This is a genomic window from Paenibacillus sp. FW104-T2 (assembly GCF_058789975.1).
Genome location: NZ_JBYTCE010000032.1, coordinates 1 through 56,591, shown reverse-complemented (window position 1 = coordinate 56,591; position 56,591 = coordinate 1). Strand labels below are relative to the sequence as shown.

Here is a 56,591-nt window from a genome sequence, read left to right as displayed (position 1 = left end):
ATTTTTAAGACCATACATATAGTACGAGAAAAAAGTTAGAAAATTAAAAATAGGGCTACAAGCTTGCATTTAGGTTGTACCCGACAAAGCTAGAACTTTTTTTTTGTCATTTTAGTACGTGGAATTCGTAATAAATTTATTAAGGTACGAGTTTTGAGTAATAATTATTAGAAAGTACGAAAAATAAGTGAGAATTACGTTAATATTTAGGTCGGTACCCTGTAGTGCAAAGCTTGAAACATCAAATCGAAGTACGAGTTTTTCGTAATAAAAATGAGACCGTCTTTTCAGTCCATGTTATATTGTAAATAATGAATTGAAGTACGAATAAAAAGTAAGAAAATGAAATCAGGTACGTTGTTTTCGTAATAAATTAATGTGGTGGAATTGCGCTAATAGCGTTGTAGTGGGATATTTTTTTTTATTACGAAATGAAGTACGAAAAAAAAGTAATAATATTATGGCAGTACGAGAAATGAGTAATAAAAATTCAATCAAGCAGTACTATAAAAAACTAATATTTCTAATATGAGGGTAGATGGTGTGCAGGAAAACCTACATAAGCAAAAAAAATTGGAGAATGAGGTTCATTCTCCAATAAGTTCAGTCTGTATAGGAAAGGTAAGCTGAATAGGCGGTTCGGCTTGATCGAAAAAGTCATGCATTTCCGTGTGTGTTAATGGAATAAACGAGATCTCAAATGAGGAATGAAGTCGCTTATAATCGGCAATCAGGAAATTCAGGCTTTTGAACTCCTCTAACGCGTCCTGGATCTTTTTCATGTTTTGTTCTGTTTTTCTTTTGTCCATTCGGACTTTACGCAAGAAGTAGCTCAGCGGGAAGATATCGATGAATTGGTTCCCTTGTACATACCGCTCCAGACGCTCTTTCTGTAATGCATGGACCAAAATTTTAGAGATGTTTCCTTCAATGGAGTTGAGGCTGTCTCTATAGATTTTGACGGTCTGTTGATTAATGTATTGCTGGTGGAAGTACGTACCGATAACAATTTCGGCATAACGTCTGCCATTGGGATTGGAGTTGATGACAACCGAGTCAAATATGGACCAGTCGGCAGAACCGGATCTTGCCTTTTCGGACTTCTTCTTAATCACGGCCTGGAAGCCAAACGACCTGATTTTACGCAATCTTTTCTCAATCTCAACGTAGTTTTTAACCCCAGAAGAATTATAAGCTTTGCTGACCAGCTTGGATATATCAACCGTGATCGTCCGATCCGTGTAAAAGGATTCATCCTTCTGGGACAGGACATAGAAAATGATATCCCGATCAGTACCATCCAGTGATTTCGTAAGGCTCTTATCCGCGAGCAGGAAATCGCCATCTTCAACCTTGATAATGGTGCGCAGGAACTCATTGTCACTGATCTCATAATCATCAAAATAGGTTTGTTTGTTGGTGATTTCGTCCAATTCCATTCGGATCTTCAGGTTAGTTGATTTTTCGGCAAAAACGACATCTTCGATCAGGCCATGAGGCTGCACATCGACTGCATTGGTTAGATCGTGTTTATCAATAATATCAGCCACAATAAAGTGCAGATCGGTGTCGATGGCCTTTTTGATCTGATTGGTTTTTTTACTCGACAAGTAACGATAGTCCGTGAGGTAGGTGGAGCTGGTGGTTGCCCACTCACTAATTTGTTGCAAGCGTAAAGCGGGTAAATCATTCAGGTCCTTTACGCCAATCAATCTTTCGGATTCAGCAACGATATCCAGCCCCGCATTCGATGCTTTCATTTGCTCCAGCGCAAGTTTCCAAGAGCTAATCTCAATCAGAACCGGATTGTTTGGCACCGAATCCAGTTCCTCTTTAAATTTCTTGAGCCAATACTTCTTGCTCTGTTGTCTTTTGCGATAATTTTTATCCCGAATCTCAACGTGGTCTTCCAGATGAGGCGTATCAAATCCAAAATTCTGGATTAAGAGTTCCTTGATGAGCTCAAACAGCCACGTCTCTTTTGAGGTGCTGGTCGTTTCCTTGTATACGTACATGTATAGATGATCGACAATTCTTGGTGGTAAGCACTCAATTGTCTTGGTAATTGCAAAAAGCGAAAGTTTAACCATAACCATTCTCCCTTAAAAAAACTTCTCCTTAAAAATATATCATAACTTCATATCCATTAGGGGAGGGATTATCATGGAAATGGATTTAGTTTAGGGAAAAGATGATGCATCAATGTCTATCTCTTTATCAATGCTGTTTCTCATTCTATGCTGCAAGGCGAGAGGACAACAGTCAGATTCGTCGAACCATAAGAAGTAGATGACCAAAAGGAGAGACTATAAATGGATAGAACGTTAAATGAGCTTCTAATAGAGGCAGACATCACTTCGCTACAGTCTGCGATGGAATCCGGATTGTTATCGTCCGAGGTCTGCGTTCGTTGGTATTTAGAGAGAATCGCGAGGCTCGACCCTCAGCTGAACTCGGTACTCGAAGTCAATCCGGACGCGATTGAGGAAGCTGTCGCGCTTGACGCGGAGCGGAGGGAACAGGGAGTACGCGGACCGCTTCATGGTATCCCCATCCTGCTCAAGGATAATATCGATACAGGAGATCACATGCATACCAGTGCGGGTTCAGTCGCGCTAGCAGAACATATTGCACAGTCAGATTCAATGGTGGCTGCACAGTTAAGAGCGGCCGGAGCCGTATTTCTTGGAAAGGCAAACATGACGGAATGGGCAAACTTCATGTCGAGCACCATGTGGTCCGGATACAGCTCAAGGGGCGGACAGACGTTGAATCCTTACGGTCCTGGAGAGCTGTTCGTTGGGGGATCGAGTTCGGGCTCCGCAGCAGCCGTCGCCGCCAATCTGTGTACCGCCGCCATTGGCACAGAAACATCGGGTTCCATTATTAGTCCTGCCTCGCAAAACAGTCTTGTTGGCCTTAAGCCGACGATCGGTCTGGTCAGTCGTACAGGGATTATCCCCATTACCTATAGCCAGGATTCAGCCGGCCCGATGACGCGTTCGGTCAGAGATGCAGCCATCTTGCTTGGTGCGATGACTGCAGTGGATCCGGATGATGCTGTGATGCATGAGAAAGGAAGGAAAGCTTATACAGATTATACGCCCTTTCTGGATGCGAACGGACTGCGAGGCGCAAGAATTGGCGTTCCGCGATTCTACTATAAGGATCTGGATGAAGCACGGGCAGCAGTTATCGAACGAGCTATCCGTGTATGTAGAGAACAGGGCGCAATCATTATTGACCCGGTGTCATTGCCTTGTGAGAGTGCGAAGTGGGACTGGGACGTAATGCGATATGAATTTAAAAAAGGGTTAAATGACTATTTGGCCAAAGCGGGTTCCGGTGCTTACGTTCAAACGTTAGATGAGCTTATCGCTTATAATAAGGCAAATGCTGATGTTGCACTTAAGTATGGTCAGGATACGCTGATCTGGTCGAATGAAACAAGTGGTACCTTGTCTGAACCGGAGTACGCCGAGAGTTTGCAGCTTAATCGTCAGCTTTCCCGGGACGAAGGTATTGACTATGCAATCCGTGAGAATGAGTTAGATGCGCTAATATTCCTGGGTAACGAGGAAGGGCTCGATTTGTCTGCACGCGCAGGGTATCCTGTAATAACCGTTCCGGGTGAATACGTCGAGACAGGTATCGTTGGTGAAGATGGTTATACGACCAAAGGGCCACAGGGAATTACATTTGTCGGAACCGCCTACAGTGAGCCGATCCTTTTTCGACTAGCTTACGCCTACGAACAAGCGACCAAATTCCGTTTTGCACCTAAAGATGAGTTCTAATCCGTTTGAAAATCAAACAAAATGTCTGAAATTTACATTACAGCTAAACACCAACAGACGGTAACCAAAACAGGTTGCCGTTTTATTGATTAACAAGACTAGTGATAGTTAAAACATTATCAGGTAAGCTGATGAGACTCATTGAAAAACGTTATGATTAGTATTTCCAGAAATATGATATGATCCCCTTAATCCTAGTACTCATACCAGATTAAGGGGAGGTATCATGTTTCTATTCGAACGATTACCTATGGCAGCACATTTGTTTTCTAATGCTCCTGCACTTAGGCGGCATGGTCATACTATCACATATGGTGAGCTGCATCATCTGGTTGAAAAACTTGGACGTGCCTTCTATGCGAATGGTCTTCGGCCAGGAGATCGTCTTGCTCTTCTCGGGCATCCGGATCCGCAGCTGGTTGTTTCCCTTTATGCAGCCGTTGAAGTGGGTGCGATACCGACAGCGATTTCACCGTTACTAAGTGTCCCAGAGATTGCAGCGATTCTTGAAGACGCTGAACCCAAATTCCTAGTTCATGATAATGATTACGCTAATACAGCATATTCCGCTGTAAAACTTCTCTCGCGACCTCCAATCCTTTATTCTGCTGAAGAAAGTTCAGTTTCTAATTCGATGACAGCTATTTTACATCAGGATCTAGCACCTATTCCCGCTGAGGTCTTTGACCGTCAATTGGATGATATCGCTGTATTGATTTATACAGGAGGAACAACAGGCAGACCCAAAGGAGTAATGCATTCTCATCGCAGTATGTCTGCTTGGAACCAATTTACGCCTAGTAATGGGTTTGGATATGACAAGAATCGTCGAGTATTGGTACTTAATCTTTCACACCTTGTTGGCCAATTCCAACTATGGGCGACAATGTCAGCTGGAGGCTGTCTGGTCTTTCTTGATGAGTATCCAGCTAATATCCAGCATATCGTTGAGGTAGTAGATCGCGAACAAATCTCGCACCTAAGTACGGTCGGGCAACTGCTACGTGATTTGACCAATGAGGTAATCGCTACGGGTAAGGATTTACCAAGTCTTAAGGTCATTGGATGTGGAGGATCAGTCATATCACCAGATACGCTAATTAAAGCGGTCGAACATTTCACAGAGGCGTTGATCGTGAACAACTACTCTCAAGCAGAATGTGGTATGGCAATTAGTCGACTACTACCTGTACATCATATGGATAATCTAATAGTTCTACGATCAGTAGGCCGTCCTAACGACCTAGCTGCACAAGGAGAAAAAGCTTTTCAGGTACGGATCGTTACTCAAGATGGACAAGATGCAGCAGAAAATGAGTCTGGAGAAATTGTAGTTCGTGGAGCCCAAACGATGTTGGGGTACTGGCGTCAACCAGAGACCACAAATGAAATAAAAGAGAATGGATGGATTCACACCGGGGATGTTGGTTGTCTTGATGGTGAGGGATATCTATTTGTATTAGATCGTCTTAAGGATATGGTCATCATCAACGGTTCCAATGTGTTCTGTCCTGAAGTGGAACAAGTATTAGTGGGTCATGCACAGGTTAAGGAAGTGGCGGTTATTGGAATCCCTCTCCCCAGGGAAGGGGAGGAACTTGTAGCTTGCATCGTTCTACGTGACGGGGGGAGTTTAAAGCTGGAACAATTGTGGGCGTTTTGCGAACCTAGGCTAGCACGATATAAATGGCCAACAAAGATCTACATTCTCGATTCTCTGCCTCGAACTGCTGTAGATAAGGTAGACAAAAAAAGTTTGCGCATGCGATTTTCCCATCTGCTAAAAATTAATCTGCAAGAAGAGACGGGAGAGTGATACGAAAAAAGGTTGTAACTCAGGCCCCGGTTTCCTTGTTTAATAAGATGAGGTGATATCAATGGGGCTGTTTCAATATCGGAACATGCGTTGGTTTTTATTATGCAGTTTGGTTGTTTTGGTTAGCTGCGGTACAGTGAGTAAGGAGAAGTCTCAGGAAGCTAACCCTGAATTCGTAATAAATGAAGAGAAAAAGCCATGCCCCGGGGTTATCGAATGGATTGATTTTGTAATGATTGATGGTATTTTATACTTCCATAACAATGACCAAGCCGTACCGGCAGAGAATATAGGGGAAAGGATAGGGGAAGTCTCGTACATGCTGAATGAACATGCATGTGCGGATCACGTGACTGCCAATGGAGATGCTGCATTTCTTCCTATTGGAACGGACATCTATGAACTGAAAGGTTATAAGTCTCACTTTCGTGTTGTAGCGGATCATAAAATGTATCAAGTAAGTGAAAATCCCAATGCCAAAACAATGGGTGGTCTCTTGGATATCGAAGGTAAAGTAAAGAAAGTTAGCCTTGAAAGTGGCAATGATGGCAGTGTGATCGGGGACTTTCCCCAAGAAATAGCTACAGAATTCGTTAACGAGCTTCTGCCTTTAACATACGTTGGTTTTGATGAGGTCTACCAAAAGGCAAAGCATGAAACCGGCATTTTTTTGCGTGTACACCTTCAAGATGGTACATCATTTAGAATGGTGTACTACTCAAAGGCCAATGCTTTCTCCGCAGGAGCCTTTGGAACAGAAAAACTGGGAACATTAATTACATCCCAGAGAAAACAACTTAAAGCAGCTGCGGGTTTGTAGCAGGAACGAATAAGGGATTCACCTACGTGGATCCTTGCTCTTCTTGTGTTCAGAACATCAGCTCCGATAGTCGCGTCCAAGGCAAAAAGCCGTCTCCAAAGTCAAATGACTTTGGAGACGGCTTTTGTTGTTTATTAGGACACATTGGAGCTTGATGCTCGCAAATGACCTGATGTGCACTTGATTTTAGTGTTTAACTGCTTCGCCAGCAAATACTTCCACGTTCATCGGTGCAGCCATGAATGCTGCTGCTTGTTGAACAAATCCTTGGAAATGAGCGCTTGCGTTGTGAGCTGCTGTAGCTGCTTCGTCTTTCCACAATTCGATCATGGTATATTGATGTTCTTGTTCAGTGCTTTTGTTCAGGACATAGCTGATGTTGCCTTCTTCATTGCGAGTTGCTGCAACGAGTTCTTTGGCTGCTGCGAGGAATGCTTGCTCTTGATCCGGTTTAATGGACAGGTGTGCGTGAATGATAATCATGTGTGTTTACCTCCGTAATGTATATAAATTGTTTGATTGTTGCCAATAGTCAATGGTGACGCAGTTCAATGAAAAGTGTGATACATCAATTATGCCCAAGTTGTAATCGTATCAACTGGCAGACGGTAGGATGGATGACCCTCTTTGGCTGATTTACCCATGGAGATCAGCATAACCGGTTGATAGCGTTCTTTGTCCATACCGAACGCTTCAGCGATTTGATCTTTTTCGTAACCGCCAATAGGGTTGGTATCATAACCGTGAGCACGAGCAACCAGCATCAATTGCATGGATACCAGACCTGCATCGATCAGGTTGACATCGCGAAGAGCAGATTCTGGCATAACCTTGTAATAAGGCATTACTTTAGCCAACTGCATATCTTTTACTTCTTGTGGCATATAACCAAGCTCCACCGCTTTGCCGAAGATTTCTTCCATATATTCGATGTTGTTCATGTCAACAAATACGCCGATAACTGCAGAAGAAGTCAACACCTGATTTTGATTGAATCTGGCAAGAGGAGCAAGCTTCTCTTTACCCTCAGCTGTGTCCACAACCAGGAAGCGCCAAGGCTGCAGGTTGATGGAGGACGGGGCGCGGGAAGCTTCGGCCAGAATCTCGGTCATCTCTTCACGACTGATTTTTACCTCTGGATCATAAAGTTTAACGGAACGACGGCCGTATGTGATCTCGTTAAAATCGTTCGTTTTTTGAAATGTACTTTGAAAGCTACTCATTCAGTGGATCTCTCCTCTATTAAAAGTATCAAAAATTGTTCTGCATGCGTTCCAGATAACTCGCAAGATTCTGGATTTCATCTTTACTGAAATCGTGTAGAATCTGATGAATAAAATTTTTCTTCTCTACTTTGTAACCCTCAATATGTTTCCGGCCATCATCGGTAAGACGAACAAAGGTAACACGGTTGTCTTCCGGATTTTTGCGTCTGCTTACCATGCCGTCCGCTTCGAGCTGCTTCAAATGGCGGGTAATGGCGGCACTATCAATATTGATGATTTTTTGCAGCATCGATTGGTTGATCTCGTCGACCTGATCCAATTCATACAGAATCTCAAAGCGAGATGAACTGATTCCTGTGCACCGCTCGAACTTCGGGCTGACTTTGTTGCCAAGTGCATTAAGCAGATTGATAATCTGCTCTTCCTTTGAAACGATACGTGTCATGACTAGACCTCCCGGGTGAATCTGGACATGAACAACGGCTTATGTTCACACAATCCGATTGTGGCCTTTTTTACGATGCCAGTGTTGATAAAAATAATGGACGCCTCAACAATTGACATGTCAATCATTGACTGCTCAATTAATATATCATGCCTCTTTTTATTTTGCAACACTTGGGACCAAAAAAGGGATTTGTGTGGATTAAGTCTTATGTCTTTTCCTGTTTTATGGTCTCCAGAATAGCTGGATCATATCAATCTTTGTTGTTATTGAGAATTATCATTTATAATTAGGATCAGTTTAGTGATATAGAAGGATTGTTGTGCCGGTCGCACTTTTAATCAGGCAATTTGGATGAGAACGGAGAAGATATATCGCATGGAAGAAAAAATGTCGCTTAAAAGGCTGGAACAGCTATTCATCTCTTCAGTTCACGTGTGTAAATATGTAATGGACCCTGGAGTGGTCAAACGAAGAAACTGGGAAAGGTATGCCATATGCAGAGTAGTTACTGGAAAAGGAATTCTGATGATTGATGATGCTGTACACACAGCGGCTCCGGGGGACTGGTTTCTGCTGAAGCCGGAAATGCAAGTGGAGTTTAGGACGTACTCCCAAGAACCAGCCCGATATGAAATCATTTTATTTACTTGTGTTGAGCTGACACGTTCCCAAAATAACTGGTTCGTCAGGCAACCTGAATTCACGTTGACGGGCAAACTGAATCTGTCTTCCGATTTTCCGGAATTTGATGAAAGGATGCAGACGTTAACAACAGAGAGAGTTGCTTCATTAGGTAAAAGCATGGACAATAATCACAGAAAACACCTTCTGCATCAGTTGTTAATCAGACTTATGGTAAGTGTGAAACAAGAAAATCCCCCCGCCACTGGTATGGAGCAGGCCATAGAATACATGACTCGTCATTATATGAACGAAATCAGGCTTGACCATATGTCCCGGATGGCAGGACTAAGTGTAAACCATTTTATTCGGACGTTTAAACTGCAATTCAACATGACACCGATGGAGTATGTGCTAAAACAGCGTATGTCCAAAGCCAAACAGCTTTTGTTCTCGTCAGACAAGATCAGGGACATTGCGGAACAGGTCGGTTACAGGGATGAGCATTATTTCAGTCGCATATTCAAAAAATCCGAGGGTGTTGCTCCGACAATGTATATGAAAAAGAGAGTGAACCGAATTGCCACCTTATATTATGGGCTGGACGATTATATCGTTACGTTGGGGCTTAAGCCTGTGACCATCTTATCCTATAATCAAAGGGTTTTACGTCACACAAGGGTTCCTGAACTGGATACCAACGTTCCAGAAGATATTCAACTAGACCGACTGACTGGAAACTATGATCGATTGAGACAGGTCAAACCGGATCTAATTCTTACGAGTGATCGCTACGCACCGGATGAAGCGTTGCATCATATTGCACCGACCGCCATGATCAAACACACAAACGACGTTGGTGAAAGACTTGTGGAAATGGCAGATATTCTGGGGCGCGCGGAGCAGGCGGAACGCTGGGTGGAGCAACATGCCGACTTGAGGCAACTTCTGCACCGGAAAATGCAATCCAGATGGGGACCCCAAAGCGCGATGTTTATACGAATAACCGCTGCGTTCTACCGGATGTATGGTAAGACGAACCAGACAGGGGCTCTGCTTTATAATGATTTGTCATTCCATTTACCTGATGGTTTTCCGATGAAGAAATGGGTTATGGAAGCTGATCTTGACCGTTTGGAATTATTCAAGGCAGATCATATTTTTGTCATGATCGATCCAACTGCGGAAGCGAGTACCAGGTGGAGACAATTGCAACAATCGGAACGTTGGCTGGCACTGGATGCAGTGAAAGAGGGGCGGGTTTACGATGCAGGCGATATGTTCTTCAAAACACTGGGACCTGCCGGACGGATGTGGGCCATGCGTTATGTAGCCAACCAGGTTGGAATTTCGGTAAGGTGATATGCTGCAAGCAAGGAAGGTGAGATATTCCATTGTAAGAGGGATTCCCTTTTTCTATCATAGTGATAATGATTATTATTATTATTATTAAATAGAAGAGGGGATCTATTACAGATGTTAAGACAGAGTTTTTTTATATTTTCGGTATTTCTTATACTTGTTTTGAGCGCATGTGGCAAGTCACCGGAAGCAGCCCAATCCAATCAGGGCACATCCGCACAAGAGAATGACACACAATCGATTCAGCATCTGAAAGGAACAGCGGTGGTGCCAAAAAAGATAGAACGTATTGTTGTTTTGTCCGCGGCTTATATTGATCATATGCTCGCCATCGGCGAGAAACCTGCAGGCGTCAATGTGGAAGTACGCTACGGCGGAGATTACCTGCCTTATTTTGCAGACCAGCTGGAAGGAGTTCCTACGGTAGGCTCAGCGGACAGTCCGAATCTGGAGGCAATCGTTGCTCTCAACCCGGATGTTATTCTCATTGAGAGTCGAACGGCTGAAAATACATATGAACAGCTGGAGAAGATTGCTCCAACCGTGGTACTGGGCAATGAATGGATGGATTATGAAGATGACACCACATACTGGACTCAGGATCTGTTGACAATTGCAGAAATGTACGACAAGGTGGATCTGGCTAAGGAGAAAATGGGCGAAGTGGAGCAACGGGCTGTTCAATTAAAGGAGAAGATCGCGCAGCTGGATCAGAAAAAACTCGCTTACTTGCGGGTAAGAGAGAAGAATTTGCAAATCTATGCGGCAAAAGGACACCCCACCAACACGCTCCTGTATCATGATCTGGGGTTTGAACCTACTGCTGTGACACCATCTGAACAACGTGAAGATCTTTCCATGGAGAAAATTTCTGATATTGATGCAAACTTCGTCGTTCTTGAAGTTGATCCTAACGGACAGGATTATCTGAACAGCATGAGCGAGAGCTCGCTCTGGAAGCAGGTTCCGGCCGTACAGGCAGATCAGGTCTATGAGACAGACTCTTTCTGGTTGTTCAAGGGATGGGGAGTAATTGGCCGAAGTGAAATTATAGACGAAGTTCAGAAAATGATTGAGTAGATGGAAAGTATCCGAGACTCTGACCATTTGGAAATGACGGACACATTACGGAACTTTTTCGTAACCTCAATCGGAGATATGCGTGAAGATTCTCTATATCCTTTCTGTGCAAAGGATTTGCTGGACAAAGAGAAGCGGATGTTAATCCTGCATGAACAGGCCATTCAGCAGGGACTTAAACTGAGGGGAAAAGGGGCCATTGCCGTTGGTACACTTTTTGCCAAGCGTTATTCGGTATTTGTGATGGCGGTGATCTCTGCCTTCAGTCTGTACGATGCCCGATTGAGTATAGTTGACGAGATGGTGCGGTTTGAACTAAACGGATCAGGTGGGATGCGATACCGAACTATATTGGAGAATGCTTCGCTGCAAGGCAGCGAAGATCCGGATCTGCGGAGAATAGAACTAGACATTCTTAAGGATGGATTAAAGCAGCACTTGGACCAGCTTTTTCAATCAGTATCCGAGGTGACAGAGGCAAACCCGAAGGTCATGTGGAGCTTGGTTGCACATAATGTGCAACAGCTCTATGTCCGGTTGGTGAGAGGCCAGTGGGGTCGGTTAACGGAGCCAAGGCTGAATCGGATCGAACAGGATCGGGACTTGTGGTTTAAGCCCTTCGAAACCAACCCTTTTGCCATCCAGCTTCAACCTTTCGAACATTCGAAGTGGAAGGGACCGCTGCTTTATATTCGTCGTTATTGCTGTCTGGCGTATCAGGTGGGCGATGGAGATCATACTCATGGATATTGCAACAGCTGTCCCAAGCTTACTCCAGATATGAGACTGAATAATCTCCTACATCAGTGAACTAGCGGTTTTGTACTGCATCGTACGGATCCGACTGAACATCATTCAACAACCTGCAGCGGCCTGAGCCAGCGTCTGCGGGTTTGTTGGGCTTGAATGAAAAAAATGGTTACTAGGCGTACTGACAAGTAATTTTTGCATTCAGATACGGATAAAGGAAATCATGAGCTAGAAAAGTGGCGAGGCAAGTGTCATGGAGGCTGCCAACAGGTGGGGGATGTGAATAGCAGTTATCTCATCAGCCGGTTTAGGTAAACCTATGGTTATAATCCGGACAGGCTTAAAAAGGGAAGAGATTGAACTTTTGCAATGATTACGGCTATCCTATATACTTTTAGCTATTGATCAATTAATAACAGGGATAAGAGGTGTGATGTTCATGGCTAAAGATAGCACTGCATCAGTCAATCGGCGGAACGACATTATCTCAGCGGCAATTGACGTATTTGCAGAAATCGGATACTACCGAGCAACGACAGCACAAGTGGCGGAGAGGGCGCAGATTTCGCAGCCTTATATTTTTCGCTTTTTCAAAACGAAGGAAGCCCTGCTGCTGTCTGCACTGGAAGTATCATGGACGCGAGTCATTGATTCATTTCGACAGGTTGTAGAAACAGCAGCATCGGATCAACTGGAGCGCGAATTGATAGACGCATACGAGAAGATTCTGGAATCACACCAAAGTGAAATCCTGCTTCAGATGCAAGCTCAGACCATTCAGGAAGAAGTAATTCGTCAAGCGATGCAGAAAGGGTTCAGTGAAGTGAGAACCATGGTTCTGAATGCTTTTAGCCATGCTGGCATTGCCGAAGCGAAGCAAAGAACGTTGGTTTTCCTGGCGATCGGCATGTTATGCAATGTCTCGATAGCCCTAGATATGCCTGAGCTCAAAGAGAGATAGGAAGGGTAAATGCCCTTTTTCAAAAATAGTTATTGATCAATCACTAAATATGCGTTATATTGTGTTCAGAAGTTGTGAGTAATTGATCAATAACTAAATGAGTGAGAGGATGTATGGAGATGAAAAAGGCAATTGTTATTGGTGCAACAGGCGGAACGGGTGCTGCCATTACACAGGAATTGATTAAGAGGGGGATCGCAACGGTTGCTTATGGACGTTCACGGCACAAATTGGAACAGCTTGCAGCAAAGCTGGGTTTCCCAGATCATCTCCAGCTCGCTGTGGGTGATGCATTTAACCCAAATGAAATAGTCGCTGCTTCCCAGAATGCGGATGTGATGTTCCACTGTGCCAACGTGCCTTACCATGAGATGGAGAGCAGACTCCTACCATTGGGTGAATCCGTTATGAAGGCAGCTGAACAGCTGAGTCTGAAAGTGGTGGTCATTGATGGGATCTACCCATACGGGAGAAGGCAAATGAACGAAGTAACGGAAGAACATCCGAAGCAGCCGCATACCCGCAAAGGAAAAACAAGACTCGCCTACGAGCAGATGTTATTCAGCAGCAGGTGGTCCAGAGCACAAGTCATGATTGTACGTTTGCCTGATTATTATGGTCCGACCGCGAATGAAGCCTCTTACCTGGGATCAACACTTGAATCGATCGCTAAGGGGAAAATGGCTTTTTTCATCGGCAATATGGAAACACCACGGGAATATATCTATCTGCCTGATGCAGCGGTTATGGTAGTGGAACTGGCAAGCAGGGAGAACTCCTACAATCAGAACTGGAATATACCCGGTGCTGGCATTATTGCAGGCAAAGAGATCGTTAGGATCGCACAGAGGTCGGCGGGTGTAACGAAACCAGTCATGGCACTTGGGAAAATAGGACTGTCCCTGATTGGGCTGGGGGTGCCGGTCATGAAGGAAGTCGTAGAGATGTTATACCTAACCAAGGAGCCACTCGTCTTAAGCAGACAGAAGTATGAACGCAACATTGGTCCTGTGCAGGCGACGCCTTTCGCAGAAGGAATTGCTGAAACCATTACACAGCTTCAGAAAAAGTAAATTACATTTTTTAATGTTTAGTAATTGATTAATCACTAACCAAGCAAATAAATGAATACTGCTTATGAATGACAGACAGATCCGGAAGCAATACCCGGGTCTTTTTTATATATGTACGCCTTGGTCATAACGATGACATCCAACTTTCAGTAACGGCCAACATTTATTTGAGGGTGTATTTCGTAACGGTCAACAAGCATGTTAGCTATTTTTAGATTGGATGACAATAAAGCTTCCGTCATATTCAAAAAAGTAAATGCAACCCATATACTAACGCTAATATAAATGTCGCAGATGCAGCGATAGCACTGAAAAACGAGTTAAATATGACATCAACTTAACGTATGGCTGGGATTGAATCGAAATCGATTAATGTATCTTGAAAGGGTTGGGGATCATGAGCCTGGAAGCTTTGAATCAACGAGTAAAAGAAGATCTCGCATATTTGGCCTATGGCGGTGCAAACTGGGTGCGTTCCATGGAACATGATGAGGGTCATGTATATGACGTGATTATTGTAGGAGGAGGACAGAGCGGCCTGGGAGCAGCTTTTGGCCTACTGCGTGAGCGGATTTCTAACATTTTGGTTATTGACGAAAATAAAGCCGGACTGGAAGGGCCTTGGGAAACATACGCCCGTATGACGACCCTGCGTACTCCTAAACATCTGACGTCCATTGATCTGGGTATTCCATCCCTAACCTTTCGTTCCTGGTGGGAGGCACAGTTTGGACTGGAAGGTTGGGAAGCGGTGGACAAGATTCCACGCGGGGATTGGATGAATTATTTGCGGTGGTATCGTGACGTGCTGAATCTGCCTGTAATCAATGAAGTAAAGCTAAAATTGATTGAACCCGCATCTGAGGGGATTCACCGACTTCATGTGGAGGGTTCCGGTGTCGATTCCGGCACGCTGCTGGCGCGAAAGGTCGTGCTGGCTACCGGCATACAGGGAGGAGGAGAATGGCACGTACCTTCCATGATTGCAGAACGACTGCCGAGAGAACTGTATGCTCATACTTCCGAGGCTATTGATTTTGAGCGGTTGCGCGGCAAAAGAATTGCCGTATTAGGGGGAGGAGCTTCCGCTTTTGATAATGCAAGTTTTGCGCTTGCTGCAGGAGTTGCTGAAGCACATGTGTTTGTGCGGCGAGCACAACTTCCAAGTGTCAATCCCATACGCCAGATGGAGCAATCCGGGATGATTGAACGTTTTCATGCATTAGGGGCAGCTGATAAATATGCGGTAATTTCACACTTTTTTCAATACAATCAACCTCCAACCAATGATACCTTCAACCGGGCAGCAGCCTGGCCGGGCTTTGAACTGCATTTGAATTCACCCTGGCTCGGTGTGGAAGCAAACGAGGATGGAGCCGTAGTGACAACAGCCAAGGGGAAATTTGCTTTTGATTTTCTGGTGATTAGTACGGGGCTGCTAAGTGATCCCGCATTGCGGCCGGAACTCAAACTGGTGGAAAGTCATATTGCTCGTTGGGCGGATTGTTATGAAGCGCCGGCTGAGCAGCGCAATGAGCTGCTGGATGCACATCCCTTCCTTACTTCCGGATTTGCGATGACGAGCCGAAGTGAAGCAGGCGAGTCACAGCTGCACGGGCTGTTTGTTTTCAATTACTCTGCCCTTGCAAGCTGTGGTCTGTCCGCTTCTGCCATCTCGGGCACCAAAAGCGCAGTTCCTAAACTGGTGTCAGCCATAGCGGACCAGCTGTTTTTGGATGATCGGGAGACGATCTTACAGCAATTTTTTGATTACGATGAGCGGGAGTTCACAGCATCCTGGGTAAAAAGCATCGTTCCCAGCTGAACCAACCTTATTATAGCCACATTACTAACCGTACAGTGAGTTTCTGCTGTGCGGTTTGTTTATTTTATAGGAGAACTTACACTCTGCATGGTTTTGTTGTAAAATGTCGAATGGAACATGTAAAGGGCAGGTGTAAGTGGATGAAAGAAATGACCTACGAACAGTTTAGAGCTCATCTGAAGAAAGCTTCACGCAAGCGGGGTGTACCCATAATCAAGATTGCTGCATTTCAGGAGAAATACATGAAGATTGAAGATATTCAGTTCTTCGATGTCGAGCAAAATTATATGAGTGTACAAGCTTGTAATACACTTTGGATGAACCTGGAGAACAAGTCTTTTCGAAATATGGTATCTCATCCTCTGCAGTTTTATAAGGATATGGAGGATCTGGGAAGACAATCGTTTGAGAATATGATTAAGGAATTGTATGATACGGCGGTTCCACTCTGGTTGGATTATGACCCCAATGATTATTACACCTCTGAACAACTCGCTGAGATTCTGGCTACCGATGAGCAGAAGCTGATTGAACAGCTCGAAATGGGGCGTTTCAAGGGTGCGTTTATAAATGAAAATGGAAAATGGCTTAAACCCAAACCGGGAATAAACCAGTAATGCCTCTGATGATCCTGCATGCGATGAACGGCTGCAGGATTTTTTGATGTAACAAGGCAAGGGATAGCCTTGGTAAGATACAGAGACACAGATATAGGATTTTAGTATTGGATGATTGTGATCGTTTTAGTTAATATTATGGGAGATAATGGAGTACAAAAGTCGAAAGATGCAAGTTTCTGAAGGTTTATAAATTATTTTGAACGAAAATGATTGTTTTTTGAGGAATTTATGTTACTATAGAAGCAGTTGGAGGAATGAAGATGCTGACTGAAGAACGATATGCTGCAATTATAGAGCGCTTACATCAACAAGGGATAGTTAAATTACAGGAACTTGTCGACGTGCTGGGTGCGTCCGAATCAACGATAAGACGCGATTTAATTGACTTGGAGAGCCGTCAGATGCTGAAACGCATCCATGGCGGGGCAGCACTGATGAACGAAAAGACGCTCGAGCCAGGCATGGAAGAGAAAACATCCAAAAACATTCAACAAAAAGTGACGATTGCTCGTTTGGCTGCTCAGGAGATCGAAAATGGCGATTGTATCTATCTGGATGCGGGTACGACGACGCTGGCCATGATTCCCTATATTGAAGCCAAGGACGTAACCGTGGTGACCAACGGTCTATCCCATGTGGAAGCGCTCGTTAGCAAGCGGATTCGAAGTTATTTGCTTGGTGGCATGATGAAAATCCATACCAAAGCCGTCATCGGAAGTATTGCATTACAAAATATGGACAACTTCCGTTTTGATAAATGTTTTCTTGGAACCAACGGTGTGGATCCCGAGATGGGGTATACAACTCCTGACCCGGAGGAAGCCTTGATTAAGAGAAGGGCGCATCAATTGTCCGGGAAATCATACGTGCTGGCAGATTCCAGCAAGATCGGTGAAATTACGTTTGCCAAGTTGTTTGAGCTGGAGGAGGCAGATCTGATTACCGAGCAGATGCCAGAGCACTGGCGAGCCGTAATAGAGCAGAAAACTAAAATAATTGAGGGATAACAATGATATATACGATAACACTTAATCCTTCCATTGATTACATCGTGGAAGTGGATGACCTGAAGCTCGGCGGTTTGAATCGCATGAATCGGGATTTGAAGCTTCCAGGTGGTAAAGGCATCAATGTATCACGTGTGCTGAATCAGCTGGGAGCAGGTAACACGGCGATTGGATTCCTTGGTGGATTCACAGGTCGTTTCATTAATGACAAGCTGCAGGAAGATGAGATACAGACTGATTTTGTTACCATTGCGGATGATACGCGGATCAATATCAAGTTGAAGCATGGAGACGAGACAGAAATTAACGGTCTTGGCCCAGTCATTCGTGAGGAAGAAGCAGTACAACTGCTGCAGAAACTATCCTCGCTGCAAATGGGAGATATCGTCGTTCTATCGGGTAGCATTCCGCCATCCCTGGGAACTGATTTTTATGATCGTCTCATTCAGGTCTGCAAGCAGACGGGTGCAGAGTTTGTCATTGATACCACTGGGCCGGCATTAATGGAAGCACTGGTGCATAAGCCATTGCTGGTGAAGCCGAATCATCACGAGCTCGCTGAACTTTTCGGGGTTACTATTGAAACTCGGGAAGAGCTGGTCTTGTACGGTCGCAAACTTCTGGAAGCAGGGGCCAAGCAAGTATTAATCTCCATGGCTGGAGATGGAGCCCTGTTGATTACGGGATCGGATGTGTACCACGCCAGTGTGCCAAAAGGAACGGTGAAAAATTCGGTTGGGGCTGGAGATTCCATGATCGGAGGTTTCGTAGGCACTTATGTATTAAATAGTGACATCCTTGAAGCCTTCCGTACGGGAGTCGCTTCCGGAAGTGCGACGGCTTTCTCGGATGATCTTGCTACACGCGAATTCATTGAAGAGCTTCGAGACGAGGTTACCATCACCAAATTGTAGATCGACATTTCAGAGGCAAGCCATTTGTAATTTATTAATTCGGCCTGACAAGCGCAGGCCGACTGAACTCAAGGGGAGTGTAACAGATGAGAATAACAGACCTGATGATCCAGGAAACGATGATCATGGACCTGCAAGCCACAACCAAAGATGAAGCAATTGATGAACTCATTGCAAGTCTGAACAAAAGTGGACGCATTAACGATCCAGTTCTGTTTAAGGAAATGATCTATAAAAGGGAAGCAGAGTCCAGCACAGGAATTGGCGGCGGTATTGCCATGCCCCATGCGAAGACATCTGCAGTGAATGAACCAACTGTAGTATTTGCAAAAAGCAAAAATGGATTGGATTTTGCAGCGCTTGATGATGAGCCGGCTCATATCTTTTTCATGATTGCTGCTCCTGAAGGTGCAGGTAATACCCATCTTCGTACACTCGCTGCTCTTTCCAGGCTGCTGATTGATAGCGATTTCATTGCTCAACTGATGAGTACGGATACACCTGCAGAAGTAAGTGCATTATTTGATGCGAAACAGGAGGAAGCAGCGGAGAAAGAAGCTGCCAAGGAGAAAGCGAAAGCCGAAAAGGCTGCAAAAGCTGCAAGTGAATCGGGTTCTGCACCGCAGCAAACTCCTGGCATCATTGTAGGTAATGAGAATTCAGAAGATTTCGTCGTAGCTGTTACAGCATGTCCAACGGGAATTGCACATACCTTCATGGCTGAGGATGCACTCAAGAAGAAAGCTCAGGAAATGGGCATTAATATCCGTGTAGAGACCAATGGTTCTGAGGGAGCACAGAGTGTTTTGACCGCAGATGAGATTGCTCGTGCCAAAGGGGTTATCGTCGCGGCAGACAAAAATGTGGAGATGGCCCGGTTTGACGGTAAGCCGGTACTTCAAAGACCGGTAAGCGACGGAATTCGTAAGTCTGAAGAGCTGATTCGCAAAGCGGTGAATGGAGATGCTCCAATCTATCGCAGCCAAGGCGGCAGCAATGTGAAGGAAGACGGAGCGAGTGCGAGCAAAATGAGCGTAGGCAGCAAGATCTACAAGGATCTGATGAACGGGATTTCACATATGCTTCCGTTTGTCGTGGGTGGAGGAATCCTCCTTGCGATCTCGTTCCTGATCGAACAGCTTGCGGGCGAGGATAATCCTCTCTTCCAGCTGCTGCAGACGATTGGCGGCGGAACGGGTGCATTCCACTTCCTCATTCCGGTACTGGCCGGATTTATCGCAATGAGTATTGGTGACCGTCCAGCCCTGATGCCAGGTATGGTTGGTGGATTGATGGCCGTGAACTCCAATGCTGGTTTCCTTGGCGGACTTGCAGCCGGTTTCCTTGCTGGTTATGTTGTTATCGGTTTGCGTAAGCTGCTCAGAGGCTTGCCTAAAGCCATTGACGGTCTGAAACCCATTCTGCTGTATCCTGTACTCGGATTGCTCATTGTTGGTGCAATCAGTTACTATGTCTTCGATCCGATCTTTGGCTCGCTTAACACGTGGCTTGTAGATGCACTTGGAAATCTCGGAACAGGAAATGCTGTATTGCTTGGATTATTGCTTGGCGGCATGATGTCCATTGATATGGGTGGACCGTTCAACAAAGCAGCTTATACATTTGCCATTGGTGTATTCACATCAAGCGGCAATACGGACGGTGCCTGGATGGCGGCCGTAATGGCAGGCGGGATGGTGCCACCTCTGGCCATCGCTCTGGCTTCCACGTTCTTTAAAACCAAATTCACGGAACAAGAACGCAAATCCGGCTTAACGAACTATGTGCTCGGATTATCCTTTATTACTGAAGGTGCCATTCCATTCGCTGCGGCAGACCCGCTGCGTGTACTGACATCCTGTATCATTGGTTCGGCCGTTGCAGGCGGACTGACACAGCTCTGGAGCATTAACGTACCGGCTCCGCACGGAGGAATTTTCGTAGCAGCACTGGCTAACCATGCTCTGCTGTTCCTGCTGGCCGTTGCGATCGGTGCAGTAATCTCGGGTCTGATATTGGGATTGTGGAAAAAGTCACCAACGGTTGTAAAATAAGCAGTGTTCTCATGTAACAATACCAAGGCATTTCCTGAGTGGCTTCATTCAGGGAATGCTTTTTATTTTCGCTTGGCCCTGATCTGTGCTAAAATAGTTACAATAATTTTACTTTTGAAACGATGTTTCATCTATCGGAACATTAGGCAAGGAGGAAGCAGTATGACTCATGACGGAATGAAAGGACAAGTGCAGCAGCAATTCGGCAAAAATGCCGAGAAGTATGTGACCAGTCCCCTGCATGCCAAGGGCAAGGATCTGGATGTGCTGGTGGCTTCATCTGGGGCAAGTCCTGATATGCATGTACTTGATATAGCAACGGGAGGAGGGCATGTTGCGTGTGCACTGGCCCCTCTTGTTAAGCAGGTAACGGCTTTGGATTTGACAGAGCCGATGCTCCAGGTGGCTGAACGCTTTATTAGGGAGAGCGGTCATCAGAACGTGAATTTTGTACCGGGAGATGCGGAGCATTTACCCTTCGAAGATGATGTCTTCGATATCGTCACCTGCCGGATCGCTGCGCACCATTTTCCCGATGTTTTTTCTTTTCTAACGGAGGCGTTCCGGGTAACGAAACCAGGCGGAAGACTGCTGCTGATAGACAACGTGGCACCGGAGCGTGATGAATATGATCAATTCTACAATGAAGTAGAGAAGCGCCGCGATCCCAGTCATGTTCGTGCATGGCGCAAGTCGGAGTGGATTCGAATGATGGAAGTGGCGGAATATCGCGTGGAAGCGATGGTTTCCTTCGAGAAAACCTTCCTCTTTGAAGATTGGTGCAAGCGTGCCGGACTGCCTGAAGCGGATGTACGGGAGCTTGAAGCAAGCATGCTATGTGCACCTTCGGTCATTAAAAAGTTCTTCCGGTTCGAAGAGGCAGTACCGAATAAGCTGTCAAGCTTCGGGGGAGAGAGTGTACTTATTCAGGCTTCAAAAGCGAGATAGTTCAAGAGATGCAACAAGGGTACCCATTTTCATCCAGTCTGGCACATGAATAAACAACACAAAAGGCAGATGACCTGTACAAGGGCATCTGCCTTATTGCTGTACTCATGCTCCTACATTAAGGTTTCAGCACAACTTTGGTACATTCGTCTTCATGATCGTTGAAGATCCGATACGCCTCACTGGCATTTTCCAGCGCAATGCGATGGGAGACAATCTCGGTCGGATCAAATTCACCTGCTGTAATCTTGCGGAACAATTCAGGCATATAGTGGATGACAGGAGCCTGTCCCATTTTAAGATTAATGTTGCGTTCAAACATACTGCCCAGTGGGAACATGTTGTAGGACGAACCGTACACACCTGTAAGCTGGAATGTACCGAATTTGCGTACGGCTTTCATACCAATTTCAATGGCACTCAGGGCACCACCGTGAAGCTTCAGCTTCTGTCCGATTTCCTCCAAAGTGGATTTTTTGCCGTCCATGCCGACACAGTCGATGACCACATCGGTACCGCCACCCGTAATCTCGCGGATATGTGCGCCCATATCATCATAATTTTCGAAATTGAAGGTTTCCACATCATTCATACGCTTGGCTTTATCGAGGCGATATGGAAGGCGGTCAACAGCGATAACCCGCTTCGCGCCTTTCATCCAGGCGAACTTCTGGGTCATCAAGCCAATGGGCCCACTGCCGAGTACGGTTACCGTATCTCCAGGTTTAACGCCGGCATTTTCGACACTCCAGTATGCGGTAGGAAGAACATCGGATAGAAACAGCAAGGCTTCGTCTTCCAATTCACAGGATTCCGGAATGACAAACGGCATGAAATTTCCGTATGGCACACGCAGGAATTCCGCCTGACCACCAGGGTGATTGCCATACCGTTCCGTAAATCCGAAATAACCACCGGTGTGAATATCCGGGTTACCGTTGGAATTGTCACATTGGCTTTCCATGTCGTGGTTGCAATAGAAGCATTCGCCACAAGAAATGTTAAAAGGCAGGACCACGCGGTCCCCCTTTTTTACACGTGTCACTTCAGGACCGACTTCCTCCACGATCCCCATCGGTTCATGACCGATGACATAATCCTTTTCAGCGGGTAATGCTCCCTGGTAAATATGAAGATCTGATCCACATATGGCTGTAGAAGTAATACGAACGATAATGTCATCCTTTTGTTGCAGTCTTGGATCTTCAACCTGCTTTACCTGAATATCCTTGGTCCCTTGAAAAGTAACGGCTCTCATCATCATATTCCTCCTATCGTATAGTAGTTCTCTGAGAATTACCCCGTTTGGGACTATTTGATAGAGGTACATATGAAATTAAACGACAGGCCATTTCACTTTGCGCAGGGCATCAAGCAGCTCCGTTGGAGCGTTCAGATTGTCGCGGACAAGTTCACGAGGTGTAAGTGCCATCCATTGGTTCAATGAGATATCTTCAAAACGGTCACTTCGGAAGATCTCCAAAAACCATAAGGTATCGCTGCCCGTGTTTTGAACATAGTGTCCCATGGCTACAGGAACATACCCTACATCCCCGGCTCTGTAATTGAATGTGCGTGCCGTACCATTGCCGCCGAACACCGTCATTCTTCCTTGTCCCGTAAGATAATACTGCCATTCATCCGCATTCGGATGCCAGTGTAATTCACGCATACCACCAGGCTTAATCTCGACCAGTGCAGCAGCGACGGTTGTGGAGATCGGGAAGTTGATGGAATCCACGATGCGTACACTTCCTCCCGGCGTTATAAGCGGCTCCTGAGCCAGCAAACGATGTTTGAATGAAAAGGGGACTGTACCATAGGGTGAAGGAATCTCCTGACTCGCGAGTGAACCTGGAACCTGATCCTGAAAAATATAAATCTGATCTGTCGGCCTGGACTGAAATGCAGATTCGGGTACTCCGAAATTGACAGATAGTACCTCTGCAGGGGTGTGCGCGAACCAGTCTGAAATGGATAACGTGTTGAGATCGGAGAAGGAACCATCATCAAAAACGAGCAAAAATTCACAGCCTTCTTCCAGTCCCTGAATGGAATGGGGCAGGCCTTTGGGAAAGAACCACAGGTCCCCAGGTCCGACATCAGCGATAAAATTCCGGCCCTCCTGATCAACAGATGTGATTCTTGCCGTTCCCCAGATCATATAAGCCCACTCGGATTGCTGGTGCCAGTGGAGTTCCCGTACGCCGCCTGGAGTCAAACTCATGTTGACCCCAGCCAGAGTCGTGGCTATGAGCAGATCGCGTACTGTAATCTCGCGTGACCATCCGCCATGGTTTAACTGCATATGTGTATCGGAAAAGGACATTTTCAGATTGGGGAGCAGTCCTGCATCCGTTGCAGGTGGAACCAGCATATCCGGATTTTCAAGGTCTCTCATGACATCACGTGGACCCAAATCAGGCCCGCCTGCCCCGTCTCTTCGGATTGGTTGTGGAACAAAGGTTGGTTTACCGTTAGATTGTGATCCTTTTGTCATTCGTTTATCCCTCCAGTTCAGATCATGCTGATGCAGACCTGGTCGTCATTCATACATGTATGAAGCAGGGCCTGGATATTATGAAAGGGCAGGGGGAGATGAGATCCATGGCTTGTCTGTGCCACAAACTCTTAAGACATGAAGGAAGACGCTTCTGGCATTTGCTCGTTTGTGGCTTGAAACATAAGGATTGACGTTGCTAGCATTTCATAGTACCCTAATATTGTTTCGTGAGAAACAAAATATAAAAGCGGTATACATACTTATTCGGAAATGAGGAAGTTCATATGACAATAGCCGATACGATTCGCTCTCGACGAAGTATCCGCAGCTTCAATACACAACCGGTGTCCACAGATTTAATTATTCAATTGCTTAATGATGCGGTCTGGGCACCTAATCATGGCATGCGAGAACCCTGGCGTTTTATTCTCGCGGAGCGTGCAGAAGCAAAAGAACATGTGGCCAGTCTGATGCTTGAATCGGTGCAAAACATGAAATTGATGAAGTTGATGCCCGGCAAACTGCAGCAGGCGCTGAAAAATAAGTTCAGCCGCATGCCTGCGCATCTTATTGTGGTAATGAAGAATGAAAAGGATCACCATAAGCAGGAAGAAGACTATGCGGCTGTAAGCTGCGTTATTCAGAATTTTCAACTACTTGCCTGGGAAAAGGGCTTAGGTATGATTTGGTCCACGATGGAATACATTCATTCCCCCATTTTTTGCGAGGGTTTGAGCGTGAAGACAGATGAGCGAATCGTCGGTGTGCTGCATATGGGGTACTTCGACAAAACACCGAAACCCAAGTCGCGCACTTCCGCTGAACAAAAGCTTACCCTGTTGTAGTCCCGGAACAGGAGGTTGATATTATCGTACTAATTCTGATTATATTGTTTCCATTGAAACAAACTCGGTGTATAATATAAGTTACTCAAGCCTAGCTTGCATAATTACCGAGAGAAGAAAAGGTTGGGAAAACTATGGATCAGGAACAGACAGATCTGCGTTACATTTATGGATTGTTTATTAAGCTTTTGCATCAAAAAGAACAAAAGGATGACCAGGAAAATCTATTCTTCATGAATATTATTCGCGAGACTCTGTCATCAGACGCAGCTATGAACATGACGGATGTGCATGTGATTGCGTGTATTGGGGAACACGAACCCATTAATCTGACTTCCATAGCTGAACGAATGGAGCTCAGCAAAGGGAACACCTCCAAAGTGGCCCATAAACTGCTGAAGCAAGGATGGCTTCGAAAAACACAGTTAAATGACAACAAAAAGGAGATTTATTTCCGATTAACCTCACCAGGTAAAAAGCTGTTTCACGTTCATGCCGATCTGCACGAAAAGATTGAAAATCAATTCCTCCGTTTTCTGGGCGAATATAACAAAATGGAGCTTGAATTTTTAAAGAGATTTGTGCTGGATTTGACTCGTTTCTACGAGCAGTTGGATACTCGAAGTTTAATGGATGGCCTGGAGGAAGAGTGATTTGACAGGGAACAAAACTGAAATGGAGAGAACCCCCGTGGTGACACGGGGAGAATGTTACTTGCCAAAGTACAGTATTTCCAGTTGTTAATCGCTTTTTTGATTTCCACTTCCTGCAGGTATTGAACATAGAAACTCTTGCTCGTAAATTTCATGTACCCGTTTCAAAATGAAGGGACCTTGCTCTTTGAAACGAAGTTCAGTCGGTTTATTTTTAATCAGAAACGTACCTGATTCATGATTGGTCTGTGAGAATGCGGCACTATACAGTAACGAAGCACCGTGACTTGGAGGAGGGAAGAACAGTTTCATGACAGGCTTGATGTAAAAGGGCAAACCGGATTTTTTGCTGCCGCGTAAAGTATTGTTACCTCCAGGATCTACGCTCAGAAGACGAATGCCATCTGACTTCGCCGCCTCAGCCGCCTCGCGTGTCCATAAGGAGAGGCCAAGCTTCGAGGTGGCATATGGACCAAACAGCTTTTTGAATTCGGTTGGACGTTCCAGAATGTCCAGGTTGAACTGTCGGACCATACTGAATGCACTCGTTGAAGTATTAACAACCGTCTTGAAGGTGCTCCTGCGTATAAGATCATATAACTCCATATAAATGATATAAGGAACGATGGTTTGAAGTTCAAAGTGCATTTCATGCCCTTGGTCAGAAAAACGAAGCTCTGCCGCACTGCCCCCTGCGTTATTAAACAGGACATCAATCGTATCCAATTGGAGTTTAATCTGATCGAGCGCGATTTTCAGACTTTCGTAGTTGGTCAGGTTAGCCTGAACCCAATGAAGCTGCCCTGAACGTAATGCATGCTGAATATCGCCTTGCTCTGCCGGAAAAGGTGAACGGTTGAGGCCGATGACCTGCCATCCTTCGGCCAATAACGAACGGGTCAGCTCGAGGCCAATTCCTGAGGTTGAGCCCGTAATCAGCGCGGTGTGAAGTTTGTTTGGTTTATTCATAGTTACCTCCATTATGTTGGGAATTACAGAACGAATCTGTGTGCTGCGCTCATTCTATAATTTGGAGTCGACTCCAAGTCAAGCAGTTGGATCGAATGAATTTTGAACGTTCATGTTGATTGATTGTAGGGCTGGATCCGGCTTGACTTGGAGCTGACTCCAAGTTGTAAGATGAAGGTATGAGGGCAAAGGAGGCTGAGGCGGATGAGTAATGAGGCACTATATTCCATTAAGGAAACAGCGGAGAAGGCAGGGTTATCGGAAGATACGATTCGATATTATGAGAAGATTCAGCTTCTGCCACGAGCGGCGCGGAAGGCGAACAGGCATCGTGTATACCGTCAAGAGGATATTCAGACGATGAAGCTCATTACCTGTATGAAGAAGACAGGCATGTCTCTGGAGGATATGAAGCCTTACCTGCACATGTCAATGGATTCGAATCTGGACGAATTCCCGGAAGAGCGTGAGATGCTGGTGAGCCATCGAACGAAAATAGAAGCGCAGATTGCCTCGCTGCAGCAGGTCGTTGATTTTATCGATGAGAAGCTGAATAAGCGGAGCTTGTTTCCTGACGAGTGTCCTATAACCGGAGAGAATCAGATGTCGGCTTTTGAAAAAAAGAACATGTTTTCGTGATGAGCAACATCCCAATAACATTCATTACACCCGAGAACCCAGTCTGGACGACGCGGGTTCTTTTTGATTGCGATTAACACTCAAATTTGAAGCGCATGACGAAGACGTTGGATATCGCTTTTTGGTGGCAGACCATACATTCGGGCATATTCCCTGCTGAATTGGGAAGGGCTCTCGTATCCAACCTGAAATGCGGCATCGGCAGCATCAGTTGAACCGGCAATGAGCATACTTCTGGCTTCCTGCAGCCGGATTTGTTTTTGAAATTGTATGGGGCTCATGGCGGTGATGGCTTTGAAATGGTAGTGAAGTGAGGAGGAGCTCATATTAACCATGGCGGCAAGCTGGTCCACGCGCAGCGGTTTATCATATTCGGATTGGATCACTTCGATCACCTTGGCGATGTGCTGGGCGTGGCTGTTTTGAACGGCAAATTGTTTTATTGAATGTCCGTGTTCATCCTGAATAATTCGATATAAAATTTCTCGGATAATCAGGGGAGCGAGTATTGGAATATCTTCTGGAGTATCGAGCAGCCGAACCAATCGGATGATGGCTTCAAGAAGCGGGACCTTGTTAGAGCTGACAAATAATCCACGTTGGGTTGAGTTGTCCGGTTTGAATTGTAGAGCAGTCGGGTCTTGTATCAGATCGAAAATCTGACCAGAGTCAAAATCAAGTCGCATACATAGATATGGCTTATCTGCAGTAGCTTGAACCACTTGTCCTGAAATAGGCAAGTTTACTGAAGCTACCAAATATTGTGTCTCGTCATAGGTATAACTCTCCCGGCCCAGTATGACTAACTTAGATCCTTGAGCGACAATGCAGAGAGCAGGTTGTTGAACAGAATATATGGGTTGAGATATCTCCGAGGCACGAATCAAAGAGAGCGCAGGGATAGCCGTGGAATGAATTCCGTCTTTTAGGGTAAAACGGCCGATAAGATGAGCCAATTCCTGCATCTGAAACGTGACATCCTCATCCATATGTAGTGATGAAGTCATGGAGCATACAACCTCCTTTTTTTCGAATCGGTTTATTTTATTCTAGAATCTTCTGGAGGAATAGGCAAGATTGTTGGGGGAATCTTCTATCTGGTGTGAGATGATCTCCTACATAATAAGGATAAGCAATTGAAGCTTTTGAAAAACAGCAAGGAGGTTGGGAAATGGAATACAATCCATCAGGTAACAGACCGGAACATGGACACCCTTATGTTGGCATGTGGGTGACAAAGGATGGTTATATCCGCCATGAACTGCTCTCGAATGGTCGATATGATGAAGCCAGAGGTCAGAGGAAAAGTGCATATCAAGGACGTTATGTCGTGGAAGGAGATCATATTGAATATGTGGATGATACGGGTTTTACAGCGGATGGAGACTTTGTAGAAGGTATCTTATATCACGCAGGCATGGTTTTGTACAGAGAAACAAATAAAAATAACCAATGGTAAAGGAGCGGATTTCACATGTTTAATGTAAAAGGAAAAGTCGTTGTCATTACAGGAGCTAGCAGCGGAATTGGAGAAGCGACGGCTCGATTGCTGGCACAGCAAGGGGCTCACGTGGTCATTGGAGCTAGACGTGTCGAACGTTTGCATGCACTCGCATCTTCCATCCGTTCTGAGGGTGGATCCGTAGAGGTTCAGGCACTCGATGTAACCCGGCTGGAAGAAATGCAGAGTATTGTAGATCTGGCGCTAACCCGCTACGGTCGTCTGGATGTGGTTATCAACAATGCGGGTTTGATGCCTTTATCTCCTCTTGAAGCCTTAAAAGTGGATGAATGGAATCGAATGATTGATGTCAATATTCGGGGAGTGCTTCACGGGATAGCAGCGGGGTTACCTGTCATGAGAAAGCAGGGTGCTGGCCAATTTATTAACATCGCTTCGATTGGTGCCTATGCCGTAACACCGACAGCATCCGTCTATTGTGCAACCAAATACGCAGTCCGTGCGATCACGGAGGGTTTACGTCTGGAAGTGGGTGGGGATATTCGGGTAACACTTGTTTCTCCAGGGGTAACCGAATCGGAGCTTGCCGAGACGATCACGGATGTCGGAGCGCGTGATTTCATGAAGGATTATCGGCGTATTTCCATCCCGGCATCGGCCATTGCCCAAAGTATCTTGTATGCAATTAGCCAACCAGCTGAGGTAGATGTCAATGAAATTGTCGTCAGACCAACAGCAAGTCTCGTTTAAGGCGAACACTCTTTTGGTATATAATAGAACCAACTATACGAAAAGAGGAATAACACGTTGACTCTGCAACAATTAAAATATGTGATTGAAGTTGCCACGCGCGGCTCCATGAATGAAGCGGCCAAACGGCTATTTATTTCTCAGCCGAGCCTTTCGAACGCGATCCGGGATTTGGAACAAGAGATGCGTATTACCATTTTTGAACGTACAAACAAGGGAATCTCGCTGTCCAAAGAAGGCGTGGAATTTCTGAGTTATGCCCGGCAGGTCGTGGAGCAGGCAGAATTGCTGGAGAATCGTTACTTGAATGCCAAGCCTTCTCCACAGCATTTCTCGGTATCCACCCAGCATTATGCTTTTGCCGTGAATGCCTTTGTGCGTCTGGTACAGCAGTATGGTCAAGATGAATATGAGCTGGCACTGCGGGAAACAAAGACATATGAAATTATTCAGGATGTAAAGAGCCTGCGAAGTGAAATTGGGATTCTGTATTTGAACGAGTTCAATGCCAAGGTGATTAACAAATTGTTAAAGGATGCCGGTCTGGTGTTCACAAGCCTCTTTATAGCCAAACCGCACATCTTCATCAGTGTGAAGAACCCTCTGGCTAAGCAAGCATCTGTGGCGATTGAGCAGCTGAAGGACTACCCTTACCTGTCATTTGATCAGGGGGAGTACAACTCTTTTCATTTTTCCGAAGAGATTCTGAGTACGTTATCCCATCCCAAGAGCATCCAGGTCAATGACCGGGCAACGTTGTTTAACCTACTGATTGGTCTGAATGGGTATACCATTTCAACAGGTGTTCTCAGCGCTGATTTGAACGGAAATGAGATCATTCCTGTTCCGCTGGAGTGCGAGGAATCGATCAATGTGGGCTGGATCAGCCACAAAAGCACCTCTCTTTCCAATCTGGGTGTGGAATATGTCAAAGCTTTGCATGAGGCCATAGGGTCCTGACTGTACGGACAAGTTGGGATTTTCCTGAAAAATATGCGAACCTGCTCCACTCCCATATTCGGGTTTGGTCATTATTAAAATTTGTGAGCTTCTCTTAAGCTATTCAAAACCGTTTCCGGGTAACCGTGAACGGTTTTTTTCTCATTTTTATGGAGTACGGCGATAGAGAATTGTTATAATGAAAAATAGTTTATTTGCATGTAATGGAAGGAACTTGGGAGGAGTACGGCTCGTGAGAGTTTTATATCGGAATATAAGTGAGCAGCATGCGTTAACCGTATATGATACATCCAGGCTTTATGGGGAAAAGGGACATTTCCGGATTTTGGAGTTTTCGAACGAGGCTGTTCAGGGAGCCATGGATCTCGATGAGCCTTCACGAATGCTGCTTGAATACCCAAGGGCAATGGTTCATCTAATGGAGCGCAATACGCCTGAATACGAAAAGGTTTTTGTAGTGGGGCACGGAATTGGTACGCTCTCGACTTATCTGTCAAACCGCCAGGTGAAGATCGCCGAGCTGGACGAGGAAGTGGTTGAATTAAGCAAGACGCTATTTGGATATGTGGGCAGTGAAGTCATGGTGGGAGATGGCCGGGAGCTGCTGCAGCAGGAACCGCCTGGGACATATGATTATATTATTATCGATGCATTTACCGCAGAAGGAACACCGAAGCAGTTTACCTCCAGATCTTTCTTTACCATGGCTCAAAGCAAGCTGCGATCGGCTGGAAGCATACTGTTGAATGTATTCGGACGTGCGGGCAATGACAGACTTGTAAACGCGATATATGCAACGATGGCTGACCAGTTTGATTACACACGTTCATTCGTACTACCTACGGAAACGCAGGATGAGATACAGAATCGAATTCTGGTAGGCAGCGATGCTCCTATTGAGTTCCAATCGCGCTATATGGCTGGGTTTGTGGAACAGGAGCCTGGGGAAGGATACATCATCGAGGACGAGCTTTGATCCTGGAGAAGAAGACAGACGCCTGATTTATGAAGTTAGTCATGGAGTTGTCAATTTTAATTGAAGAAACTGTAAAATATTCATACAAAATTAATACATTCATAACAACTTTCGTGTAGAATAGAGAGAATATGCCTTTTCATGAAAATCCGGGGGAAAGCACTAATGATCGCAAAGAAAAAAGCATCCAGATGGCGAAGAAAAGCGAGAACCTATAAAAAAATCAGCCTTCCTGCCTTGCTAAGTGGGCTGGTCACCATTTCGGTGCTGATGACCTTGACTATCATGTTTATTTCGTCTTACACAACGCAGAAGCAGTCTCTCATTGACAATACCTTGTCTCTTAATTATTCAAGCGCAGCTCAAATGAGTCAGACACTGGATTCGCTATTTCAGTCCATGCAGAACAGCTTGAAATATGCTGCAGATTATTTTCCTCAGATGGACTATTCAGATACGGAAAAGTTGGATTCGACGCTGGAATTGATCCAAAGCAGCAGCAACTATTTTAACTCCGTAGCCCTTGTGGACGAGAAGGGTTTGGTACGCAGCATGTCGCCGTATTCGGGTTTATCCGTCGGGGTGCAGGTTTCATCTGATGCAGCCAAAAAAGCGATGGAGCTTAAGGCGCCTTATATTTCCGAAGCCTATCAGACCCCAAGGACGAAGCGCAGAAATGTTTTTGTCAGTGAACCGATCTTCGATGCAGCTGGACAATTTAAGGGGACCATTGGCGGTAACATTTATCTGCAGGAAAATAATATCCTGAACCTCTCTTTTGGAAGTCAGCTGAGGACAAGCAATGGTTCTTATTTTTTTATTGTCGATGCCAAGGGCACGCTTCTATTTCATCCAGATACCAAAAGAATTGGTGAGGACATCAGTAAAAATGAAATTGTACACAAGCTGCTGGATAATCAAACCGGTAAGGAGCAGTACAAAAATCTGGCTGGCATAGATTCGCTTGCCGGGTATCAGAAGGTGCCTGCTACCGATTGGGGGGTCGTGGTCGTATCTCCAACCCAGACCGTGTATGATCAGTTGAATGAGCATATTCGCATGTTATTGCTGTATACTTCGGTTCCGTTTCTCATCCTGACCCTGATTGTCATTCGTGTAGCGCGAAAATTGGCGAGTCCATTTGTCTATCTGGCCGATCTGGTTAATCAGGTGGATCAGGGCAAAGTGGACCTGCCAACGATGAAACCGCATTGGAACAGGGAGGCTGATTTGCTAACCCGTACGGTTTTGGGTGCATTGGCGAATTTTCGCAAGCAAACGGACCAGCTTACCTATGATGCCAGAACGGATGTACTGACAGGCATGACGAATCGCAGGACATTTGAAGAGGTCATTCAGCAATGGATTGATGAACAGACGCCATTCTCGATTATTGTTCTGGATATCGACCGCTTCAAATCCATTAACGATACGTACGGGCATCATGCTGGAGACGAGGTTCTGAAGCATATTGCAGGTCTGATCAGGTTGGCCGTTCGGCCGCAGGATGTGAGTTCCCGTTTCGGCGGGGAGGAGTTTGTCGTGCTGCTCCGCCATACCGGAGCTGAAACCGCTTATCAGATTGCCGAATTTATCCGTGTATCGGTTGAGGAAAGTATCATGCCGATCGATCGCTCCGTGACGATCTCGGCAGGGATTGCCGAATATCCGCTGCATTCATCTTCAGCGACGGAGCTGTTCCATCTCGCGGACACAGCCCTGTACCAGGCGAAGGAAGAAGGGCGCAATCGTACCGTGACCATTCAGACCGTAGAAAGGTTATAAACTGGCCGGGAAGATCGCCTATGAAATACACTATAAAAAGCTGATCCCTTATGAGAAGGAATCAGCTTTTTTTGCGTTCACTATACTTCCTGTGACTTGGCTTGGACAACTTCATTTGTATAGGTTTCTCCCCAGTCCCGCATGCTGAATATGATTGGACGGAGCGTTTCCCCAAATGGCGTAAGTGAGTATTCCACTTTGGGTGGCACTTGAGGGTAGATTTCCCGGTGTACGATCCCGCTGCTCTCCAGTTCTCTTAATTGCAAGGTGAGCATCCGCTGCGTAATGTCGGGAAATAACTTTCGGAGTTCATTGAAGCGCAAGGAACCCGAAAACAAGTGATACAGAATGGCACCTTTCCATTTGCCTCCAATAACGCTAAGTGTAACTTCTACGGCGCAGCCATAGGGTTTGGGGCATGTCTCGGTTGAGATTTTTTTCATTGATCTGCACCTCCGTCAGCTATGTGTATAGTATCAATTTAAGCACTACGTACCTAAAATGTGTGTATGTTCTCTTCAAAGCATACCATGTCTGATTCGGATTATAAACCCTGGATATCGGATTAATGAAAAGGTGCAATGTATAGTGAAAAAACCCGGTTTCGCTATACGAAACAACGGGTTGATGTAAGATTCAGGCTATAAAGTAATAATTATATGTTAGACCAATGAAGACAAGATGGTATCACATAGGGCCATCGTTCCGACATTATCCTTGCCGCTTGAATGCGGAAGCAGATGATTGTGGCAGCATGACATGAAATGCGCCATCTCACCTACAAATCCACGAAGGTAGAGATCGCGGTATGCGCCTGACATGGGAGAGCTGGAAGGAGTATAGACCGTATCCTGCTCTTCAAGAGCCTTCCAGGCGAGGCTGTCCGAGGTGCGAGAGTGATGAACGGTAAGTGTATTCATTTCATCTGCTGACGCAAAACCGTGATCGAATGTAACCAGAACACTTTCGCTTTCGCGTGACCATGCACTCATGCCAGCGAAGTAGGCACTGCCCACGATACCGTTATCAAATTTCAGGGAGATGCTCTGATTAATAAGCTCCCCATCCTTGACTGTGGTACCCGTCACTTGCTGTACCTCGCCGAAGAGGAAACGCATCAGATCGACCATGTGGATGGCAGCAAGCTTCATAAACTGTTCTTCATTTTTGCAAAAGGGAGTACTATCAACAGCAAATTTCATCTGAAATGAACGCGTTTTACCCATCGAACCACCATCAATCAGTTCCTTTAATTTCATATATATAGGCGCATAGCGTTTCATAAATCCTACCATTAGTACAACACCAGCCTGTTCGGCCGCATCTGCAATTTCTGCAGCTTCTCTGGCAGTCCAGCCAAGGGGTTTGTCAACATAGACATTCTTGCCTGCCTTGATGCATTCCATGGCGAGAGACGTTTGATCCTGAGGTTGAGCTACCACAACAACGTTGTTGCAGTCTTCGTTTTGCAGCATGAGAGTTACGTTATCATATGCTGATCCTGTGCTGCCATATCGCAGCAAAGCGGCTTGAGAACGTTCAATACTGCGAGTGGAGATGGCCTGGATGGTAGCCCCTGCTTCTACAGCAGAAGGGTAGATATTGGTCGTTGCATGAAATCCGGCACCGATAAAACAAAGATTCGTTTGAATCATAACCATTCTCCTTCATTGTTGATCGAACCATTTATGTCAATCTAAACAGCTTTCTCGCTCAAATGGTACAGCATCTGGCTTGCAATCTCCGAGTTGACGATATGAGGAACAGGCTGTGGTCCATTCACTAGATGCTGACGCTGCTGAACAAGATAGAGCAGGGATGCAGCCTGGAGGGACAAGCCCAGATCCATCGTCTCGGCAGGATTTCCGCTTCCACCTGCAAGATTAAGCATCTCACCTTGGGTAAGCAGCATGAGCCGTCGGCCATTCGCAAGGGTGAATTGTTCGATATCTGTTGTAAGACGTTCGGTATGTGCAGCTTCCTGCCGAAGTCCGTCCAGGTCCATTTCCCAGGAGAAATGTCCAGCGTTGGCAAGAATGATACCATCGTTCATCTGATTAAAGTGTTCCATTGAGATGGCACTCGGGCGACCTGTAACCGTGATGTAAACCTGGGCAAAAGCGAACGTTTCTTCCAGCTTCGCTACGCGAAATCCATCCAGGGCAGCTTCGAGTCCAGCGATAGGATCGGTCTCAACCACAATAACCTGGCTGCCTAGATTACGCAGATATCGGGCAATCCCACGTCCACAGGAACCATATCCTACGATAACGAAGCGTCTTGTAGGCAGAATCAGATTCGTGGTGCGCATGAATCCTTCAATAATGGTTTGACCCACGCCATGTTCATTTTCCATGATGCGCTTGAGAGGACTATCATTAATGACAATAATCGGGAAGGTCACTTCCACCCCTGTTTCTTCACGCAGCAGATTGGCTCCTGTCGTGGTTTCTTCTGTTCCGCCAATGAGCACACTATGGTCATAGTGCTGAATGAGAGTGCGAGCCAGATCGGCTCCATTATCCATGAGAAGATGCGGCTGGTGTTCAAGCACGCGATGAATATTGTGCATATGCTGAAGGCGTTCATCTGAACGTTGTCCATACACGGAAATGCCTTCGGCGATAAGTGCAGCAGCAACTGCATCCTTGGTTGTGCCTGGGCTTCCTGTTAGTACAACGTTGGCTCCACCAGCCTGTAGGGTTCGGCATAGAACCGCCGTCTTAGGCTCTACGTGAATACAAATTCCAATGGTAAGGCCAGCAAAGGGGCGTTCTTTGGAAAATCGGGATTTTAGTGCAGCGAGGAGGGGCATATGCATTTCTGTCCAATGAATATGTCGTTTTCCTTCTTCAATAATTTCAGGTGTCATGTTCATAGGTTTGCTCATATTCCTCTCTATCCATAGGTTGTCTGTCCTTGAGGACAGTTGGTGATGTTTACGATAGGAGGTTTTTAATTTCTATAAAAGGACATATGTCCTATCCATTTCAGATCATAAAAAAGTATTGCATTCTTCTTCCAGAGCCTGTATACTCTTAATTACGGTGAAACGAGAGATGGATTAACCGGATGCTTTTCATCAAGGATGAAAAGATACATATTATGCGGTCGTGGCGGAATTGGCAGACGCGCACGGTTCAGGTCCGTGTGGGCTAACCCCCCGTGGAGGTTCGAGTCCTCTCGACCGCATCGAAGAGAAAAAGGTTCGAAGATTGCTTTTGCAATCTCTCGAACCTTTTTTTATTTTTCTACGAATTGAAATGTCCTGAAACCGGCCTGGTTACGTGTCCTCTTGGTTCGGTTGTTAGTGTTGACGCTGGCGCTGGCGTAAGAAAATCGCTGTCCATAGTCCGGACAAGGCACCGATGATGCCGAATAAGGAAACGCTGCCGACCACTTCATACGCCTGAAATTGGAACAAGAACGCAATTCCGCTGCCCAGGGTCGTTCCTGCAAGAAAACCGAGAGATAGGCCTGTATCTTTGCCGAGCTGCACTGGATCACCTGCTTCAAATAGTTTGTCAAAACATTTGCAAAATGCGGGTACAAGAAGTAAAGTGTGAACAGGAAAATCATTGAAATTTTTCCTATACTCATTGTGTGGCTTTTCCAGTGCAAATATGCATGAACTTAGAAACGGGAGGTTACGAACACATGAATATGAATGAACGCATTGCTGCTTGGAATGCGGAAGCACAGCAGTGTACCTGTGGACATGATCATCGGCTGGTGCAAATGCAGGTCTTTTTGGAACATGGTGCAATTCGTAGAATACCGGGGTACCTGTTGGAACAGGGCTATAACCAGGTTACTGTGGTATATGATGGCCGGACAGGTCCGGTGGCGGGATATGAGGTGGTAAAAAGCCTGAGGGATGCGGGACTCATGGCAGATGAATTTCAGATGCCGGAGAACAGTGCGGGGGATATCATTGCCGATGAGGCTGCGATTGTGCAGGTGCTGCTTGGTGTAAAACAAATGACTCAGGCCATCATCGCAGTGGGATCGGGGACCATACATGATCTGGTGCGATTTGTCTGTGCCAAAATGAACAAGCCATTTCTGTCTGTCCCAACAGCGGCATCGGTTGATGGCTTCACTTCAGCAGGAGCACCGCTCATTGTAAGCGGCATCAAGCAGACGTTTCAGGCTGTACCGCCCGAAGCGATTTTTGCGGATATTGACATTACCCAGCAGGCTCCCCAAGCAATGACGGCGGCGGGATTCGGTGATATGTTAGGCAAATATACGTCTCTGGCAGATTGGATTGTGTCGCGTGATCTGGGCGGGGAGCCATTCTGTCCGGTTGCTTATCGGATGACGGAAGAAGCGCTGACGGCCTGCATCGAAAATGTACAAGCCATCGCCGAAGGAAGACCTGAGGGTATAACCGCATTGATGGATGCGCTAATCATTTCCGGTGCCTCCATGCTAATTATTGATCATTCCCGTCCGGCATCCGGCGGTGAGCATCACATTTCTCATCGTTGGGAGATGGAATTGATGGTAGCGGGCCGGAAACCTGTTCTGCATGGGGCCAAAGTCGGCGTAGCTTGCGTGCTTCTTACAGAGCGCTACAAGGAACTTGCGAGTCTGTCCCGAGAACCTGTTTTTGATGTGTATGCTGCTTTACCTGATGCGTCACAGCTTACGGCATGGCTTGAGCAGGTTGGGGGTCCGACCACAACAGATCAGCTTGGGGTTACACCAGATATGGTGGAACATGCATTTGCAACGGCACATACCCTTAGAGAGCGATATACCGGGCTCAAATATATCAATGAATCTCTGAATGTAGTTTAAAATAAAACCAACCTGTACATTGGATAAAAATTATCGGAATGGCTCTGTGCTTTGGTCTTATTTGTACGTACAAATCAAGATATTATTCGTTATAAGTTCGAACAATTTGCTGGAGCAAAGTGAAGGGGATGCACGTCACAGGTGTATCAAGAGGTATGTTTCATTTAAAAAGGCTCTGTCTTCCCGTGTGGGAAGAACAGAGCCTTTTGTCTGTTCGCTTATTTAGTTGTTGCGACGGTCTTTCAGGATGACATCTGCGAACAAGATGGTTTTCGGGATGCGGAAAAATTGTTCCGCTTGTTCCTGAAACGCGGCAGAAGGCAGCGTTCCCTGATGCAGCCATTTGCGGAAAGTGCCGGGATGAACCCCGATCCAGTGGCTGACATCTGTCACCGACAGATCATGGACCATACACAAGCCTGTCAGAATACGGTTGCTAACCGGAGATCGGGTCACCGTACGCTTCATGAAACGGGAAGGCTCGGGCTGACAAATGACCGGGCTTTTGCGTACCACTTCTTCATTGAAGAGAATGTGACGCGGGTAGCCTAGCAATTGGCACGCTTTGTCCAAATTGGTACTGCCGGGTATCCGCCCCTCATACACCCACGCGCTCACGCTGCGTGATGAGATGGATAGATCTTCGGCAAGCTGGGACAACTTGATATCATTGGCCATCAGCACGGCTAGAAGAACGCGGTTTCGGATTTGACAGCGTGTCGGTTTACGGAATCGTTTAACACGGACGCCTTTTCCCAAGTATTTACGGTTGATCAGAGACCACGCCTGGATGGAATGTTGTTCTGGTTGATTAGGCATATTTCCTCCGATTTTTTTAACCAAATACTACAATAAGAACCGGGGTACTTTCAAGTGCCAGGTGCACTGGTTTGGATTGGGCTCAATCCTCTGAGAAAGTTAAAGGAGGGAATTATGGACTAGGGTATGTGCAATTCATTTCCTAGTATATTCCTAGATTACAATGTTTCACTAAATTTCAGGGTTCAAAGAGAACATGGAAACCAATAAATTAGGTCTTTAAGACCATTTATAGGACTTTTATACTTTTCTCTGATTTTAGTTGATATGATGCGGATTATTACCTAAAATCCACCAAAAAATTGGGACAGTACTAATCTTTATCCCGGAATGATGTGCACAAATCCGAAAATAAAATCCGCAAGTTGAACCGGGCGATTGGTCTGTCAAAATCTCTAACTCTTACATATTTTGTATAATGATCAATTCAGAGAGAGGGGTGAAAACGTGAGTCCAGCCGTAAATACCTTTGCTGCAATTTCCGGAGCGTTCGTAACGTTTGCTTTTGGCGTTTGGGATGAATTGTTGAGTCTGCTTGTCATTGCGATGGCTGTGGATTATGTTACAGGTCTCGCTGCAGCGGTAAGGTCGGGGACCGGGTTAAATAGCAATATCGGGTTCTGGGGACTTGCCCGCAAGGGGCTAATGCTGACCGTTATCCTTCTTGCTCACCGTATTGATCTGCTTATGGGAACAGACATTATCAAGGGGGGAGCCATCTACTTCTACTTGGTTAACGAGTTAATTTCCATTACTGAAAACTATGCCAGGATTGGTCTTCCGCTGCCTGATAAGCTCAGACAAGCCATTGCCGTGCTGAAGAAACAGGAAGACCTTTCGGATCGGGAGTGGTCCAAACCGCAAGTAAAAGCACCTGAAGCTGATTCGAAAACCCCTTCAGAAAAGACATCTCCTGTACAGGATGAAGATAATGCAAAAAAGAACAGTTCAGCATAGCATCGTTTTATCGTTTAGAGAACGTTTACAAGTATCCTTTCGCAATAACTAACGTTATGATATATTTTGGTTACACGAAAATTCATTCATTTCCACTAATATATGCAAACGGGGTGCTTGTTCAATGATTAAACATATTGTTCTTTTTAAAATGAAAGATCGTTCTCCAGAAACCATTGAGGCTGCTGCAAACGTTCTTCGCAACTTGCAAGGTAAAATTGATGTCCTGATCTCATTGGAAGTTGGCGTGGATGTGCTTCGCTCTGACAGATCTTTCGACATCTCATTGACAGCCGAATTTGCATCACTGGAAGATCTGCAGGCCTACCAGGTCCACCCACTTCATCAGGAAGTCATCCAGTACATGAACGAGGTCAGAGAACAGTCGATCGCAGTGGATTACGAGATCTAATTTAATCATTTCATTCTGCAGTTGTTAAAGGAGACTGGGCATGAGCGATTTAAGAGACGTTATGGAATTTTTATATATTTTTATCGTGTTTTTGATCGCTTGTCCGGTGATGCTATTCTGGCTTAAGCGAAGAGGGAAACGGAATCGATAATTCACTGAACGGGAAGTGACTGCATTGTATTACGTAAACAGAGAACAGATTGCCCGCAGACTTGCTGCCGTGCCGGAAGTAGCCGAAGGGCTCCGCCGGGCAGCGCAAGCTTGGGATGGCAGTCTTATGCTTGGTCTGGTCCAGGAACGCTGTCTTCATCTGGCTATTGAGATTGTAACGGATGTGGGAAGTTATCTTATTGATGGTTTCATTATGCGGGATGCCAGCAGTTATGATGACATTATTCAAATCAATCACGAAGAGAAGGTATTTGACGTTCCGACTTACGAGGTGCTGAAGCGTCTCGTGTCGCTGCGCAAGCCGCTGGTACAGGATTACTTCAGCTGGGAGCGGGGAGAATTGCACCCGTTAAGCGCAGAGGTACCATCTATTCTGGAACAGTTTGCTGAGCAGGTTAGTATCTATGTGGAAAAAGAACTTGGTCCATTTCAGCAAGGTCAGACCGAGGGACAGAGTAAGGAATGAGGGGAACCAGCATGACAAATGAAAGGCAAGATGAAATAGAGAAAAATGAAGCGAATGATATTCCTTCCGGATTTCACCCTGTTTATATGGTAGAGCTGTTATTTCGAGAGCAACCCAAAATAGATCGGATCCGGCTGCAGAATGCACTTACCCGTTATACCGGACAAGTCCGTCTGGCTGTGAAGCAGGTCAATGATCAACGCTCCTCACAGAATAAGAAGGATGAGGCAGCGACGGAGATCGGGAAAAGTGATACTCCAGAGCATAACCTGGACATGCTTGTTTTCTATCATATGGATCATCCGGTTTCATTTGAGGAAGGGAATATACCTGCACAGACCTGCATGCTTCCTGTGAACGAGATCAAGGATCGTTCCCGCTTCGGTGGAGCAGTGCAGCAAGCCTGGCACTGGCCGGAAGCAGGAGAGACCGTGAAGACAGCGCAGTATTCGATCCGGCTTCATGATATGTTCTCTGTAGCCATGTCTCGCAAACAGCGTCTGGAATTGTTCCAGAATACGCTCCAGGCAGTCATGGAAGTTCTGCCTTGTGAGGGGATGTATTGGTACGGCAGTGACAAGCTGGTTGAGCCGGAGGCTTACATTCAGTCACAGAAGCGGGAAGAACATCTCTATGGAGCAATGAATGTCCGCATGTATCAGGCAGGTGGAACGGAAGAACAGCGTGAACTGGTTATGGATACCGTTGGGTTGTCGGCGCTCGGTGTTCCCGATGTGCAGTGTCACTTTACGGGACTGGATCCGGATACGGTAGCCCAGACATTGCTTGGGGCGGCCTATTACATATTCGATCAGGGTGATGTTCTGCAGGACGGACAGACACTGGGCTCTTCTGGAGGAAGACGCTGGCGCTGTGAGCATCAGGCTGCGCTGATTGCGCCTGGCCGTTATGTCATTGATCTCGATCCGGGAGATGCCCATGCTGCACAGCCACTCGAATCTTCTCGGCATCATTAATGCTGACATTCTAATGCGCAATAAGGGATTTAAAAAGTTTTTGCTATCTGGAGTGTCAGGTCAAGCCCTTGCTGCTTATACTGCATCAACAGAGTAGGCATTCGCCCGGATCAATAAGCATCAAGATGTATTGATGCATGGTATCCGGTACTTCAATTAAGGTAAAGGGAGAGATGCAACGTGAAGGATTCAAACAAAAGTTTGTTGTGGGGAGCATTGATCGGTTCGGTAGTTGGTTCTGTAACAGCGCTGCTGTTGGCGCCAAAATCCGGACGTGAGCTGCGTCAGGATATTTCGGAAGGTGCGCGTCAGGTCACCGAGAAAGGTCAGGAATTGGCCGTTAAGGTGGGCGAACAAAGCTCACAGATCGTATCCAAAGTAAAAGAAACGGCAGACGTTGTCATTCAGGATATCCAATCCTGGCGGAACTGCGCTGAAGGGAAGGAATTACGCGTATCTGCTGTTATTACCGACTCGGATTCGTCTGTAGACTCTTCTGAGAACAAAGATGAAAATGAGTCTGGCATTAACGTTGTTGCAAAGCTGCCTGCAGATGATTCGAAAGATAATATCTGAAGCATTGCTGGGCAATAGGCAGGCTTTCCTCGAAGAATGAGGGGAGCCTGCTTGTTTGTGTGCGACAATGCTGTGGAAGCTGCAGCGTGCCGGGTTTTATTTGAACCCTGAGATGAAATCGGGTAAGATGTAGGTACCTTTTTGCCGGAATAATCATACGGTAGGAAGAAAGCTCTGGAACCCAAATCGTTATCAGAACCAATTCAATGAAGAAGGAAGCGGTGTGTTCGTGCAGCAAGCAATCGCTATATTAGACTCCGGTGTAGGGGGATTGACCGTCGCCAAGGAAGTGATGCGTCAGCTCCCGCGGGAAAAGATCATTTATTTTGGAGATACTGCCCGGACACCGTACGGACCCCGTTCGTCCGAACAAGTTAAACAATTTACGGAACAAATCGTTGATTTCTTGATCCAGTTCGATCCGAAGGTTATCGTTATCGCCTGTAACACAGCCACGGCTGCAGCTCTTGACTATATCCGGGCGAAGGTGAATGTGCCTGTCATTGGGGTCATCCATCCCGGGGCGCGTGCTGCCATTACGGCTACTCGAACAGGGCGCATTGGCGTAATCGGTACAGTGGGAACGATAGGAAGTGGTGCATATACTTCGGCACTTAAGCAGTTATCCCCCTATATTGATGTCGTCAGTCAGGCTTGCCCCGCATTGGTGCCTCTGGTAGAGCAGGGTGAATTCCGTTCCGAACAAACAACACTTGCGGTGGAGCAGTCGTTGGGTCAGATCAAACAACAGCCAATTGACTGTCTCATTTTGGGTTGTACCCACTATCCATTTCTCATGGAAACGATCCAGGAAGTCATGGGACAGGAAGTGAAATTGATCAGTTCGGCAGATGAGACGGCGAGGGAAATCAGTACGATTTTGTATGATAAACGAAAGCTGGCAAGTGGGGATGAGACACCGGTGCATCAATTTTTCTGTACGGGAGACCCACGCATGTTCCAGAATATTACCCGCCAGTGGTTGGGAGAACAGATCTCGAAAACACCTGTCGTGTGGCAGGTCACCCGATTAACGTAACATAGCAGTAATACCCATTCATATTGGAGTTGAGGTTGAAGCTTAACCCACTGCACTCATCAGTCATTCCGGAGCCCTTGCGCTCCGGTTTTTTATTTATACGAAGAACAGCGCTTGGAAAAGGCTCGCGTGATTCATGTCACATGACGGACAACCGGGTTCGCATACATATTAGGGTAGCACAATAAGAGCATAGGACGGGGAGAACTGCGTTCTCCCGCCGGGAAAGGAGACACCATGGAGCTTCAGTGGATTATTGTTCAGTCAGGGGATACCTTATCCCGCATTGCTTCTGCGCACCACATGACGAGGGCGTTGCTGGCTGCCCTGAACCCGGAGGCAGCGGCACAGCCCTACTTGCTTGCTGGACAGATGCTGCGAATCCTGCCGGGAACCGGTCGCAGATATGCTGTTCAGCCTGGGGAAAACGTGGGGTGGATCGCAGAACGTTTTGGCCTGAATGAAAAAGAACTGCGTGACGCCAATCCTGAGTTTGCGAACGTTGAGGATTGGTGTGGGCGATGTATTCATATTCCGGATTCAAATGGCAAAACTATTGTCAGGTTACAGGGTGAATACGGTTACCGTGAATTGAGCCGGGATGTCGCTTTGCTTGAGAAGCAATATCCGTTCATTTCCACAGGTACAATTGGTGCAAGCGTCATGGGGAAGGCTATACCTTACGTAAAGATTGGCGAAGGACCTCACCATATTCACGTTAATGCGTCCGTTCATGCCAATGAATGGCTTACGAGTGCGGTAATCATGCGTTTTGTTGAAGAATATGCGAGGGCATACACTGACAGCGTGCCTTGGCAACAATTCAGGACAGAGCGTTGGATGCAGGAATCGACGTTGTGGGTCGTGCCTATGGTCAATCCCGATGGAGTGGAGCTCGTTCAGGAGGGGGTTGTAAATAGACATCCACATGCCAAGCAGCTGCTTGCATGGAATGCCGGTCGTCCGCATTTTACCCATTGGAAAGCCAATATTAGAGGAGTTGATCTGAACGATCAATTTCCGGCTCACTGGGAGGAAGAGGCAGCACGGAGAGGCATTACATCACCCGGTCCCCGAGATTATGCAGGCAAGGCACCGTTATCTGAGCCAGAAGCAAAGGCACTTGCGGAGTGGACAGAACAACACAGCTTCGCTGCTGTCGTTTCCCTGCACAGTCAGGGGCAAGAGATCTATTGGAATTACCGTGATTTGGAGCCCAGAGAGAGTGCGCCGTTATCGCGCAGGTTGGCACGGGCCTCGGGTTACAAAGCCGTTAAATTAGGTGGAAGCGATGCGGGATACAAGGACTGGTTCATTCAACAGTTTCGGAAGCCGGGCTTCACGGTGGAAGTGGGACTCGGCGTCAACCCACTACCTATTGAACAGTTTGATGATATCTGTGTCGAGGTAGGCCTGCTGCTGGCTGAACTGCTGTCGGATGGGGAAACCGGAACAGAAGCCCTGTCATGAAACTTCAAGCTTCCCATTTCGTATATAACATACGGGCGCTGTGACGGCGTCCCGTCTTTTTTTTGGTTATCATACCATTCTTATAAGGGTAATGAGTGGAATACGATCATGCGCCTTCATTGGCTCATGAAGAATATGGAGGGATTCACATGAAGTGGAGAAGACTGCTGTCGTTCAAACGATGGACTGAAGTGTTCAAGAGACTGCCCCGTCTATTGCGGGCTCCGCAGATCCCTTTGCATGAGAAACTGCTGTTCATCATCCCGGTCATACTGTATTGGGTTCTACCGGATGTCATGCCTTTTATGCCTATCGATGATATTGGTGTTACTTTGCTGCTCATGAACTGGTTTGTCAGCCGTGCGGAGCGTAAATATCCGGTGCTACCCTCCCGCGCCTAAAGGAATCATAAGGTGAATCGATACGGTTTACCTTTGATTTTGCATCAATGTTATTGCGAAGCGGAGTAACTTTCTTTACAATAGATGCTGGAGTTTAGAAATGCTGAAATTGTTGGAACCAGCAATTACAATATAGGAGATGAAGTCGAAATGAACTGCAAAATTACTCGTAATGCTGCCAAAGTATTAAAATTGGAGCTGGACAAGCCCGAAAACGAAGGAAAAAAACTTCGTGTAGTTATCACGCATGCTCACGGTGACCACGCTCACTACGGTCTTGATCTGGACACGCCGAAAGAAAACGATACCGTAGTATCTACGGACAAAGAGATCGATGTTATTCTTGAGAATGATCAACCACTTCTGGATGGCGTTAAAATTGACTACCTGTACCTTCCTCAAGAAGGATTTGTCATCACGAACCCATCCAAAGGCAACCACGGCGACCACTAAGGCTGCGAAGAAGGGGAACTCATGGCTAACGATATCCGCGTATGCGAAAAGTGTAATCATATCAGACTGAAGTCGATTGTACCCAAGCTGGAGAAGATGGCTCCGGATACGGAGATCAAGATTGGGTGCAAATCGTACTGTGGTCCTTGTGCGAAGCGTGCTTTTGTGTTTATCAACGGTCGGTACATTAGTGCGCCGACGGAAGAAGAAGTGCTGGCAAAAGTCGCAAAATTCGTGAAATAAGAGAGAGAGGCCCGTGCCTCTCTTTTTTTGTGCGTAGTGATAACTTGGAAGTATTTCAATGTTCCAAGAACACACTTAGGGAGGATTATAGGGGAGCGTCTTTTTTCATTTCATGAATTTCAAAGGTATCCTCATGTATTTCGATAGCGACTACCGTGTCGTTTTTTTTGAGGAAATGAACACTACCCATTCGGTTCTCCTCCAACTCTACCCACCCTTCATCGTGTAATTTCTGAAAATAATCAGCAGGCGTATAAAGGCCTTGTTCACCTCCGATATGTTTCAATTCATACGTTTCACTTATTTTGATATTGGGGTTTGCTGAATCTGTCGTGACTTTTAATTGTTTGGCATTCGAAGGAACTGGAATATCTGCAATAATGGAGGAACTTGTATAACCCGTTATTTCATATGTTGCAGAGGCACAGCCACTGGTTATCAATAACAAAGTCAACATAATGACGGGAATCCTCAGGTTTTTCAAACAACCACCTCTTTCTTCTAAAAAAGTCATCTATGAGATAAACTCAGTGAGTTAGGAGAAGGTTACAACCATGGGGATGATGAAGGTGCAAATGGAGTCACGACATGACATTCATAAATTGTTTATGCAAAAGAAGAATAAGGCAGGACCTCATCATCCATCCTAAAGGGGTAACAGGAACATGATCCCAAGGAGGAATACTCATGCCGAAGCGTTATGATTCCAGTTTGCAAGCGAATACGACCGTATCTCAGGCGCAGAATGCAGTGAACAAACTTCATTTTGCCGTATCTCAGGCCATGTCACATCCAACAGAGCAGACCATTGAACAGGCCGAGCGCCGATTGGCACATACGGAGCAGGCGATGCTTCAGGCTGAACGTTCGCTTGGAGGACAGGGTGTTGAGCTGGCAGAAGAGATGTTCTCTGAGGAGAAGAGAAGATTGAACTCCATCCAGAGTCAGAACGGGCAAGGGAATCAATAGCTGATCCTGTCACACCAGAACCCGCATGCCATAGAGCCTTGCGGGTTCTTTTTCTCATACTGCCTTTTCAAGAATCTCCCGGAAATAGGTCGCCTGTACAGGAAGATAAGGAAACGCTTAAATTTCTGTCAGAAGGTTAATAAACCTTGAGCAGCCAAATTCCATACGGGAGGTACAGGATGACCAAACATATTACAGATTGCACGATTCTGAATAATGGGGTAACGATGCCTTGGCTAGGATTTGGAACATATAGAGCAAAGGGTAAGGAAGTGCAGCAAGCGGTTGAGACCGCATTGGAAGTAGGATATCGCAGTATTGATACGGCATCTGTCTACGGGAATGAAGAAGAAGTGGGACAAGCCATAGCAAGCAGTGGAATTGCCCGCAATGAGCTGTTCGTGACAACCAAGCTCTGGAATGAGGATCAGGGTTTCGATTCGACGCTCAGAGCATTTGAGGCCAGTCAGAAGGCACTGGGACTGAATGTTATTGATCTATACTTAATTCACTGGCCGGGAAGAGACCAGTACAAGGAGACGTGGAGAGCATTCGAACGTCTATATAGCGAAGGAAGCGTACGGGCGATTGGTGTGAGCAATTTCCAAATCCATCATTTGCGCGAAATCATAGATGAAGGTGGAACGGTACCTGCAGTCAATCAGGTGGAACTGCATCCAGGTCTGATTCAGCAGGAACTGCAGGATTTCTGCGGGGAGCAGGGAATTCAGCTGGAAGCCTGGAGCCCCATCATGCGAGGAAAACTGAACAATGAATCCACGTTAAAGGGCCTTGCCCAAAAATATGGAAAGACGCCGGCACAGATCATTTTGCGCTGGGATATTCAAAATCAGATTGTGACCATACCGAAGTCCGTTACACCCGAACGTATTCGTGAGAATGCAGACATTTTTGATTTTGAGTTAACGCCGGATGAACTTAGATCGATTGATGCCTTGGATTCTGATAAAAGAACCGGGCCGCATCCGGATCAACTCTTTTGGGATTGAGTAAGGATAGCAATCCATGCCATAAACTGAAAGGTCCTCTTCAAGAAGGAGAGGGCCTTTTCTCTCTTTCAAAATTGCTGCCCGACTTGGGTTCGAGGGATGCTGCCTAAGTGATGCTTCTGATAAAGGAAAACGTTTAACGCATGCAACCGAAGAGATTCAGTCGTATAACGAACAAAAATTTCCTGTCACAACAATGTCAATTTGGTGTATAATCTAATATTATGTGAACGTCGTCACAAAGTGTTAAAGATTTAGCATCATAGGAGGCATAAATACATCATGAGTAATTGGGCTTTATTTAAAAATATGACTCGACTGTATTCCGTAACGGTAATGGTTGTTCCGGTAATACTAGGCACCATCTCTGCCTACGCCATGCAGAAAGAATTTCATTTTCTTTTGTTTTTGCTGACGCTAGTAGGCGCGGTGTCAGCTCATATTTTTTCCAATATGGTAAACGATCTATGGGATTATCGGAACGGAACCGATACCCAAGCAACAGAGACAGAAGGCGCGATTTCGACACACTCCGGGTTTCTGACTTCGGGAACCATGACCGAGAAGAAATTTGCGGCTATTACCTGGGGATTCCTTGTGCTGGCTGGGGTCTGTGGTCTTATTCTTACAATCGTCAGCGGTTGGCCGATCCTGGCTATTGCGCTGATCGGGGCTTTGATCGCTTATTTCTATGTTGCACCGCCAATTAAATTCGGCTACCGCGGAAAAGGCTATAGTGAGATCGGGATTTTTATTTCCTTCGGTATTCTGCCGGTTTTGGGTGCCTACTATGTTCAGACAGGAGAGTTTGCGCTTGCGCCGCTGCTGCTGTCCTTGCCGGTCGGCATGCTGACCACCATGCTGCTATTTAACCATCATTTTCTGCACTGGCGTGCGGACCGTGAAATCGGCAAGAAGACGCTGGTCGTCATGTGGGGGGAAGAGCGGGCGCTTCGTCTATCCAAGCTGATGACGATCCTTGCTTATGTCCTTTTGATCGTAAGTGTGGTGTTCCATGCTTTGCCCGTTTATGGTCTTGTCGCGATTATTTCCGTTATCCCAATGTATAAGGTTTATAAATCACTGGGCAAAGTTAATCCGTCCGAGACGTATCTTCCCCTTATGGGAGCTTCCCAGCAATCATCTGTGCTCTGCGGTCTAATCATGTGCGTAGGGCTGCTGCTCTAAAAGAGGGTATAAATAGGGTCCGGTCCTGCGTCAGGCAGGTCGGACTTTTTATTTATTTTATATGGATGAATTTTACCTAAGGATTAATTAGATTTAAGTTGAAAAAAAGCAGCAGGTTCAGGGGATTGCCCTTGCTCCTGCTGCTTTTGTGTTATTTGGATGGTTTATCGGATTGCGGTACTTCGCATCCATCATCAGTGCACACACCGCCGGCCTCGGCGTTAGCTGTGCTGGATTCAACCATGGTGAAAGGGGAGCGCTCATCCCACGCCTTCTGAATGGCATCACGGAACACGTCGTCCGGCTGCGCGCCTGATACCGCGAATTTGCGGTCGAATACGAAGAATGGCACGCCGCGAATGCCTAATTGCTCGCCTTCAGCCTGATCTTCACGAACCTGCTCCGCGAATTGATTGCTGGCCAACACCTCGGCAGCTGCGTTGCGATCCAGACCCACTTCCTCGGCCAGTTGAATCAGTACGTCAGTGTCACCAGCATGTTTGCCTTCTATGAAAATGGCCTTGAACAAACGCTCGCTGAGTTCAAGCATTTTGCCTTGTGTATCTGCCCAGTGGGTCAGGCGGTGAGCGGAGAACGAGTTGGTTGGGATCATCTCATCAATGTTATATTCCAATCCGGCCGTACGGGCATTGGCATTCATTTGAGCATTCATGCCCTTTGCCTGTTCCACGCTCATATTGTATTTGGCAGCCAGATATTCCGCGTTCGTTTTGCCGCTGTTCAGTTCAGCATGAGAATCCAGCTCGAAGCTTTTGAATTGCAGTTTCACTTCATCACGGTGTGGGAACTGAGCCAATACATTTTCCAAACGGCGTTTGCCAATATAACAGAAAGGACACATAAAGTCAGACCATATTTCAATAATCATTCTTTTTAAACCTCCATATAAATGAAACTATTTTAGTTACAATTATAAAGCGACTTTCTAAATAACGCAAGGCAGGTATCGGGCTGGTCCAAAAAAAGAAGTGCTAAACATGCAGTGGGCTGCACGCTTAACACTTTTGTGGTAATTAAAGGTGGAAATGCTCGATTCGGAAGTACCTGAATACTTGAATTACATAAAGAAGCGGAATTATATCACTATTTATCTCGGTATGCCTGGGACCAGTGGTAAGGCTGGATTTCGTCCAGTCTTTTATAGATTAACCTTCCATCCGGGTCATATACAGCGGCTTTGACATCTTCACCCCAGAAAAATAAACGTTCCTGACACACCCCGCAAGGAGTGAGCACTTTGAATTCAGAATGTTCGTCATCTCGTGCCACGCAGATGGAGTGAGTAACTCTCTCGTTTAATTTATGTGCTTCGAGGTAGGCGCCCGTCTCCATGCACAGGTGTGTGGCATCATTGATCACTTCCGGAGCAACGCTGATTAACAGCGAACCCGCTGCGGTATAAACTGCTGCTGCACCGCCCCAACCCTGAGGGTAGCGATGCTTCACAAAGTTCGCCGCTTCATCATATAATTTTTGTTCAATAGATGATGGATCTGATTGAGTTGTCATGATTCAAGTTCTCCTTATATTTAAAGCTACTATACGACAACAGTGGAAGAGATATCCTTATCCTCTAGGATGCGGGTTCTGCGTTGTTGTTCTCTTCACGGAATCGTCGGATCAGGTCATACGTTATGACGGTATCGGACACATGCAATCTCTTCGAAGCTTCGTCATGTCCGGAATTGCACGCACTGATGTCTGTCTTGTTGCGGGTGGACAGATCATAACATGAACCGTTCTCGTAAATATAATCGTCTGAAGGGATATAAAATACGGAACCGTCAGTGAATGCACCACTTCGCAATACAACGGTTCGGGATGATCCGTCATAGATGTCGTTCCCCATGTGATAATATTCATCTGGGATGCCGAGCAAATGAAGCGCTGATGGAGTGATATCCAGTTGTCCGGCAGGTTGGTCTACGGTTCCTGCTTCGGCTCCGTCCGGCAGATGCACCAGCAGCGGGACCTCATTCATGATTTGCTCCATATCCAGTTCATTCAGGGACCGTCCAAGGAACTGCTCATACTGCGCTTGTTCTTTGATTGAATTATCGTGATCCCCATAAAACATGAAGATGGTTTTGTCCCATAATCCCCGGGTTTTCAGATCTTCCACCATGCTGCCCAGTGCAGAATCCACATAATGAACGGATTGCAGATAATCACCAAACATCGTGCCTTCGAACTCACCTACATCAAGCTGCTGTTTATCCTGCGGGAGTGCATATGGATGATGACTGCTGAGTGTGATGAGGAAGGAATAGAACGGCTCGGTAATCTCGCTGTCCATCTTCTGAACGGATTGCCTGAAAAAAGACTCATCGGACAGGGACCAGCCCAGTGGATCATCCTGTTCAAAATCATTTTTGCTGTAAAATTTGTCGTAGTTCATGTTCTGATACATTGTATAACGGTTCCAAAATCCACTCTCGTACGCATGAAAAACATTGGTGCTGTATCCATTGTCCTTCAGTATTGAAGGCAAAGAATCATATGCGTGGTTTGCGTACCGAACAAAAGCTGATCCAACAGGCAGTGGGTGGAGTGAAATATTGGCTCCAAAATCGGCATCCGATGTTCTGCCCTGACCTGTTTGGTGATAAAAATGAATGTAATATTGGCTTTCCTTCATCAGTTCGTTAAAATGCGGCGTGATTTCCTGACCACCGATACTTTGCCCGATCATGAAATTCATGAAGGCTTCTCCTTGAACGATGATGAGATTACTATCCTTGTACTTGCCAAACAGGGCATTTTCACTAGAAGCGTTATTCTGTCTGTCAGCAAAAAAGGATGTGGCTTGCTCGACATCTGCAGGATCGGCTTCGGGACCGGAACCGATATGGTCTTTTGCATAGTTGTACAGATCATATCCATGAAAAGCGAGAAGTCCGGTCACATTGTACATGGAGACGTTCCACCAATTATTGTCAAACAGCCCCTTGGCCCACGTTTTACTGTAAAAATAGATTGGCCCCACCGCTAGACACAGTCCGAGCACCAAGGCAATGCCGCCTGCAGTGAGTCTGCGCATGCCTCTTTTCTTGCTGCGATAATTGGAGTAATTCCCCAACCCGTTACTGGTTGTAGACAAACGGGAGATACGACTTCGTCTGCTGAATAGCAGGATGGCCCCATACGGAATGATGGCAAGCCAGTCTGCGAAGAACCACAAGTCACTGGCGTGTATGAGCGTAGCGATGCTGTCACCCAGAGCATCAACTTGTCTGGCCTGCATTAACACAGGGATCGTTAGAAAGTCCTGAAAGTATCGATAATAAACCATATCGGCATAGATCAGCGCTGTGAGGAGCAGGTTGAGAACGACAAGAGACAAGATCATACCCCGTCTAGGCAGCCACCAGGTCCAGAAGGACAGGAGCAGCAAAGAGCCGATGGCAATGACTTTATCCAGGAGACCCATGGTGATGTTATAGGCATGCAGGTTGTGATGAAGCCACATGAGTTTCAGCAGCATCAGCACTAGAAAAATGAGATATAACGTAAGTGGATGATTAAGAAGCCTACGCGGCGTCATGCTGCGTGTAGGCTGTGAGATGACCATCAAGGTTCCCTCCCAGTTGCAGTGTTTTGTTCATTTAATGTTAACGGAGTGTAAAAACAGGGCTCCATTCATTATAGCTCTCCTTCATGGCATTTCAACTATGCCCCTAGCAGAAGTGCTTCATGCAGATCGTTGGTTGTATAACCGTACAAAAAAACGCCCCAGCCGTGAAGGCAGGAGCGTTCTGTTTGAATCGTATCATTACTGTTTCGGTGATGAATTCCGCGGAGGTAACGGCCCCAAGTACTGGTAGTATTGGGTCTCAATGCGTCCGTTAAACAGTTTGCGGCGTTTATCCGCTTTACGGCCAAAAGCTTCTTCGAAAGATTTGGTTGAAGTGATGGCAAAAAAGGACCAAGTCGGCATCTCGAGATAACTGCGGCCTAAGGAGCGGATCAGCTTCAAGACGTCCTTCTCTTCGCTCAGGCGTTCACCATATGGCGGATTGGTGATAATTACACCATACTGTCCTTGAGGTCTTGCGCGGTGTGCAGGCAGTACGCTGACTTCAATATCCTTGGCAAATCCCGCACTCTTGATTGCTGCCTGCGCTACCTCGATCGCTTCAGGGTCAATATCACTACCCGAAATCTGCAATGGAACATCGTCACGAACCGCATCAAATGCCTCCTCGCGAGCCTGTTCCCACAGTTCTTTAGGGATGACATCCCAATTCTCGGAGTTGAAGGAGCGGCGCAGTCCCGGGGCGATGTTCCAACCGATCATGGCTGCTTCAATCAGCATGGTGCCTGAACCGCAGCACGGATCATAGAAGGGGCGGGATACGTTCCAACGGCTGAGCTGGATAAGCGCTGCGGCGAGTGTTTCTTTCAGCGGAGCCTCAGTCACCAGTTTACGATAACCCCGTTTGTGAAGTCCTGGTCCAGTCGTGTCGAGTGTAAGCAGGGCGCGGTCATTCAGCAAAATCACTTCAATGACATAACGAGCCCCGTTCTCGGGGAACCATTCGGTGTTATGCGTCAGCTTCAGCTTCTCCACGATCGCTTTTTTCACGATACCTTGGGAGGCAGGAACGCTGCTCAGTTGGGATTTGTGGGAGCGGCCTTCGACAGGGAATTCTCCGTTCGCCGGGATCCATTCTTCCCAAGGGAGTGCCTTGGTACCTTCAAACAATTCGTCAAATGTGGTTGCCGGGAATTCACCCATCTTGATAAGGACACGGTCAGAACTTCTCAGCCACAAGTTACAGCGGCAAATATCAATATAATCTCCAGTAAATACAACCCGGCCGTTCTCGACCGTAACATCCTCATACCCCAGCTGTTTCAATTCCCGAGCTACAACAGCCTCAAGTCCCATTGCTGAGGTCGCAATTAATTGCAATTGAGCCATGTGTTTCATTTCAACTCCATTTCAAGCGGAAGAGGACGATGCCTTCATCCAGCTGTATAGTAACGGTGCGGCCTTGCCGCATTCCGTGAAAAAACTTACAATGAGAAATGCGGTGAGCACTAGCTCGCTAAGAAGCAGGTGATACTGTAGTCTAACCGCCTGTGTTGATAACAAACATTCATTATAGAACATTGGCATCCATAAGGAAAGCAGTCCAAGTGTCCAAGGAGGATATACGTGGTGAATCTTACCCCTGACGAATATGTAAATCAATTATTTCAAGAGGATGAGCTGTTATTAAAGGTGAAAGAGGCCATCCGTTCAAACAACATGCCGGAGGTGTCGGTTGCACCGGCTTATGGCCGTTTGCTTACGTTTCTCGCCAAGACATCAAAGGCAGAGGCTGTGCTGGAAATCGGCGTATTGGGCGGTTACAGCGGAGTTTGCCTTGCTCGCGGCATGAGGGAAGGGGGAACTCTGACGTCGCTGGAGTTGAAAGAAGAATACGCGGCGATGGCTCGTGGGCATCTGGAGGAAGGTGGCTTCGGCGAAAAGGTAGAGTATCGCATTGGCCCGGCGGCAGAAAGCCTGAAGCAATTGGAACAGGAAGGTCGCACATTCGATTTCTTCTTTATTGACGCAGATAAGGAGAATTATCCGGTATATCTCGATTATGCCATTAAGCTGGCCCGACCGGGTGCTGTTATTGTAGGCGATAATTGTTTCCTGCGTGGTCGTACGCTGAATCCGGACAAGCAGGGTCCTGCTGTTCTGGCTGTGCGTCGTTTCAATGAGCAGATGGCGAGTGACCCGCGCCTTGTCACCACCATGCTGCCGGATTATGATGGCTTGGCGCTGGCCTGGGTGAAGTAGAAGTGGAAATTTTCTAAAGATCAAACTCCGATGAATCATGATCTCACGGTCTTGTGTTAGTGAGGAAATTCTTGATTCTGTCGGAGTTTTTTTAGTTTGAAAAATATTGATCGTTAAGAATGATTTTTTATTGAGATCTTATCTAAATATGAATTTATTATTAGTGAAGAAGGTGTCATAACTACCTTTCAGGAAATTTTATGGTAATATTGTATAAAAGGAGTTATAAATTTCTATATGTAGAGGTGTTAAATTGAGACCTTTATTCATTTTTCTTTCTTTGCTTCTGATCTCAGGTTTCGTATTTCATTTTCTTAACATATACACGCCTTTTTTAATAGTACCCGTTTATTTTGTACTTATTGCAGTGTTAGTTCTTTTGATTTTTTATCTTTTTAAGTATTATTTAATTAAATATTTGAAATGAATCAGAGAAAGTAATACACACAATTGAAAACGCAAAAAAGAGATGAACACATCCCTGATCACAGGGCCCGGGTTCATCTCTTTTTTGCCATTTTATAAAATAAGGATAAAAGTATGAGAGCTATTAAACTTCAGGTGTACCGTATGTTTCAAACCATTTTTTAATCGTTTCAAAATCATCACTGAACGACAGGCCGAGCATGAGCAAAATACGTGCCTGTTGAGGGCTGAGGTTGTCCCCGGCAATGACACCGTTGCCGCCGCCATATACGCTTCCTGAACCTGTACGGGTCGTGGTTACGAAGATGACGCCCTCTTCAATCGCTTTCGTGCGGGCTTGTCCCATTGCTCTGGAGATGCCGCCTGCTCCGGTACCGGAGGTTACAATTCCTTTGGCTCCGCCGCGTACGAAACCTTCGATCGCTTCCCCGCCAGCTTCCTGATAGGAGATAGCAATTTCGACTTTCGCCAGATCAGCCTTCGTAATCTTGCTCAGATCAAATGCTGGCTTGGCTGTGCCTTCAGGCTTCAGTGCGCGTGCCGGAGCACGGTAGATTCGGATATTCTCTTCATCGATGTAACCAACAGCACCCAGCATTGGCGTCTCAAATGTATCCGTACGATAGTCATTCGTTTTGGTTACACCACGTGCAAGCTGAATCGTGTCGTTCAGCATCAATACCGTTCCGAACGAGGTAGTGCGTCCGCTGCCCGCAAGTTTGATGGCATTGTACAGGTTCGCTTGGGCATCTGAACCGATAACGGTCCATGGTCGCATGGAGCCGGTAATCACCACAGGCTTATCGCTCTGCACCGTCATGTCAAGGAAATAAGCGATCTCCTCCATGGTATCCGTACCTGTCGTAACCACGACACTGTCATACTGTGCAAGTGCCTTATCTACGGTAAGGGATAGATCGTATAGATCTGCCATTGTATATGAACCAGAACCTGAGTTGCCGAATTGAAGTGTGTTAACATCCGCTATCTTCTGTTTGTCGGGAAGCGCATCCACCATTTCTTCAATGGGGAGTGTGCCTGCCTTGTAATTTTGGAAGCTGGTTGCATCCTCGGATTGACCGGCAATCGTTCCGCCTGTTCCAATGACAAGTACATTAGGTAATGCAGATTGTTTGGAGGATTGAGGCAAGGCAGGAATGGATGTATTCCGTGCTGGAGTACTAGGCGAAGTGGACTGTACCGCACTTGTTGTTCCGCTCACTTCTACAGTAGCTGCTTGAGCAGCATAAGTTCCGACCGGGGACAAAGAGATGGTCAGAGCGGTTAAAGCAGCAGTACTCCATACTGCCCAGGGACGAAGATTTGAATGTTTACTCATAATTAGCACTCTCCTTCAAGTTAGTAACATGTGATGTTTGTTCAGAAGACTATGTAAATGAATTGAGATGATTGTATTTCATGTTAACTAATATGACAATAGTAGAAAAACGGAGATTATATGGATATATCGATAGATATTTAGAGTAAAACTATTATTTATAAGATTAATTGAATAAATATAAATC

The 56,591-nt window shown here is 46.2% G+C and carries 55 protein-coding genes, 1 tRNA gene and 1 pseudogene; 38 read left to right on the top strand and 19 right to left on the bottom strand.

Annotation, left to right across the window (positions count from 1 at the left end; all coding sequences use genetic code 11):
* Window positions 1-587: 587 nt before the first annotated feature.
* Window positions 588-2,015, bottom strand: coding sequence for a hypothetical protein (locus tag AC3WQ3_RS27110; RefSeq protein ID WP_141236652.1), 1,428 nt, complete (start codon window positions 2,013-2,015; stop codon window positions 588-590).
* Window positions 2,016-2,312: 297 nt separating this feature from the next.
* Here AC3WQ3_RS27110 and AC3WQ3_RS27105 point away from each other — a divergent pair, with 297 nt between their 5' ends.
* The 3 genes from AC3WQ3_RS27105 to AC3WQ3_RS27095 all read left to right on the top strand — a co-directional run bounded on the left by AC3WQ3_RS27105 (window position 2,313) and on the right by AC3WQ3_RS27095 (window position 6,433).
* Window positions 2,313-3,797 (top strand): amidase family protein, encoded by a 1,485-nt coding sequence (locus tag AC3WQ3_RS27105; RefSeq protein WP_492474199.1) that lies wholly within the window; start codon window positions 2,313-2,315, stop codon window positions 3,795-3,797.
* A gap of 250 nt (window positions 3,798-4,047) precedes the next feature.
* The gene (locus AC3WQ3_RS27100; RefSeq protein ID WP_492474198.1) at window positions 4,048-5,613 is read left to right on the top strand and encodes a class I adenylate-forming enzyme family protein; all 1,566 of its coding nucleotides are present in this window, start codon (window positions 4,048-4,050) and stop codon (window positions 5,611-5,613) included.
* A gap of 85 nt (window positions 5,614-5,698) precedes the next feature.
* Window positions 5,699-6,433 (top strand): hypothetical protein, encoded by a 735-nt coding sequence (locus tag AC3WQ3_RS27095; RefSeq protein ID WP_492474197.1) that lies wholly within the window; start codon window positions 5,699-5,701, stop codon window positions 6,431-6,433.
* Between the two features lie 186 nt (window positions 6,434-6,619).
* Here AC3WQ3_RS27095 and AC3WQ3_RS27090 read toward each other — a convergent pair whose 3' ends face one another.
* The 3 genes from AC3WQ3_RS27090 to AC3WQ3_RS27080 form a co-directional block, all read right to left on the bottom strand.
* Window positions 6,620-6,916 carry a putative quinol monooxygenase gene (locus AC3WQ3_RS27090; RefSeq protein WP_127536506.1) on the bottom strand — a complete coding sequence of 99 codons (297 nt, stop codon included), beginning with the start codon at window positions 6,914-6,916 and terminating at the stop codon, window positions 6,620-6,622.
* Between the two features lie 89 nt (window positions 6,917-7,005).
* Window positions 7,006-7,656 (bottom strand): nitroreductase family protein, encoded by a 651-nt coding sequence (locus AC3WQ3_RS27085; protein WP_095358983.1) that lies wholly within the window; start codon window positions 7,654-7,656, stop codon window positions 7,006-7,008.
* A gap of 28 nt (window positions 7,657-7,684) precedes the next feature.
* Window positions 7,685-8,104: a MarR family winged helix-turn-helix transcriptional regulator gene (locus AC3WQ3_RS27080; RefSeq protein WP_492474196.1), complete on the bottom strand. Its 420-nt coding sequence runs from the start codon at window positions 8,102-8,104 to the stop codon at window positions 7,685-7,687.
* A gap of 378 nt (window positions 8,105-8,482) precedes the next feature.
* On the opposite strand from AC3WQ3_RS27080, the gene AC3WQ3_RS27075 reads away from it, so the two are divergent.
* The 11 genes from AC3WQ3_RS27075 (at window position 8,483) to AC3WQ3_RS27025 (ending at window position 21,322) form a co-directional block, all read left to right on the top strand.
* Entirely contained in the window at window positions 8,483-10,090 is a 1,608-nt protein-coding gene (locus tag AC3WQ3_RS27075) for a helix-turn-helix domain-containing protein (protein WP_492474195.1), read from the top strand.
* Window positions 10,091-10,204: 114 nt separating this feature from the next.
* A complete protein-coding gene (locus AC3WQ3_RS27070; protein ID WP_492474194.1) occupies window positions 10,205-11,170 on the top strand; it encodes an ABC transporter substrate-binding protein in 966 nt (321 codons plus the stop codon).
* A gap of 33 nt (window positions 11,171-11,203) precedes the next feature.
* Complete coding sequence (locus AC3WQ3_RS27065) at window positions 11,204-11,980, top strand: hypothetical protein (RefSeq protein WP_492474193.1); 777 nt, start codon at window positions 11,204-11,206, stop codon at window positions 11,978-11,980.
* Between the two features lie 379 nt (window positions 11,981-12,359).
* Window positions 12,360-12,881: a TetR/AcrR family transcriptional regulator gene (locus AC3WQ3_RS27060; RefSeq protein ID WP_492474192.1), complete on the top strand. Its 522-nt coding sequence runs from the start codon at window positions 12,360-12,362 to the stop codon at window positions 12,879-12,881.
* A gap of 119 nt (window positions 12,882-13,000) precedes the next feature.
* A complete protein-coding gene (locus AC3WQ3_RS27055; RefSeq protein WP_492474191.1) occupies window positions 13,001-13,954 on the top strand; it encodes an SDR family NAD(P)-dependent oxidoreductase in 954 nt (317 codons plus the stop codon).
* 397 nt (window positions 13,955-14,351) lie between these two features.
* Window positions 14,352-15,779, top strand: a complete 1,428-nt coding sequence (locus AC3WQ3_RS27050; protein WP_492474190.1) for an NAD(P)-binding domain-containing protein — start codon at window positions 14,352-14,354, stop codon at window positions 15,777-15,779.
* A 140-nt stretch (window positions 15,780-15,919) separates the two neighbouring features.
* Window positions 15,920-16,396, top strand: coding sequence for a hypothetical protein (locus AC3WQ3_RS27045; RefSeq protein ID WP_492474189.1), 477 nt, complete (start codon window positions 15,920-15,922; stop codon window positions 16,394-16,396).
* A 263-nt stretch (window positions 16,397-16,659) separates the two neighbouring features.
* Window positions 16,660-17,406 carry a DeoR/GlpR family DNA-binding transcription regulator gene (locus tag AC3WQ3_RS27040; protein WP_127536500.1) on the top strand — a complete coding sequence of 249 codons (747 nt, stop codon included), beginning with the start codon at window positions 16,660-16,662 and terminating at the stop codon, window positions 17,404-17,406.
* A gap of 2 nt (window positions 17,407-17,408) precedes the next feature.
* Window positions 17,409-18,320: a 1-phosphofructokinase gene (gene pfkB / locus AC3WQ3_RS27035; protein WP_492474188.1), complete on the top strand. Its 912-nt coding sequence runs from the start codon at window positions 17,409-17,411 to the stop codon at window positions 18,318-18,320.
* Between the two features lie 86 nt (window positions 18,321-18,406).
* On the top strand, window positions 18,407-20,374 hold the full coding sequence (locus tag AC3WQ3_RS27030) for a PTS fructose transporter subunit IIABC (protein ID WP_492474187.1): 1,968 nt from the start codon (window positions 18,407-18,409) through the stop codon (window positions 20,372-20,374).
* A gap of 162 nt (window positions 20,375-20,536) precedes the next feature.
* Window positions 20,537-21,322, top strand: coding sequence for a class I SAM-dependent methyltransferase (locus tag AC3WQ3_RS27025; RefSeq protein WP_492474186.1), 786 nt, complete (start codon window positions 20,537-20,539; stop codon window positions 21,320-21,322).
* Window positions 21,323-21,440: 118 nt separating this feature from the next.
* Here AC3WQ3_RS27025 and AC3WQ3_RS27020 read toward each other — a convergent pair whose 3' ends face one another.
* Both AC3WQ3_RS27020 and AC3WQ3_RS27015 read right to left on the bottom strand, forming a co-directional pair.
* Window positions 21,441-22,580 carry a zinc-dependent alcohol dehydrogenase gene (locus tag AC3WQ3_RS27020; RefSeq protein WP_095358973.1) on the bottom strand — a complete coding sequence of 380 codons (1,140 nt, stop codon included), beginning with the start codon at window positions 22,578-22,580 and terminating at the stop codon, window positions 21,441-21,443.
* 78 nt (window positions 22,581-22,658) lie between these two features.
* Entirely contained in the window at window positions 22,659-23,822 is a 1,164-nt protein-coding gene (locus AC3WQ3_RS27015; protein ID WP_492474185.1) for an oxalate decarboxylase family bicupin, read from the bottom strand.
* Window positions 23,823-24,109: 287 nt separating this feature from the next.
* Between AC3WQ3_RS27015 and AC3WQ3_RS27010 the strand changes: the two genes are divergently transcribed.
* Together AC3WQ3_RS27010 and AC3WQ3_RS27005 are read left to right on the top strand one after the other, a co-directional pair.
* Entirely contained in the window at window positions 24,110-24,670 is a 561-nt protein-coding gene (locus AC3WQ3_RS27010) for a nitroreductase family protein (RefSeq protein WP_336779461.1), read from the top strand.
* Between the two features lie 134 nt (window positions 24,671-24,804).
* Window positions 24,805-25,323, top strand: coding sequence for a MarR family transcriptional regulator (locus AC3WQ3_RS27005; protein ID WP_127536493.1), 519 nt, complete (start codon window positions 24,805-24,807; stop codon window positions 25,321-25,323).
* An 87-nt stretch (window positions 25,324-25,410) separates the two neighbouring features.
* Here the strand turns inward: AC3WQ3_RS27005 and AC3WQ3_RS27000 are convergent, their stop codons facing one another.
* Window positions 25,411-26,292, bottom strand: coding sequence for an SDR family NAD(P)-dependent oxidoreductase (locus tag AC3WQ3_RS27000; protein ID WP_492474184.1), 882 nt, complete (start codon window positions 26,290-26,292; stop codon window positions 25,411-25,413).
* A 204-nt stretch (window positions 26,293-26,496) separates the two neighbouring features.
* Between AC3WQ3_RS27000 and AC3WQ3_RS26995 the strand changes: the two genes are divergently transcribed.
* A complete protein-coding gene (locus tag AC3WQ3_RS26995) occupies window positions 26,497-26,931 on the top strand; it encodes a MerR family transcriptional regulator (protein ID WP_492474183.1) in 435 nt (144 codons plus the stop codon).
* Between the two features lie 80 nt (window positions 26,932-27,011).
* Here AC3WQ3_RS26995 and AC3WQ3_RS26990 read toward each other — a convergent pair whose 3' ends face one another.
* Window positions 27,012-27,938, bottom strand: coding sequence for an AraC family transcriptional regulator (locus tag AC3WQ3_RS26990; RefSeq protein ID WP_127536490.1), 927 nt, complete (start codon window positions 27,936-27,938; stop codon window positions 27,012-27,014).
* Window positions 27,939-28,102: 164 nt separating this feature from the next.
* Between AC3WQ3_RS26990 and AC3WQ3_RS26985 the strand changes: the two genes are divergently transcribed.
* From AC3WQ3_RS26985 to AC3WQ3_RS26965, 5 genes are all read left to right on the top strand, one after another.
* On the top strand, window positions 28,103-28,390 hold the full coding sequence (locus AC3WQ3_RS26985; protein WP_336779465.1) for an Atu4866 domain-containing protein: 288 nt from the start codon (window positions 28,103-28,105) through the stop codon (window positions 28,388-28,390).
* A 15-nt stretch (window positions 28,391-28,405) separates the two neighbouring features.
* On the top strand, window positions 28,406-29,143 hold the full coding sequence (locus tag AC3WQ3_RS26980; RefSeq protein WP_127536488.1) for an SDR family oxidoreductase: 738 nt from the start codon (window positions 28,406-28,408) through the stop codon (window positions 29,141-29,143).
* A 57-nt stretch (window positions 29,144-29,200) separates the two neighbouring features.
* Window positions 29,201-30,103, top strand: coding sequence for a LysR family transcriptional regulator (locus tag AC3WQ3_RS26975; protein WP_127536487.1), 903 nt, complete (start codon window positions 29,201-29,203; stop codon window positions 30,101-30,103).
* Window positions 30,104-30,335: 232 nt separating this feature from the next.
* Window positions 30,336-31,079, top strand: a complete 744-nt coding sequence (locus AC3WQ3_RS26970) for a spermidine synthase (RefSeq protein WP_492474182.1) — start codon at window positions 30,336-30,338, stop codon at window positions 31,077-31,079.
* A gap of 165 nt (window positions 31,080-31,244) precedes the next feature.
* Window positions 31,245-32,864, top strand: coding sequence for a sensor domain-containing diguanylate cyclase (locus AC3WQ3_RS26965; RefSeq protein ID WP_492474181.1), 1,620 nt, complete (start codon window positions 31,245-31,247; stop codon window positions 32,862-32,864).
* Between the two features lie 80 nt (window positions 32,865-32,944).
* On the opposite strand, the gene AC3WQ3_RS26960 is transcribed toward AC3WQ3_RS26965, so the two are convergent.
* The 3 genes from AC3WQ3_RS26960 to AC3WQ3_RS26950 all read right to left on the bottom strand — a co-directional run bounded on the left by AC3WQ3_RS26960 (window position 32,945) and on the right by AC3WQ3_RS26950 (window position 35,736).
* Entirely contained in the window at window positions 32,945-33,307 is a 363-nt protein-coding gene (locus AC3WQ3_RS26960; RefSeq protein ID WP_095288069.1) for a winged helix-turn-helix transcriptional regulator, read from the bottom strand.
* A gap of 219 nt (window positions 33,308-33,526) precedes the next feature.
* Window positions 33,527-34,519, bottom strand: a complete 993-nt coding sequence (locus AC3WQ3_RS26955) for a Gfo/Idh/MocA family protein (RefSeq protein ID WP_492474180.1) — start codon at window positions 34,517-34,519, stop codon at window positions 33,527-33,529.
* A gap of 41 nt (window positions 34,520-34,560) precedes the next feature.
* Window positions 34,561-35,736 (bottom strand): adenosylhomocysteinase, encoded by a 1,176-nt coding sequence (locus AC3WQ3_RS26950; protein WP_492474179.1) that lies wholly within the window; start codon window positions 35,734-35,736, stop codon window positions 34,561-34,563.
* Between the two features lie 235 nt (window positions 35,737-35,971).
* On the opposite strand from AC3WQ3_RS26950, the gene AC3WQ3_RS26945 reads away from it, so the two are divergent.
* A tRNA-Leu gene (locus tag AC3WQ3_RS26945) sits at window positions 35,972-36,056 on the top strand.
* Between the two features lie 115 nt (window positions 36,057-36,171).
* Here AC3WQ3_RS26945 and AC3WQ3_RS26940 read toward each other — a convergent pair.
* On the bottom strand, window positions 36,172-36,363 hold the full coding sequence (locus AC3WQ3_RS26940; RefSeq protein ID WP_154895994.1) for a hypothetical protein: 192 nt from the start codon (window positions 36,361-36,363) through the stop codon (window positions 36,172-36,174).
* Window positions 36,364-36,521: 158 nt separating this feature from the next.
* On the opposite strand from AC3WQ3_RS26940, the gene AC3WQ3_RS26935 reads away from it, so the two are divergent.
* A complete protein-coding gene (locus AC3WQ3_RS26935) occupies window positions 36,522-37,670 on the top strand; it encodes a sn-glycerol-1-phosphate dehydrogenase (protein ID WP_492474178.1) in 1,149 nt (382 codons plus the stop codon).
* Window positions 37,671-37,892: 222 nt separating this feature from the next.
* Here AC3WQ3_RS26935 and AC3WQ3_RS26930 read toward each other — a convergent pair whose 3' ends face one another.
* The gene (locus AC3WQ3_RS26930) at window positions 37,893-38,489 is read right to left on the bottom strand and encodes a helix-turn-helix domain-containing protein (protein WP_095288064.1); all 597 of its coding nucleotides are present in this window, start codon (window positions 38,487-38,489) and stop codon (window positions 37,893-37,895) included.
* A gap of 447 nt (window positions 38,490-38,936) precedes the next feature.
* Between AC3WQ3_RS26930 and AC3WQ3_RS26925 the strand changes: the two are divergent.
* The 10 genes and pseudogenes from AC3WQ3_RS26925 to AC3WQ3_RS26880 form a co-directional block, all read left to right on the top strand.
* Window positions 38,937-39,320, top strand: a pseudogene (locus AC3WQ3_RS26925) (phage holin family protein); the annotation flags it as partial.
* Between the two features lie 250 nt (window positions 39,321-39,570).
* Complete coding sequence (locus tag AC3WQ3_RS26920) at window positions 39,571-39,858, top strand: Dabb family protein (protein WP_127536480.1); 288 nt, start codon at window positions 39,571-39,573, stop codon at window positions 39,856-39,858.
* Between the two features lie 175 nt (window positions 39,859-40,033).
* Window positions 40,034-40,495 carry a DUF86 domain-containing protein gene (locus AC3WQ3_RS26915; RefSeq protein WP_492474177.1) on the top strand — a complete coding sequence of 154 codons (462 nt, stop codon included), beginning with the start codon at window positions 40,034-40,036 and terminating at the stop codon, window positions 40,493-40,495.
* An 11-nt stretch (window positions 40,496-40,506) separates the two neighbouring features.
* On the top strand, window positions 40,507-41,472 hold the full coding sequence (locus AC3WQ3_RS26910) for a DUF4261 domain-containing protein (RefSeq protein ID WP_336779474.1): 966 nt from the start codon (window positions 40,507-40,509) through the stop codon (window positions 41,470-41,472).
* Between the two features lie 180 nt (window positions 41,473-41,652).
* Window positions 41,653-42,048 (top strand): YtxH domain-containing protein, encoded by a 396-nt coding sequence (locus AC3WQ3_RS26905; RefSeq protein WP_095288059.1) that lies wholly within the window; start codon window positions 41,653-41,655, stop codon window positions 42,046-42,048.
* A 229-nt stretch (window positions 42,049-42,277) separates the two neighbouring features.
* Window positions 42,278-43,087: a glutamate racemase gene (gene racE, locus AC3WQ3_RS26900; RefSeq protein WP_095288100.1), complete on the top strand. Its 810-nt coding sequence runs from the start codon at window positions 42,278-42,280 to the stop codon at window positions 43,085-43,087.
* Window positions 43,088-43,324: 237 nt separating this feature from the next.
* Window positions 43,325-44,557 (top strand): M14 family metallopeptidase, encoded by a 1,233-nt coding sequence (locus AC3WQ3_RS26895; protein ID WP_492474176.1) that lies wholly within the window; start codon window positions 43,325-43,327, stop codon window positions 44,555-44,557.
* A gap of 149 nt (window positions 44,558-44,706) precedes the next feature.
* A complete protein-coding gene (locus AC3WQ3_RS26890) occupies window positions 44,707-44,958 on the top strand; it encodes a hypothetical protein (RefSeq protein WP_095288057.1) in 252 nt (83 codons plus the stop codon).
* A 150-nt stretch (window positions 44,959-45,108) separates the two neighbouring features.
* Window positions 45,109-45,411: a heme biosynthesis protein HemY gene (locus AC3WQ3_RS26885; RefSeq protein ID WP_095288056.1), complete on the top strand. Its 303-nt coding sequence runs from the start codon at window positions 45,109-45,111 to the stop codon at window positions 45,409-45,411.
* Between the two features lie 21 nt (window positions 45,412-45,432).
* A complete protein-coding gene (locus AC3WQ3_RS26880; protein ID WP_095288055.1) occupies window positions 45,433-45,654 on the top strand; it encodes a YuzB family protein in 222 nt (73 codons plus the stop codon).
* Between the two features lie 85 nt (window positions 45,655-45,739).
* Here the strand turns inward: AC3WQ3_RS26880 and AC3WQ3_RS26875 are convergent, their stop codons facing one another.
* Window positions 45,740-46,168 (bottom strand): hypothetical protein, encoded by a 429-nt coding sequence (locus tag AC3WQ3_RS26875; RefSeq protein WP_492474175.1) that lies wholly within the window; start codon window positions 46,166-46,168, stop codon window positions 45,740-45,742.
* 173 nt (window positions 46,169-46,341) lie between these two features.
* Between AC3WQ3_RS26875 and AC3WQ3_RS26870 the strand changes: the two genes are divergently transcribed.
* The 3 genes from AC3WQ3_RS26870 (at window position 46,342) to AC3WQ3_RS26860 (ending at window position 48,821) form a co-directional block, all read left to right on the top strand.
* The gene (locus tag AC3WQ3_RS26870) at window positions 46,342-46,623 is read left to right on the top strand and encodes a hypothetical protein (protein ID WP_095358951.1); all 282 of its coding nucleotides are present in this window, start codon (window positions 46,342-46,344) and stop codon (window positions 46,621-46,623) included.
* A gap of 179 nt (window positions 46,624-46,802) precedes the next feature.
* Complete coding sequence (locus tag AC3WQ3_RS26865; RefSeq protein ID WP_095288052.1) at window positions 46,803-47,633, top strand: aldo/keto reductase; 831 nt, start codon at window positions 46,803-46,805, stop codon at window positions 47,631-47,633.
* A 282-nt stretch (window positions 47,634-47,915) separates the two neighbouring features.
* Window positions 47,916-48,821, top strand: coding sequence for a prenyltransferase (locus tag AC3WQ3_RS26860; protein WP_336779477.1), 906 nt, complete (start codon window positions 47,916-47,918; stop codon window positions 48,819-48,821).
* Between the two features lie 151 nt (window positions 48,822-48,972).
* Here AC3WQ3_RS26860 and AC3WQ3_RS26855 read toward each other — a convergent pair whose 3' ends face one another.
* The 4 genes from AC3WQ3_RS26855 to AC3WQ3_RS26840 all read right to left on the bottom strand — a co-directional run bounded on the left by AC3WQ3_RS26855 (window position 48,973) and on the right by AC3WQ3_RS26840 (window position 53,766).
* On the bottom strand, window positions 48,973-49,710 hold the full coding sequence (locus AC3WQ3_RS26855) for a DsbA family oxidoreductase (RefSeq protein WP_492474174.1): 738 nt from the start codon (window positions 49,708-49,710) through the stop codon (window positions 48,973-48,975).
* 215 nt (window positions 49,711-49,925) lie between these two features.
* The gene (locus AC3WQ3_RS26850) at window positions 49,926-50,351 is read right to left on the bottom strand and encodes a cytidine deaminase (RefSeq protein ID WP_154896003.1); all 426 of its coding nucleotides are present in this window, start codon (window positions 50,349-50,351) and stop codon (window positions 49,926-49,928) included.
* Between the two features lie 64 nt (window positions 50,352-50,415).
* Window positions 50,416-52,413, bottom strand: coding sequence for an LTA synthase family protein (locus tag AC3WQ3_RS26845; protein ID WP_492474173.1), 1,998 nt, complete (start codon window positions 52,411-52,413; stop codon window positions 50,416-50,418).
* A 201-nt stretch (window positions 52,414-52,614) separates the two neighbouring features.
* Window positions 52,615-53,766: a THUMP domain-containing class I SAM-dependent RNA methyltransferase gene (locus AC3WQ3_RS26840; RefSeq protein WP_095358946.1), complete on the bottom strand. Its 1,152-nt coding sequence runs from the start codon at window positions 53,764-53,766 to the stop codon at window positions 52,615-52,617.
* Window positions 53,767-54,006: 240 nt separating this feature from the next.
* Between AC3WQ3_RS26840 and AC3WQ3_RS26835 the strand changes: the two genes are divergently transcribed.
* The gene (locus AC3WQ3_RS26835; RefSeq protein ID WP_492474200.1) at window positions 54,007-54,639 is read left to right on the top strand and encodes an O-methyltransferase; all 633 of its coding nucleotides are present in this window, start codon (window positions 54,007-54,009) and stop codon (window positions 54,637-54,639) included.
* A gap of 550 nt (window positions 54,640-55,189) precedes the next feature.
* Here AC3WQ3_RS26835 and AC3WQ3_RS26830 read toward each other — a convergent pair.
* Complete coding sequence (locus tag AC3WQ3_RS26830; RefSeq protein ID WP_492474172.1) at window positions 55,190-56,404, bottom strand: asparaginase; 1,215 nt, start codon at window positions 56,402-56,404, stop codon at window positions 55,190-55,192.
* Window positions 56,405-56,591: the final 187 nt, after the last annotated feature.

Bases quoted from the DNA above. Each gene is read 5' to 3' on its own strand.
- AC3WQ3_RS27095 (WP_492474197.1), top strand. From the start codon at position 5,699: ATGCGTTGGTTTTTATTATGCAGTTTGGTTGTTTTGGTTAGCTGCGGT.
- AC3WQ3_RS27075 (WP_492474195.1), top strand. From the start codon at position 8,483: ATGGAAGAAAAAATGTCGCTTAAAAGGCTGGAACAGCTATTCATCTCT.
- AC3WQ3_RS26895 (WP_492474176.1), top strand. From the start codon at position 43,325: ATGGAGCTTCAGTGGATTATTGTTCAGTCAGGGGATACCTTATCCCGC.
- AC3WQ3_RS26910 (WP_336779474.1), top strand. From the start codon at position 40,507: ATGACAAATGAAAGGCAAGATGAAATAGAGAAAAATGAAGCGAATGAT.
- AC3WQ3_RS26890 (WP_095288057.1), top strand. From the start codon at position 44,707: ATGAAGTGGAGAAGACTGCTGTCGTTCAAACGATGGACTGAAGTGTTC.
- AC3WQ3_RS26860 (WP_336779477.1), top strand. From the start codon at position 47,916: ATGAGTAATTGGGCTTTATTTAAAAATATGACTCGACTGTATTCCGTA.
- AC3WQ3_RS27100 (WP_492474198.1), top strand. From the start codon at position 4,048: ATGGCAGCACATTTGTTTTCTAATGCTCCTGCACTTAGGCGGCATGGT.
- AC3WQ3_RS26955 (WP_492474180.1), bottom strand. From the start codon at position 34,519: ATGATTCAAACGAATCTTTGTTTTATCGGTGCCGGATTTCATGCAACG.
- AC3WQ3_RS26855 (WP_492474174.1), bottom strand. From the start codon at position 49,710: ATGATTATTGAAATATGGTCTGACTTTATGTGTCCTTTCTGTTATATT.
- AC3WQ3_RS27060 (WP_492474192.1), top strand. From the start codon at position 12,360: ATGGCTAAAGATAGCACTGCATCAGTCAATCGGCGGAACGACATTATC.
- AC3WQ3_RS27105 (WP_492474199.1), top strand. From the start codon at position 2,313: ATGGATAGAACGTTAAATGAGCTTCTAATAGAGGCAGACATCACTTCG.
- AC3WQ3_RS27015 (WP_492474185.1), bottom strand. From the start codon at position 23,822: ATGACAAAAGGATCACAATCTAACGGTAAACCAACCTTTGTTCCACAA.
- AC3WQ3_RS26965 (WP_492474181.1), top strand. From the start codon at position 31,245: ATGATCGCAAAGAAAAAAGCATCCAGATGGCGAAGAAAAGCGAGAACC.
- AC3WQ3_RS27055 (WP_492474191.1), top strand. From the start codon at position 13,001: ATGAAAAAGGCAATTGTTATTGGTGCAACAGGCGGAACGGGTGCTGCC.
- AC3WQ3_RS27010 (WP_336779461.1), top strand. From the start codon at position 24,110: ATGACAATAGCCGATACGATTCGCTCTCGACGAAGTATCCGCAGCTTC.
- AC3WQ3_RS26995 (WP_492474183.1), top strand. From the start codon at position 26,497: ATGAGTAATGAGGCACTATATTCCATTAAGGAAACAGCGGAGAAGGCA.
- AC3WQ3_RS26950 (WP_492474179.1), bottom strand. From the start codon at position 35,736: ATGACACCTGAAATTATTGAAGAAGGAAAACGACATATTCATTGGACA.
- AC3WQ3_RS26930 (WP_095288064.1), bottom strand. From the start codon at position 38,489: ATGCCTAATCAACCAGAACAACATTCCATCCAGGCGTGGTCTCTGATC.
- AC3WQ3_RS26830 (WP_492474172.1), bottom strand. From the start codon at position 56,404: ATGAGTAAACATTCAAATCTTCGTCCCTGGGCAGTATGGAGTACTGCT.
- AC3WQ3_RS27085 (WP_095358983.1), bottom strand. From the start codon at position 7,656: ATGAGTAGCTTTCAAAGTACATTTCAAAAAACGAACGATTTTAACGAG.
- AC3WQ3_RS26880 (WP_095288055.1), top strand. From the start codon at position 45,433: ATGGCTAACGATATCCGCGTATGCGAAAAGTGTAATCATATCAGACTG.
- AC3WQ3_RS26845 (WP_492474173.1), bottom strand. From the start codon at position 52,413: ATGGTCATCTCACAGCCTACACGCAGCATGACGCCGCGTAGGCTTCTT.
- AC3WQ3_RS27025 (WP_492474186.1), top strand. From the start codon at position 20,537: ATGACTCATGACGGAATGAAAGGACAAGTGCAGCAGCAATTCGGCAAA.
- AC3WQ3_RS26865 (WP_095288052.1), top strand. From the start codon at position 46,803: ATGACCAAACATATTACAGATTGCACGATTCTGAATAATGGGGTAACG.
- AC3WQ3_RS26990 (WP_127536490.1), bottom strand. From the start codon at position 27,938: ATGACTTCATCACTACATATGGATGAGGATGTCACGTTTCAGATGCAG.
- AC3WQ3_RS27000 (WP_492474184.1), bottom strand. From the start codon at position 26,292: ATGAATAAACCAAACAAACTTCACACCGCGCTGATTACGGGCTCAACC.
- AC3WQ3_RS27070 (WP_492474194.1), top strand. From the start codon at position 10,205: ATGTTAAGACAGAGTTTTTTTATATTTTCGGTATTTCTTATACTTGTT.
- AC3WQ3_RS27045 (WP_492474189.1), top strand. From the start codon at position 15,920: ATGAAAGAAATGACCTACGAACAGTTTAGAGCTCATCTGAAGAAAGCT.
- AC3WQ3_RS26920 (WP_127536480.1), top strand. From the start codon at position 39,571: ATGATTAAACATATTGTTCTTTTTAAAATGAAAGATCGTTCTCCAGAA.
- AC3WQ3_RS26985 (WP_336779465.1), top strand. From the start codon at position 28,103: ATGGAATACAATCCATCAGGTAACAGACCGGAACATGGACACCCTTAT.
- AC3WQ3_RS26885 (WP_095288056.1), top strand. From the start codon at position 45,109: ATGAACTGCAAAATTACTCGTAATGCTGCCAAAGTATTAAAATTGGAG.
- AC3WQ3_RS27040 (WP_127536500.1), top strand. From the start codon at position 16,660: ATGCTGACTGAAGAACGATATGCTGCAATTATAGAGCGCTTACATCAA.
- AC3WQ3_RS26870 (WP_095358951.1), top strand. From the start codon at position 46,342: ATGCCGAAGCGTTATGATTCCAGTTTGCAAGCGAATACGACCGTATCT.
- AC3WQ3_RS27020 (WP_095358973.1), bottom strand. From the start codon at position 22,580: ATGAGAGCCGTTACTTTTCAAGGGACCAAGGATATTCAGGTAAAGCAG.
- AC3WQ3_RS26840 (WP_095358946.1), bottom strand. From the start codon at position 53,766: ATGGCTCAATTGCAATTAATTGCGACCTCAGCAATGGGACTTGAGGCT.
- AC3WQ3_RS27030 (WP_492474187.1), top strand. From the start codon at position 18,407: ATGAGAATAACAGACCTGATGATCCAGGAAACGATGATCATGGACCTG.
- AC3WQ3_RS27110 (WP_141236652.1), bottom strand. From the start codon at position 2,015: ATGTACGTATACAAGGAAACGACCAGCACCTCAAAAGAGACGTGGCTG.
- AC3WQ3_RS27050 (WP_492474190.1), top strand. From the start codon at position 14,352: ATGAGCCTGGAAGCTTTGAATCAACGAGTAAAAGAAGATCTCGCATAT.
- AC3WQ3_RS26960 (WP_095288069.1), bottom strand. From the start codon at position 33,307: ATGAAAAAAATCTCAACCGAGACATGCCCCAAACCCTATGGCTGCGCC.
- AC3WQ3_RS26850 (WP_154896003.1), bottom strand. From the start codon at position 50,351: ATGACAACTCAATCAGATCCATCATCTATTGAACAAAAATTATATGAT.
- AC3WQ3_RS27090 (WP_127536506.1), bottom strand. From the start codon at position 6,916: ATGATTATCATTCACGCACACCTGTCCATTAAACCGGATCAAGAGCAA.
- AC3WQ3_RS26875 (WP_492474175.1), bottom strand. From the start codon at position 46,168: ATGACTTTTTTAGAAGAAAGAGGTGGTTGTTTGAAAAACCTGAGGATT.
- AC3WQ3_RS27065 (WP_492474193.1), top strand. From the start codon at position 11,204: ATGACGGACACATTACGGAACTTTTTCGTAACCTCAATCGGAGATATG.
- AC3WQ3_RS26980 (WP_127536488.1), top strand. From the start codon at position 28,406: ATGTTTAATGTAAAAGGAAAAGTCGTTGTCATTACAGGAGCTAGCAGC.
- pfkB (WP_492474188.1), top strand. From the start codon at position 17,409: ATGATATATACGATAACACTTAATCCTTCCATTGATTACATCGTGGAA.
- AC3WQ3_RS27080 (WP_492474196.1), bottom strand. From the start codon at position 8,104: ATGACACGTATCGTTTCAAAGGAAGAGCAGATTATCAATCTGCTTAAT.
- AC3WQ3_RS27005 (WP_127536493.1), top strand. From the start codon at position 24,805: ATGGATCAGGAACAGACAGATCTGCGTTACATTTATGGATTGTTTATT.
- AC3WQ3_RS26935 (WP_492474178.1), top strand. From the start codon at position 36,522: ATGAATATGAATGAACGCATTGCTGCTTGGAATGCGGAAGCACAGCAG.